This is a genomic window from Amycolatopsis sp. NBC_01286, assembly GCF_035982555.1.
Classification (GTDB): Bacteria; Actinomycetota; Actinomycetes; order Mycobacteriales; family Pseudonocardiaceae; genus Amycolatopsis.
The window spans coordinates 8,408,597-8,463,307 of sequence record NZ_CP108428.1; the positions used below are offsets into that span (position 1 = coordinate 8,408,597).

The window sequence follows — 54,711 nt, forward strand, 5'->3', positions numbered from 1 at the left end:
CGCAGACCTCGCCCAGCAGCGGAGCGATCTTGAACACCCAGCCGGTGGCGCAGACGACGACGTCCCGGAGGCCGGGCGCGAAGTCGACGACGAGCTCCCGGGCCAGCGCGCCGGGCTGCTCGGGCCGGGTCAGCAGGCCGCACAGGCACGCCGACGCGTCGACCGGCGCCGGGTCCAGCCACGGCAGGTGCTCGCCCACCCACCGCCCCATCTGCGCCACGACCCGCGGATCCACCTCGCGCCGCGACGGCGGCTCGGCCGAGACCGCGGCCGGGTGGTTGACGCCGACGCGCACGAAGCCCGGGCGGTCCCAGGCCAGCTCCGGAAACCCGTAGTACAGCCCGGGATCGCCGGTCCGCGGCGCCTGGAACGTGATCCAGGTGGGCAGCTCGCCGGCGGGTTCGCGGGTGCGGAACCAGGCCGAGACCATGGTCCAGGTCGTGGTGGCCAGCTCGAACCCGAGCAGCCGCAGGACCGCGTTCGTCTCCGGACCGGCGGCGATCACCAGCTTGGCGCCGTGGAAGGAGTCCCCGGCCGCGGTCTCGACGCGCACGCCGCCGTCGCCGGTGTGGATCGCGACGACCTCCTGGCCGCGCCGCAGCGCCACCCGCCCGGACGCCGCGGCCGCGCGGTGGAACGCCCGCAGCGTCGCCTTGACGTTGGTCGCGGCGCCGTCGGGCTGGAAGAACCCGGTCCACCAGTCCGGGATGCCGGCGAAGCCGAACCGCCGGGTGACGTCGGCCGCGGTGAGCCGGTCGAACGGCAGGTCCAGCTCGGTCATCACGGCGAGAACGGCGTCGATCTGCCCTTCCGCGCCGGGCGCGTGCGGGTCGCCGAACCAGAGGCAGCCGGTGCGCGTGGCCAGGTCCTCGGTGGTGCGCTCCTGCAGCTCCGCCCACAGCGGCCGCGACGCCAGCACCAGCCGCGAGACGGCGGGGTCGTCGTACTGCAGCCGGAACTGCCGGGACGTGCCCCCGGACGCCGTCTCGTCGTGGAAGAACTCGCGTTTCTCCAGCACCAGCGCGGTGCTGCCGCGCTTGGCCGCCGCGTGGGCCGTGGCGAGCCCGACGGCTCCCCCGCCCACGACGATCAGGTCGACCGGGCCGTCCATCCCCACCCCTCTCGGCGCCGGCGCGGTCGCACCCGGCCCCTAGATCACTACCGGGCCGGCGGGGTGGTCCACGGGCCGTTCACCTGAAGGTGTCGCCCACCTTCGGCTTGTCAACCCGCAGATAGTGTTGGGAAATCACCAATCGCGAGGCCCTACGGAAGTCGGCTCCGGCGGTGTGTGTCCACGGGGTAAATTCCCCAAGCGCGCGCAAATCCGGCAAATCCCCGTCCCCCCAACGAGGAGTCTTCCGATGTCCAGGAAGTTCGCTCTGACCGGCGCTGTCGCGCTCGCGATCGCCCTCACCCCGCTCGCCGCGGGCACCGCGACCGCCGCACCGGCCTCCACCCAGCAGGAAGCCGCCGTCACCACGGTGTACTACAGCACGTCGGGCGCCCCGTCGTTCCGCTCGCAGATCAACCAGGGCGCCGCGAACTGGAACAGCAGCGTGACCAACGTCAAGCTGGTCGAGCGGGCCTCCGGCGCCAGCCTGCGCTACGTCGAGGGCAACGACGCCCGCGGCTCGTACGCGCAGACCAACGGCCACGGCAGCGGCACCATCTTCATCGACTACACCCAGGCCCAGCAGTACTACCCGGTCCGGATCACCGCGCACGAGACCGGCCACGCCCTCGGCCTGCCGGACCACTACTCGGGACCGTGCTCCGAGCTGATGTCCGGTGGCGGCCCCGGCACGTCCTGCCGCACCGCGGTCCCGAACTCGGCCGAGCGCAGCCGGGTGAACTCCCTGTGGGCCAACGGCTTCGCCGCGAACAACGCGCCGGAGCAGCGCATCTACGAGGACGGCACGGTCCTGACCTTCTGACCGGCCCCGGCACCACCGACGGCCCCCGGGGATCCGCTCCCCGGGGGCCGCTCGGCATCCCCCCGCGCCCGCGCTCGACGTGCGGGACCGGCGCGCGTGATCGACGATCGGGACGTGCAGACACCGCAGCCCCACGTGCTCGTCCTGTTCGGAGCCACCGGTGACCTCGCGCGCCGGAAGCTCTTCCCCGGGCTCTTCCGCCTCTACACCGCGAAGATGCTGCCCGGCGGGTTCGCGATCGTCGGGTCCGGGCGGCACTCGCCGGGCACCGACGACGAGTTCCGCGACCGCATCGGCGACGCCCTGCGTGAGCACCTCGGGGACGACTTCGACGACAGCGCCTGGCGTGAGTTCGCCCAGCGGCTCTCCTTCCGCGTCTCCTCCGCCGACGACGGCGCCGACCTGGCCGGACACGTCCGCGAGCAGCGCGAAAGCCTCGGCGACGACGCCCGGACCCTGCTCTACCTCTCGGTGCCGCCCGGCGCGATGACCGGGATGGTCGGCATGCTCGGCGAGACCGGTCTGGCCGAGGGCGCCCGGCTGGTGCTCGAGAAGCCGTTCGGCAGCGACCTCGAGTCGTCGCGTGAGCTCACCGCCGCGCTGCACGAGGTGTTCACCGAGGAGCAGATCTTCCGGATCGACCACTTCCTCGGCAAGGAGGCGGTGCAGAACATCCTCGTGTTCCGCTTCGCCAACGGCCTGGTCGAGTCGCTCTGGAACCACGACCACATCGCCTACGTCCAGATCGACATCCCCGAGTCGATCGGCATCGAGGGCCGCGCGGCCTTCATGGAGTCGACCGGCACCTTCCGCGACATGGTCTCGACGCACCTGCTGCAGGTGCTCGGCTTCCTCGCGATGGAACCGCCGCCGGAGATCAGCGCCGAGTGGCTGCGCGCCGAGAAGCACAAGCTCTACCACAGCCTCCGGCCGCTCGACCCCGGCGACGTCGTGTTCGGCCAGTACGAGGGCTACCGCGACGAAGAGGGCGTCGACGACGCCTCGGACGTCGAGACGTTCGTCGCGCTGGAGGCCCGGATCGACAACTGGCGCTGGCAGGGCGTGCCGTTCTACCTGCGCACCGGCAAGGCCCTGGCCCAGACCCGCCGCACCGTGACCATCGGGCTGCGGGAGCCGCCGCTGGCGATGTTCACCGGGGCCGACGACCTCGGCGGCGGCAACGAGCTCGTCTTCGAGCTCACCGAGCAGCCGCAGCTGACCCTGGAGCTGCGGGCGAAGCGGCCCGGCGCGGACCTGTCCGTCGGCAAGGCCGCGCTGACCCTCGACGTCGCCGGCACCTTCGACGGCGTCGAGCCGCTGGAGGCCTACCAGAAGCTGCTGCTCGACGTCATGCGCGGCGACCACACGCTGTTCAGCAGCGCCGAGGAGATCGAACGGCTCTGGCAGGTCTGCGAGCCCGTCCTGCGGAACCCGCCGAAGACCCAGCCGTACGCGCAGGGGTCGTGGGGCCCCGAAGCGGCGTTGCGCCTGCCCGGCGAACGCGGCTGGCGGGTGCCCGAGTGACCTACCTGCCGATCGCCGAGCACGGCCTGGTCGGCGACCTGCGCACCGCGGCGCTCGTCGGCACCGACGGCCGGGTGAGCTGGTTCTGCGCGCCGCGGTTCGACTCGCCGAGCGTCTTCGGGGCGCTCGTCGACGCCGAGCGCGGCGGCGACTGGGAGCTGGCACCGGTGTGCGAGGTCACCGCGCGCCACCAGTTCTACTTCCCGGACACGAACATCCTCATCACCCGGTTCCTCACCGAGGACGGCATCGTCGAGCTGCAGGACTTCATGCCGATCCTGCGCCCGCACGACGACGAGCACCGGCAACGGCTGGTGCGGCGGGTGGTCAACATCCGCGGGCACGTCCGGATGCGCACCCGGGTCCGGCCGTGCTTCGACTACGGCCGCGACGTCCCGGAAGTGTCCGAGAAGGACTGTCGCATCTCCTTCCAGGGCAAGGAGGTGCGCGTCTGCCTCGACTCGTCGGTCACCCTGGACACCGGCGACGGCGCGGCCACGGCCGAGTTCGACGTCCCCGCCGGCGACACGGAGCTGTTCGTGCTGGAGGTCGCCGACGACACGGCCGACCACCCGGCGGCCGACGCGGCCGAGGCCCAGGACCTGTTCGACGCGACCGTCGGGTTCTGGCGCGACTGGCTGTCCCGCTCGTCCTACACCGGCCGGTGGCGGGAGATGGTGCACCGCTCGGCGTTGACGTTGAAGCTGCTCACGCACGAGCCGAGCGGCGCGATCGTCGCCGCGCCGACCCTCGGCCTGCCGGAGCGGATCGGCGGCGAACGCAACTGGGACTACCGCCACGTCTGGCTGCGTGACGCCGGGTTCTCGCTGTACGCGTTGCTGCGCCTGGGTTTCACCGACGAGGCCGAGGCGTTCGTCGGCTGGCTGACCGACCGCGTCTCCGACGACCGCGACGGCGACCTCGGCCCGCTGCGCGTGATGTACTCCATCGACGGCGACGCCGACCTCACCGAGCACGAACTGGAGCACCTCGAGGGTTACCGCGGCTCACGTCCGGTGCGCGTCGGCAACGGCGCGGCCGAGCAGCTGCAACTGGACGTCTACGGCGAGGTCATCGACTCGATCTACCTGTTCGACAAGTACGGCAAGGGCATCTCGCACGCCAGCTGGGCGAGCCTGTGCACGATGCTGGACTGGCTGCTGGAAAACTGGGACCGGCCCGACCACGGCATCTGGGAAACCCGCTCGGGACAACGGAACCACACGTTCTCCCGGCTGATGAGCTGGGTCGCGGTGGAGCGGATGGTCCGGGTGGCGCGCCGCCGCGGCCTGCCCGCCGACCTCACGCGCTGGACGTCGGTCCGCGACGAGATCTACGGCCGGATCCAGGAGCAGGGCTGGAACGAGGAGATCGGCGCGTTCGTCCAGCACTGCGAGCCCGAACCCGGCACCGCGCTCGACGCGTCACTGCTGCTGATGCCGATGGTGAAGTTCTGCTCCCCCACCGACCCCCGGTTCCTGTCCACTGTGGAACGCATCGGCGAGGAACTGGTGCTGGACAGCCTGGTGTTCCGCTACAACCCGGAGGAAGCCCCCGACGGCCTGGACGGCTCGGAGGGCACGTTCTCGCTGTGCTCGTTCTGGTGGGTGGAGGCCCTGACCCGAGCCGGCCGCACCGACGACGCGCGGCTGGCGCTGGAGAAGATGTTCACCTACGCCAACCACGTCGGGCTCTACGCCGAGCAGATCGGGCTGACCGGGGAACAGCTGGGCAACTTCCCGCAGGCGTTCACCCACCTGGCACTGATCAGCGCGGCCCTCAACCTGGACCGAGCCCTGGACACCTAGCCCGGTTGCGGCGGCGGGCACGTGTCCGACGCGATCCTGCGCGATCCGGCCCGGATCCGCGTGATCCGGGCCGGAACTCACGTGACCAGGCCCGGGACTCGCGTGATCCGGGCCGGAACTCGCGTGATCAGCAGGCGAACTTGATCGGCGAGGAATCGCGGCGCCGGCGGGTTACCAGGGGTTGTTGCCGAAGCCGTCGTCGTCGTCCGTGTCCGCTGCTCGGTGGCGGCGGCCTCGGCGGGGTTCCGCCGGGGCCGATGGCGGGGCCGGAGTGGGGGCGAACGGCGCTGCCGCACCCGCGCCCTGCTCCCCCGCGAAGCCCTCCGGCTCGAAGCTCTGCGGGCCGCCGCTGTCGTCGCGGACGCCCCAGCCGGACTTGGTCTTGCGGTTGGCCATCTCCCGCACGTGCTGGACGTACCGCTCGGCCGCCTGCACCTGCTTGGTCATGTACTCCTGGGACTTGGCCTTGATCTCCTCGCCCTGCTGCTCGCGCAGGGAGCGGCGCTCGGCCTGTTCTCGGACGAGGCCGTCCAAGCCGGCCTTCATGCCCGCCATCTCGTCGCTCATGCGTCCTCCTCAGCCCGCGCTCACCACCGGCGGGGGGCCGGTGGCTCCTCGTCGTCCAGCGACCCGACGATGCGGCCGGTGGGTTCGGCCATCGGCTCGAAGACCGCGCCCTCGATCCGGTACGCGCGGTTCGAGCGCTCCTGGTCACCGCTGCCCTGGCCGCCGCCGCCCATGCCGCCCATCGGCATGCCGCCGCCCATCGACTGACCGGCCTGGCCGTTCGCACCGGACATGGCCGCCGAGGCGAACGCGGGCGCCGCCGTCTGCTGCTGGCTCGCACCCACCCCGCTGTGGACGCCCTCGGACAGCGACGGCGACTCGCCGAGCGAGCCCGTCACCGCGCCGCCACCCGTGTCGAGACCGGCCGTGGACAGCGCGTGCGCGCCACCCCCGCCGCCACCCGACGCGCCGGCCCCGTCGAGGGTGCCGCTGTGCTTCGGCAGGTCGTCGGGCTTCGCGTCGGGGGTGTCGCCGAGCGCGTGCGACGCCGTGTCGCCCCTGGTCTCGCCGCTGAGCGCGTCGTCGAGGTGCTTCTTGGCGGCGTCGTCCAGGCCGCCGGGCGACGTGTCGTCCTCGCCGAGGGTGTAGGTCGTCGGCTTGCCGGTGCCGTCGTCGACGGTGACGACCGTCGGGCCGTCCGCGCCGTCGGGCCGCTCGGCGGTGATCTTGACGTCGCCGTCCTGGATGTGGATCTTGCCGTCCGCGCCGGGGTGGTAGACGCCGTCGGCGTCCGGCTTCCCCGGATCGTCCGAGCCGACGCCGAGGTCGGTCTTGGCGGCGTCGTCGTCGGGCCAGTCGAGCTTGAAGTCCTTCGCCGGGCCGTCGCCTTCGCCGACCTTGATGTCCATCTTGCCGTCGGAGTCCGGCTCGGTCATCTCGAAGGTCTTGTCGCCCTGCTTGACCTTCAGGTGGTCGAGCTTTTCGTCGCCGTCGGGCTTGCCGTCGCCGTCCTTGTCGGTGTCGGGCTTGCCGTCGCCGTCGGTGTCGGACTTGCCGTCGTCGAGCAGGCCGTCGCCGTCCTGGTCGGTCTTGATGCCGTCGCCGCCGAGCTTGTCCAGGGCGTCGGACGCCTGCTTCTTCGCGTCCTCCGCGGCCTTTTCGGCCGCTTCCTTGCCGTCCGCGGCCGGGTCCGACCCGGAATCCGAGCCCGACCCCGAGCCGGAGCCCGCGTCGTCGCCACCGCCGCTGCCGCCGAGCCCCGAACCGCCACCGGCGTCGGTCTTGATGCCCTCACCGGAGAACTCGCTCAACGCGTCGGCGGCCTTCTTCTTCGCCGCTTCCGCCGCCGCGGCGGCCGCGTCCTGACCACCGCCGGCTCCCGAACCCGAACCGGCCCCGGACGGCGACGTGTCGCTGCCGCCGCCGGCACCACCACCGGAGTCGCTGCCACCGCCGCCGCCGAGGCCGCCCGCACCGGAGCCGTCGTCGGTCTTGATGCCCTCGCCGGAGAACTGGCTCAGCGCGTCGGCGGCCTTCTTCTTGGCGGCCTCCGCCGCCGCGGCCGCAGCCTCCTGACCGTCCGAAGACGACGGTGGCGGCGTCGAAGACGGCGTCGTGTCGTCGCCACCGCCCGAGCCCCCGCCACCGGACATGTCCGGGATGGACGGCATCGGCCCGCCACCACCGGAACCCGAACCCGAACCGGAACCACCGCCCGAGCCCGAACCGGAACCACCGGAGATGTCCGGGATCGGCGGCACCGAACCGCCACCACCGGAGCCGGAACCCGAGCCCGAACCGGACCCGGAGCCGCCGCCGGAAGCACCGGACGGCGTGTCGAAGTCCGGGATCGGCGGCACGTTGCCGCCGCCACCCGAACCCGAGCCGCCGGAACCCGAGCCACTGCCCGAACCGCTGCCGGAGCCGGAGCCGGACCCGCCGGAACCCGAGCCGGAGCCGCCGGAACCGGAACCACCAGATCCCGAGCCGTCGCCGCCACCCGAGCCACCGCCGTACCCGCCACCGCCCGAACCCGAGCCGCTGCCTGAGCCGGAACCACCGCCGTAACCACCGTTGCCCGAACCCGAGCCGGAACCCGAGCCGCCACCGGACCCACCGGTGCCGGAACCCGAACCCGAACCGCCGGGCATCGTGACGCCCTCGAACTCGTTCTTGACCTTGCCCATGACCTTGTCGAGCGCGTCGTAGGCCTGGTCGACGAGGTCCTTGGTGTCCTTGCAGGTCTTGGCGAAGCCCTGGTAGAGCCGGTCCCACATGTCGGGGTTGAACTGGTTCTGGATCCACTGCTTGGCCAGGTCCTGGCCGTGCTTCTTGATCTCGTCGCCGTCGCAGCAGCCCTGGTCGTTGAGCGTCTTGACCAGGTTGGTGCCGAAGTTGGCGTCCATCCAGCCGGCGATCTGGGCCAGGTCCTGCTCGTTGCCGTGCTCGCCGCTGGCGACCGCGACGACTTTCTGCGCCATCGTGTAGTCGGCCTTGCCGACCAGGTCGGTGTACATCCCGATGACCGCGTCGGCCTTGCCCTTGCACAGCTGGAAGACCGTGGTGGCGGTGCTGAGCGTCGCCTCGCCCGCGTTGCCGAGGGTCTGGGACAGCTTGTTCGCCTTGGGCAGGATCTTGTCGTTGTAGGTGTCCGACGCGGCGTCGGCACCGGCGCCGGTCCAGCTCTGGTACAGGCTGGACAGCTCGGTGCCGGTGTTCTCCACGGTCTTGTCCACCGTGGTCGAGCCGGTCTTGAAGTGGTCGGCGTCCTCGACGAAGTTCTGGAAGCTGATGCCGCGCTGCTCGTCGAACGGCTTCCGGATGTCCTTGTCCAGGTCGAGCGCGCGGGTGTTGCCGCGGCAGTCGTCCGGGAGCTTCGCCAGCAGCGAGCCGAACGTCTCGAACAGCTTGAGCGCGGGCGCGGCGGCGTCGAAGATCTCGTCGGACGTCTTCGTGCCGGTGCTGGCGCCACCGCCGGACTCGTCCGAGGCGGGCGGCTTGGTGTCGTCGAGCTTCTTCTTGCCGTCGTCGACGGCCTTCTTCTCCTGGTCTTCGTTGTAGCTGGCCTGGTCGCCCGCCTTCTTGGCGGTGTCGTAGGCCTCGTCGAGCGGGACGCCGGAGAAGAGCGGGTTCGCGTTGTAGGCGGTGGCGAGCTTCTCGGCTTCCTGCCGCTTGGCCTTGATGTCGTCCGGTTCCTGGTCGGCCAGGAACGGCGGGGGCGGCGGGTTCTCCCGCATCCAGCTGCTGATCAGCACGCTCTTGGTCTGGGCGGGCACGCTCGGGTCGTCGAGCACCGCCTTGACCTCGGTCCAGGTCTTGGCCATTACAGGTCAGCCCCCGCGGTGGTGATCGCGCCCGACTGGTTTTCCTCGTTCGCGCCGTAGCTGCTGCCGGCGGTGCCGAGGTTCGTGCCGAACGAGCCCAGCGTGCTGCTGTACCCGCTGACCGCGGCCCACAGCGCCGTCACCCCGGCGGTGTACTTCGCCGCGTGCGCGCCGTGGGCCTGGCCGAAGCCGGCCGCGTCGACCGGCGTGCTCGACAGGTCCGGGTTGTCGTCCAGCAGCTGTTCCGACAGCCGGCCGATGTTCTTCGACGCCGACGACAACGCGTCGGTCGTCGCGGTGTACCCCCCGCTCATTTCAGAGCCTCTCGTCAGATCCGCCGGTCGCGCCCGCGAGCGCTTCCGTGAGCACTTCGGCCACCGAACCCACGTCGGTGAACCGGTCGAGCTGGTCCAGGTCGATCGTCACCCGGAAGTAGACCTCCAGCGCCGCCAGCAGCTTGATCCGGCCCTTGGAGTCGATGCCCAGCTCCTCGAGGGGAGCGTCGGGTTCGACGCCTGCGGGGTCCAGCATGAAGGTCTCGCTGACGACCTTCGTGACCTCGGCGCGGTGATCACCCACGGAAGTCACCATAACGCGCCTTGGCGGCCGACCGGGCGACCTTGCCACTGGAAGTGCGCGGAAGTCCGCCGGAAGGGACCAGACGTACCGAACGCAGCGTGAGATCGTGTTCGCGCGACACCGCGCGCAGCACCGCCCTGGTCACTTCTTGGACGTTCACGCCGTCGGTGTCACGCGCCCACTCGGCCACCACCACCGCGCCCTCGCCGGCGTCGTCGGCCACGCCGAACGCGGCGACGCGGTCGCGGCGGACGGCCGGGTGCGCTTCCCCCGCCGCCGCTTCGATGTCCTGCGGGTGGAAGTTGCGGCCGTCGACGACGATGAGGTCCTTGATCCGGCCGGTGACGTAGAGGTCGCCGCGGTGCACGACGCCGAGGTCGCCGGTGCGCAGCCAGCCGCGCAGGCCGTCGAGCGTGGCGCCGAACGCGGCGGCGTCACCGCGGCCCCAGTAGCCGGTGGCCACGTTCGAGCCGTGGATCCAGATCTCGCCGACCTCGCCGTCGGGCGCCGTCCGTCCATCCCGGACGATCCGCACGCGCTGCCCGACCGGACGCCCGACCGACACGAGTTCCTGGCCGTCGACCATTTCGACGGCGGTGCCCTGCGCGAGGGCGTCCCGGTCGAACACCGCGCCGCGCGGTCCTTCGGGGCCCGCGCTCGTGACGTAGACGGTGGCTTCGGCCAGGCCGTAGGACGGGCAGTGCGCCCCGGGGCGGAACCCGCGCGGGCCGAACACCTCTTGGAACCGCCGGACCGTGCGCGGCCGGACGGGTTCGCTGCCGTTGAGCGCGACCCGCACGCCGGACAGGTCGAGGTCGTCGCCGGCCTCGGCCGCCGCGTCGGCCGCGAGGTCGAAGGCGAAGTTCGGGGCGGCGGTGAACACCGCCGGGTAGTCGTGCAGCTGCCGCAGCCACCGCTGCGGCCGGTGCACGAACTCGGCCGGGGCCATGAACACCGAGCGGCCGCCGGCGAAGACGGGCAGGCACAGCAGCTGGATCAGGCCCATGTCGTGGAAGAACGGGATCCAGCCGGCGCAGGTCGTGCCCTCGTCGACGGCGTAGGCGCGGCTGCCCTGCCAGCAGGCGGCGACGATCGCCCGGTGCGGGATCACCGCGCCGGCCGGCTCCCGCGTCGAGCCCGACGTGTATTGCAGGTACGCCGGGGTTTCCGCCGTCACCGGGACCGGATCGACGCCCGGGCCGGACACTTCGTCGGCCACGACGAGGTGGTCGAAATCGCCGGCTTCGCGCACCCGGGCCGCCGCGGCCGACGACGTCAGCCAGACGCGGGCGCCGCAGTCGGCCAGCACGCCGGTGAGCCGGTCGCGCTGGCCGCGGCTCGCCGGCGCCATCAGCGGCACCGCGACCAGGCCGGCGGCGAGCGCGCCGAAGAACGCGAGCGGGTAGTTCAGGTCCTGGCCCGCGAGGATCGCGACGCGCTCCCCCGGCTCGGCGACGCGGCCCAGCGCGCCGGCCACCACACGCACCCGCGCGGTGAACTCGGCCCACGTCAGCGTGTGCTCGGCGCCGGCGCTGTGGTCCTGGTGGGTGAACAGCGGGCGCTCGTCGGCCGCACGCGCGAAGAGGCGCTCGACGATCGAGGTGCGCAGCACCTCTTCGGGCACGTTCACCGGCGGCTCGGGCGGACGGGACGCATACGGGCAACCTACCGTGCGCCGCCGCCGGGCCAGGCGGTGTCCTGCAAGTCTGCTCGATGGGCTTCGTGATCCAGGTGGTTCCTGACGGCGCGGGCGGGTCACCCTCGTACTGGGCCGTACTCGGGTGATCCCGCCCGTGCCGTCAGGGGCCGCCTGGGCGCGAAGACCGCGAGCTTGACTTGCAGGACACCGCCTAAGCTCGGGTCGTGGCGCGGACGTTCCGCCTGGCGGTGGCCCAGAGCGAAGTGGTCGAAGATCCGGCCGACGTGACGGCGCTGCGCGCGTCGGCGGCCCGGCTGCGCGACCTGATGGCCGAAGCGCGGGACGCGGGCGCCCGGCTGGTGCAGTTCCCGGAAGGGGCGATCACCTACCCGCACAAGCGGGTGATGTCGGTGCACGGCCCGGAGCGGGTCGGCCCGGCCGACTGGACGCGCGCGGCGTGGCCGGTGCTGCGCGCAGAGGCCGAGGCGATCGCCGAGCTGGCCGGCCGGCTCGGGATCTGGGTCGCGTTCGGCTCGATCCACCCGCTGAGCGGCGGGAACCGCCCGCACAACAGCCTCTACGTCGTGTCGGACACCGGAAAGCTCGTCGGCCGCTACGACAAGCGGTTCCTGTCGAACACCGAGCTGCGGTACCTCTACTCGCCCGGCACCGAGCCGCTGGTCTTCGAGGTCGACGGCGTCCGGTTCGGCTGCGCCCTGTGCATCGAGGTCAACTTCCCCGAGCTGTTCGCCGAGTACGAGCGCCTCGACGTCGACTGCGTCCTGGTGTCGGTGATGGTGGACGACGCGGCCCGGGCCACGGTCGCCCAGGCGTACGGGACGCTGTACAGCTACTGGCTCGGCTACTCGGTGCCCGCCCAGTTCGCGGCCACCGTGCCCGCCGGTGTCGTCGCGCCCGGGGGCCGGTGGATCGCGCGGGCGTCCTCGCGTCCGGAGCCCGGTCTGGCCGTCGCGGACCTCGAGCTGTCGGCCCCGGACGTCGCCACGGCGGTCCAGCTGGCGCGGCCCTGGCGCCGCACCGCGCGGGCCGGGCTCTACGACGACCACGTCGTCCGCGGCGACCCGCGAAGCGACGACCGCGGCACCTTCTGACCGGCCACGCACAGCTTCCGCCGTCCCGCTGGACGAGGAAATCGAATCCGTCGAATCCCGTGGCGGTCACATCACTCCCCGTGTTCGCCGCGCCCCAGCCGAGTAATCACTCGGACGTGTCATAACGGGGGGTGAACCCCCTCGAATGCCGCAACGGGCACTACTCGCCGTCGATCATCGGGGAAATGCGTCGAGCCGAAGTGGCCACTTCGAGTTGTTTGTTTTCCGGAAGATCACGTTTCGCGAACTCGGGTAACCACCGGGGATCTCGGCTTGCTTGGCAGCAAGCGCGATTTTGATAGCGTGGCCGAGCTTTCCTCCGCGGACCGAGTCACGCTCGGCCCGCCGTCGCCGCACGTTTTCGCGGCCCATTTCTTTGAAAGGACCTCGTTCATGCGCACAACCATGCTCCGAGCCGGGAGCCTGGCCGGCCTGACCGCCGTCGTCCTGGCCACCGGAGCCACCGGCGCCACCGGTGCGCCGGCCGGGGACGCCGGGGTGACCGGCTCCGCTTTCGGTGCGTCCGCCGGGGTTTCCCTGCTGCCCGGCGTGCTGAAGGATCTGGCCGGCGGCAAGGGGATCACCGTCGAGACCGGCAAGCTGGCCCCGTCGAGCAGCACCGGCCCGACCTCGGCGAACGTGGCCGACGCCCCGCTGAAGGGGCTCGTCACGGCGAAGGCCATCTCCAGCTCCGTCGTCTCCGACACGGCTTCGGTCGCGAGCAAGGCGAGCATCGTCGAGGCGACGCTGCCCGTGCTGGCCGCGGTCGCCGGCCGGGTGCCGTCGGCGCGGGTGATCAGCGCCCGCTGCGCGTCGGCCGACGGCAAGGTCGTCGGCAGCAGCGACCTGGCCGGGGTCAACCTCGGCCGGCTCGGCACAATCCCGGCGGAGGCCGCGCCCAACATGCGTCTCGGCATCCCCGGTGTGGTCGAGGTGATCGTCAACGAGCAGGACCAGCGCTACGACGGCGGCCTCGACGTGACCGCGCTGCACGTCAAGCTCCTGGGCGGCGACGTCACCGGCGCCATCGGCAGTGGTGACGTCAAGCTCGCGTCCGTTTCCTGCGGCCCGGCGAAGGAACTCGCGCCGCAGGCCCCGCCGCGTCCGCAGAACCCGGGCCAGGTCACCGTCGTGCCCGCCGGTGCCCCGCAGACCGGCGACGGCAGCCTCGCGACCGAGGGCTGAGCCGATGCGCCGCGCACTTCTCTTCGTCCTCACCGCGTTGCTGCTCGCCGGGTGCGGTGCCGCGACGCCGACCGCGGCCGGGAACCCGGCGCCCGCGCCCGCCGCGGCCGCCCCCGCCGGGCTGTCGCGGTCCCTGCCCACCGCGATCGACGTCCCCGCCATCGACGCGCAGTCTTCGCTGGTGTCACTCGGGCTCAACGCCGACAAGACCGTCGAGGTCCCGCCGGTCGACCAGCCGCTGCAGGCCGGCTGGTACGAGTACGGGCCGACGCCCGGCGAGGTCGGCCCGGCGGTCATCCTGGGCCACATCGACGGCGACCACCAGAAGGGCATCTTCTGGCGGCTGCACGAGATGAAGGTCGGCGACCAGGTGCACGTCGACCGCGCCGACGGCGGCAAGCTCACGTTCACCGTGGCGAAGGTCGACCAGATCGCGAAAAAGGAGTTCCCGACCGAAGCCGTGTACGGGAACACGAACGAGCCGGAACTGCGGCTGATCACCTGTGGTGGCAAGTACGACGCGGCGAGCCGCAACTACCTCGACAACGTGATCGTCTACGCGAAACTGGTGAAGTAGCCCGCCGGTCGTGAGTGGTAATGAGGGTTAGAACCCGCATTACCACTCACGACCACTCGGGACGGGACGAGCCGCGCGGCACCAGGACCGTGCGGTAGTGGCCCGGCGTCGCGGACATCCGGACCTGGTCGGTGACGCCCTGGTAGCGCCCGAGCGGGGTGTCCGCGGTGAAGGTCTCCGGGTCGAGGTAGGCGTGCGCCTCGCCGCGGCCGGCGGTGTCGAGCGCGTAGGCCTTGTCGAACACACCCATGCTCAGGATCCACAGCGCGGCGCGGGTGAGCGAGACGTGCACGCGGTAGCTGCCGCCGTCGGTCGCCCGCCGCGCCAATGCCTCGACGATCCCCGCGGCCATCAGCCACGAGACGATGTAGTCGTTGACGACGAGGATCGGCGGCAGCGCCGGGGTTTCGCCGTCGCCTTCCAGGTGCATCATGCCGGTGAGGCTGCCGGCGGTCTGGTCGAACCCGATCCGGCCGGCCCACGGCCCGTGCTCGCCGTTGAGCGACGCGGTCGCGTACACGATCCCCGGCCGGGTTTCCGCCGCCTGCTCCGCGCTCAGCCCGATGCGCGCGAGGTAGCCGGGCCTTCGGTTGGCGTAGAAGACGTCCGCGGTGCCGAGCAGCTCCCGGATCTTCCGCGCGCCCTCGTCGCTGTACGGGTTCACGATGGCCGACCGGGTGCCGACGTTCGCCGTCACGTAGGTGACGTCGTGCTCGAGTTCGCCCGGGCGCCACAGGTTCAGGACGTCGGCGCCGTGCAGGGCGAGCGCGCGGCCGACGCCCGCGCCCGCGATCACGTGGCCCATGCCCAGCGCGCGAACGCCGGACAGCGGATCGGCGGCGCCGGCCGGCAACGGCACCGGGTCGCTGTCGGCGATCTTGGTGATCTCGATCAGCGGCAGCCCGGCCAGGGTCTCCCGGTAGTGCGGCTCGGCGAGCAGCTCGGTGGTGGTGCGCAGCATCGGCAGCACGGTCCCGGCCGCCACCGCGGCCTCTTCCAGCTCGATGCCCTTCCAGCCGGCGACGGCGGCGGCGACCCGGTCCGGGTCCTCCGGGACGTCGAGCAGCCGTTGCGCGGCGATCTTGATCTTCGGGTACGGGTTGAGCGGCATCACCCAGCGGTCGTCGGCGGTGCGGTAGAACCGGAACCCCAGCGCCTGGCTCGGGTTGGCCGCGGCGTTCTGCGGGAAGCCGTTGACCAGCTCCCACTTCCGGTCGTAGAACGGGCACAGCCGGTGCGGCGCGACGCGCAGGTCGACGCCGATGTCCTGGCCGTCACCGCCGCGCAGCCGCCAGAGTTTCGCGATCGCCGCCGACTTCGCGGCCAGCGCGATGGCCGACGCGCCGCCGAGGCGCAGGGTGCTCGGGACGACCGGGTCGGCGCCGTCGAAGGTGATCGTGCCGCCGGTGTCGGCGGGGCTCATCCCGATGCCGGACAGCAGGTCGGCGAGCTCGGCGTGCGGGTCGAAGGCGTCGCCGGTCGCCGGGTGGGCGATCGCGTGCGCGACCCGGTCGGTGAGCGTCATCGGGAGTCCTTCCGCTGCAGGAGTTCTTCGGGGACGGGCACCAGCCGGGCGCGCAGGTACTCGCCGACGGCCTTGCCGACCTGGTCGACGCGCAGGTTCGCCGAGCCGCCGGTGCCGAGCAGCCCGCGCAGGACGAAGTGCACGGCCCGCAGGTGCGGGAACTCGTGCCGGACGATCTCGAGTCCGGCGGTCTCCGGCAGCAGCGTGCGGAGCCTGGCCGTGCTCAGCGTCCGCCGCAGCCACGGCCAGGCGTCCGGGTCGGCGGTCCAGACGCCGAGGTTGCAGTTGCCGCCCTTGTCGCCGCTGCGGGCGTGCGCGACCGTGCCCAGCGGCACGAACCGGGTCCCCTCCGGCTCTTCGGTGGGTTCCGGGTGCACCGGTTGGTCCACAATGGACGTTTCCGGCGGCGGTGGGACGTCTTGTGCTTGCCCGTCGGCGAAAACCACGCGGTGCGGGACGACGTCGGCGTCGAGCACGGCGGGCCAGTAGTCGATCCGCGGCCGCGGCCGGACGGCCAGCTCGGCACCGCCGTCGTGGAAGAAGCCGGGGATGCTCTGGAGGTAGAGGCTGCCGATCCGCTTCGCGAGCCCGAAGCGTTCGAGGGGTTCTTTCTCGCGGGACGTCGCCATGATCCGGACGGCCGCGGTGGCGTCCCACTGGCTGCCGGGGTCCGCGGCCGGGACGCCGATCCGCGTGACGTCGAGGTCGACGCCGTCCGCGCGGCCGAGCTGCTCGCGCAGCAGGGCGATCTTCGCGTCGACGTCGAGGCCGGTGACGTAGACGGTGTTGACGACGCTGTACCCGATCTGCCCGAACAGCGCGACCTTGGTCGTCGGGGGCGGCGGCGAGCCGGTGGCGCCGGTGATCGCCACCCGGTCGGGGCCGGCCGGGGTGAGGCGGACGTCGTCGAGGTGGACGGTGACGTCGGGGTTGAGGTAGCGCGGGCCCTGGATCTCGTAGACGAGCTGGGCGGTGACGGTGTCGGCGGTGACCATGCCGCCGTCGCGGGTGTGCTTGGTGATCACGCAGCCGCCGTCCGCGGCGATCTCGGCGATCGGGAAGCCGGGCTTCGCCATGCCCGGGACGCCGGTGAAGCCGGAGAAGTTGCCGCCGACGGCCTGCGGGCCGCATTCGATGACGTGCCCGGCGACGACGGCGCCGGCGAGCCGGTCCCAGTCGCCGGCGGCCCAGCCGTGCCACCACGCGGCCGGCCCGGCGGCCAGCGACGCGTCGGTGACCCGCCCGCACACGACGACGTCGGCACCCCCGGCGAGCGCGGCGGCGATGCCGTGGCCGCCGAGGTAGGCGTTGGCGGCGATCGGCGTCGTGCCCCAGCTCGACAGCGGACGTCCGGTGTCGAGGTGGGTCAGCGGGTGCGTGGCGGCCAGCTCGTCGAGGTCGGCCAGGAGGTTGTCGCCTTCGACGTGCGCGACCGACAGCGTGACCCCGGCCTCGGCGGCGGCCGCGCGGACGGCGTCGGCGAGCCCGGCGGGGTGGAAACCGCCGGCGTTGGTGACGACCTTGACACCTCGCTCGGCGATGGTCGCGAGGTGGGGCCACAGCTGGCCGAGGAAGTATTCGACGTAGCCGCGCGCGGGATCGCGCCGGTGCCGCGCGGCGAGCATGGCCAGGGTGATCTCGGCGAGGTAGTCCCCGGCGAGGACGTCGACGGGGTCGCCGTCGAGGGCTTCGGCGAGCGCGGTGAAGCGGTCGCCGAGGTAGCCGGAGAAAGTGCCGATCCGGATCGCCCGGTCCCGCATCCCCGCTCCTCCCGCCGATGGCTGGTCGGTTCCGACGCTAGCCGCCCGCGGCGGGCGCGGCATCCCCGGCTCGCGCCCGGGCCGCACCTCGGCGCCTGCGCCCGCACCCGGCGGGCGGGAGCGGGCACGGAGATCGATTCACTCGTTCGGGGATCACCCGGTGTCCCCGGCTGACCTGCGGATTCAAGGTCTTTGCAAGGTTTCGCCACGGTGGCCGGGGCATCCTTGTGGGGTACGCCGGACCGAGCCGCCGAGGGGGCGGCTCCGGTCCGGCTGCGTGGCCTGCACGGCGACGTCCAGGCCGCCGCGCCGTTCGGTCACGTCCCGGACGGCGCCTGGAGGATCCACGTGCGCCCGTCGGGATCGCGGACGCTCATCTCGCGCGTCCCGAAGTGGGTGTCGGCGAACGGGCTGACGACCTCGACCGGCGCGCCGGCTTCGAAGGTGTCCTCGGCGGGGACCTTGATGACGACCTGCATCCCGGTCGGCTGGTCCGCCGGCACCTCGGCGACGAACAGGTAGGCGCCGTCGCCGTTGCGCAGCAGTCCCGAGCTGTGGTCCGTCGCGAAGTCGATCTCGAACCCGAGCGACTGGAAGAACTTGGTGGCCTTCCCCCAGTTGTGCGTCTCCAGGTACAGGGCTTCGACGCGGTCACTCTTCATCGCTGTTCTCCTTCTGAGTCGGCCGTGGCGGTGGCGAGGTACTGGCGCAGCGCCGCGGTGACGAGGGCCGACAGCGACTGTTCGGTGTCCACGGCGTGGTGCTTCACCTCACGGATCAAGTCCGTCGGCAGGTACACGTTGAACTGCTTGACGTCCTTGTCGCTCATGACAGAATGCTAGCACGCTAGCCAGCTAGACGACCAGAACGCCGCGAGGGCACCTTCATGGCGTTCAGGTCCATGAAGGTGCCCGTCACGGCACTTCAGGTCGGGTCAGCTCGCCAGGACGACCGAGCGGGTCAGGTGGGCCGGGCGGTCCGGGTCGCGGCCCGCCGCTTCGGCGAGGGCCACGGCCAGGCGCTGGACCAGCACCAGCTCGGCCAGCGGGTCCAGCTCGCCCTGCCGCAGGTACCCGCCCGTCGCCTCGATCTGACTGACCAGGCCCGCGTCCAGGGGCGCCAGGCTCCAGACCGCCCGGCCCGGCGCGGCCACCGCGATCGGGCCGTGGCGGTACTCCATCGCCGAGTACGACTCCGTCCACCAAGCCGCCGCCTCGCGGACCTTCAGCGCCGCCTCGTTCGCCACTCCGACGTGCCAGTCCGCGCCCAGGAACGAAATCTGCGACGCCGCGAGCAGCTCCGGGGCGAGCGGCGTGGTCAAGGCCCGGGAGACGTCGGCCAGCGCCCGGTCCGTCGGCAGGCCCAGGTGGGCGCGCAGGAGCAGCAGCTGCGTCGTCGGGAACCGCGTCTGGACCACCGAACGCTCGTCGGCGTACGGCAGGCAGACGACGTCGTCCGACAGCGCCGCGGCCGGCGAGTCGGCCACCGCCGTGATCGTCGTGACGCGGGTGCCCGGCCGCGTTCGTTCCAGCGCGGTCAGGATCTCCGTCGTCGTGCCGGAGCGGGTCATCGCCAGCACGCGGTCGTACGGCCGGTCGAGCTTCGCTTCCGACGCCGCGAAGACGTCGGTCAGGCCGTGGCCGGCGTCCTCGCGCAGCCGGGCGTAACTCTGCGCCATGAACCACGAGGTGCCGCAGCCGATGACGGCGACGCGCTCCCCCATCGCGGGCAACGCGGGTGCGTGCAGCGGCAGTTCCCGGACCACACGCGCCCAGCACTCCGGCTGGCTGGTGATCTCGTCGAGGGTGTAGGACATCGTTCTCCTGAATCAGTGGCCGAGAAGGGTACGCAGTGCGGGCTGGAGGCGGTCGCCGTGCGCGCGGACCAGGTCGTCGCACAGCTCCCAGATCCGCTCGACGGGCAGCGAGGCCGCCGTGGCGGGGTCGGTCATCGCGGCGTGGCGGATGTGACGCGGGTCGTCCTCGATCGCCGCGCGCACGACCAGGTCGTTCATGCTCAGGTACGTCCGGTTCAGCGCGGCCAATTGCGGTGGCAGCGCGCCGATCCGCGTCGGCCGGACGCCGGTGCCGTCGACCAGGCACGGCACCTCGACCACGCCGTCGGCCGGCAGGTTCTCGATCAGGCCGCGGTTGACGACGTTGCCGTAGACCGTGCGCGGCGTGCCGGTGACGATGCTGTGGATGACCTGCGGCGCGTACTCGTTGGTGCCTTCGACGGGCAGCGGCTCACCGGCGGCGACGGCGTGGCGCGTCCGCTCGTACTCGGCCTCGTTCTCCGCGACGATCTCCAGGTACGCCCCGACCGGCAGCCGCAGCCGCTCGATCTCGCTGTCGTGGTGCAGGTACCAGGGCACGTACTCGGCGGAGTGCTCGCTGGTCTCGGTCGGGTAGTACCCGAGCCGCCGGAACATGTCGAACCGGACGCGCCGCCGCAGCTGCTCGTCGCCCTCGGCGAGCGACGTCAGCCGCGGGTAGAGGTCGGTGCCGCCGTGCTCGAACCGCAGCACCCAGGCCTGGTGGTTGACGCCGGCCGCGACGTAGGTGACCTCGTCGAACGGCACCCCGACCAGCTCGGCGAGCCCGTGGACCGTCCAGTACACCGAGTGGCACAGCCCGACGACCCGCGTCAGGCCGGTGGCCTCGCTCAGGTACTGGACGTTCATCGCCATCGGGTTGGTGTAGTTGAGCAGCCACGCTTCCGGGCAGACGTCGGCGATGTCCGCGCCGAGTCCCTTCAGGAACGGGAACGTCCGCAGCGCGCGGAAGATCCCGCCGATGCCGAGGGTGTCGCCGATGGTCTGGCGCAGGCCGTAGCGGGCCGGGACGGCGAAGTCGGTGCGCGTCGACTCCCCCATCCCGATCTGGACCATGTTCACGACGAAGTCCGCTTCCGCCAGGGCTTCCCGGCGGTCGGCGTGCGCGGTGAGCAGGGGTTTGACGCCGCGGGCGGCGGCGATCTGCCGAGCCGCGGCCAGCGCCGTCGCCAGCCGTTCCGGGTCGATGTCGTGCAGGGCGACGTGCACGCCGTCCAGCTCGGAGTAGGTGAACAGGTCGGCGAGCAGGCCTTGGGTGAACACGACGCTGCCCGCGCCGACGAAGGTGATCTTGGGGGTGGTCATGCGTGATCCGATTCGGTGCGTTCGAGGTGGACGAGGACGTCGTCCCACGTGGCCTGGCCGGCGGTGCCGCCGCGGGCGCGGACCGAGAAGCCGCCGCAGACGACGCCGCAACGCAGCGCCGTCCCGAGCGGCAGCCCGGCCAGGACGCCGGCGAGGAACCCGGCGTTGAAGCTGTCCCCGGCGCCAACGGTGTCGACGGCGGTCACCGGGATCCCCGGGGTGGTGGTGAGTTCGCCGTCGCGGCAGGCGAACGCGCCGTCGGCGCCGTCCTTGACCACGACGGCCGGGCCGCGGGCGGCCAGCAGCGTGGCGGCCTCCCACGCGCCGGCCGCGCCCGTCAGCCGGCGTGCCTCGGCCGCGTTGGGCAGCAGGAAGTCCGTCTCCCGCAGCAGTTCCCCGACGTCCCACCGCTCGGCCGGGTCGTCGTTGGTGTCGACGGACGTCGTCGCGCCGTGCCCGCGGGCCGCGCGCAGCAGACCCGGCAACGCGGGCGCGAGCTCCGGGAGCAGGAAGTACGACGACGAGTGGACGTGCCGGCTCGCCGCGATCAGCTCCGGCGGGACGTCGCCGGCGCCGATCGCGGCCAGGGTGCCCGGTGCGGTGACGATCGCGCGGTCGCCGTCGCGGGTCAGGACGGTCGTCAACGGCGTCGGCAGCGACGGGTCGGTGTGCAACGCGCTGGTGTCGACGCCGCGTTCGTCGAGGGCGTCGCGGACGAACCGGCCGCCGGCGTCGTCGCCGACGCGCCCGGCGAAGGCGACCTTCAGCCCCAGCCGGGCGGCGCCGGCGGCGGTGATGGCGCCGGAGCCGCCGAGGGTGAGCACGCCGGAGTCGGCGAGCTGCTCCCGCTGGCCGAAAGCCAGGTCCGTCCGCAGTGGACCGATGATGACGTCGGGGTTGGCGTCGCCGACCACGAGCAGGTCGAAACGGTGCATGACGGCCCTAGCCCTTGAGGCCGCTGGAGGTGATGGACTGGATGAACGTCTTCTGCGCGCCGAGGAAGGCGAGCAGCACCGGCAGCACGGTGATCACGTTGCCCGCCATCACCGCGGCCCAGTTGGTGTGGTGCTGGCCCTGGAACGTCGTCAATCCCAGCTGCAGCGTGTAGACGGTGTCGTGGTTGAGCGCGATCAGCGGCCAGGTCAGGTCGTTCCACGTGCTCAGGAAGGTCAGCACGGCCACCGTGCTCAACGCGGGCCGCGACAGCGGCAGCACGATCGTGAACAGCACGCGCAGCCTCGAGCAGCCGTCGATCCAGGCCGCTTCCTCCAGTTCCCGGGGCACGGACAGGAAGAACTGACGCAGCAGGAACACCGCGAACGGCGTCACCAGCGACGGCACGATGAGCGCGCCCAGGCTGTCGATCAGGCCGAGCTTCTTCATCACCAGGAACGTCGGGATCATGGTCAGCTGGAACGGGATCGCCATCGTCGCGATCATCACCGCGAGCAGCGCCCGGGACCCGGCGAACCGCATCCGCGCGAACGCGTACCCGCCGAGCGCGCCGAACAGCAGGTTCGACACCACGGTCACCGCCGACACGATCAGCGAGTTCGTGAACCAGCGCACGAACAGGGCGTTGTCGAGGACGTAGCGGTAGCCCGAGAAGTCCACGTGGGACGGCCAGAGCGCGGGCGGGAACCGGTTGATCTCGGCGTTGCTCATCACCGAGCTGAGCAGCAGCCACACCAGCGGCGCGGCGAACACCACGGCCAGCGGCACGAGCAGCAGGTGCCAGGGGCTGAACGGCAGCCGCGGGCGGCGCAGCACGGGCAGCACCCGCGGCGCGGGCACGCTGTCGATCCGGGCGGTCATCGGAGTGCCTTCCGGGGCCGGCGGAGCAGGCGGACGGCGACCACGACGACCAGCAGGGCGACCGCGAGCACGTAGGCCGACGCCGCGCCGTAGCCGGCGGTGAAGTTCTTGAACGCCTGCTCCCAGACGAAGTAGACGATCACCGTGGCGGAGCCGAGCGGGCCGCCCTTGGTCGTCACGTACACCAGGTCGAACACCTGCAGCGACGTGATCAGCTGCCACACCACCAGGAACGCCGTCACCGGCATGATCGCCGGCAGCGTGACGTGCCGCAGCACGCGCCAGGTGCCCGCGCCGTCCAGCCGCGCGGCCTCCACCAGCGACGGCGGGACGTCCTGCAGCGCGGCCAGGTACACGATGACGCAGAACCCGGTGCCGCTCCACAACGTGATGGCCACGAGCACCAGCAGCGCCTGCGCGGGATCGGTCAGGAACCCTTGCGGGGACACGCCGAGGTGGTGCAGCAGCGAGTTGGCCGCGCCGAACTGCGGGTCGAGGATGAACGAGAACAGCACGCCCTGCGCGGTCGCCGAGAGCACGAACGGCACGAAGACCAGCGTCCGGTAGACGCCGATCAGCCGGATGCGCCGGTTCAGCGCCTGCGCCAGCAGGAAGCCGAAGAAGATGCTCAGCGGGACGTAGAGCACCGTGTACAGCACGGTGTTCCCGACGGCCTGGGCGAAGTTCGGGTCCTGGGCGAGCGCCGCGTAGTTGTCCCAGCCGACCCACCGGCTGGGCGTCACGAGGTCGTCGACCTGGAACGAGAGCAGCAGCGACCAGGCCACGGGCACCACGCCGAGGCCGAGGATGATGAGCACGGCGGGTGAGACGTAGGCCCACGCGGCCGCGGACTCGCGCCGACGTCGGCGTTTTGCATGTTTGTGGGCGGGGGTGACGGTGATGGGCCTCGGCAGTCCGGGCATGGCGGCTCCCTAGCGGGGGATGATCAGGGCGGCGTCGGCGGCCGCGGCGCAGTCGCGCAGCGCGTCGGCCGGGGTGGCCCGGCCGAGCAGCACGGCGACGATCGCGGTGCCGACAGCCGCCGACACCTGCGGGTAGGCCGGGTGCACCGGCCGGACCCGCGCGTGGTCCAGAGCGTCGACGAACACCGGCAGCCCCGGTGTTTCGGCGGTTTTCTCCTGCCACGCGGGCAGTTCCTGCGTCCGGCGGCTCAGCGGCAGGCTGCCGGCGCCGTCGTCCCAGCGGACGTCCTGGGCCGGGTCGGCCAGCCAGGACAGGAACGTGCGCGCCGCCGCGACGCGCTCCTCACCGTTGTCGAACAGCGTCCAGGTGTCCGGCCCGGAGATGGTGCCGGGACGGCCGCTGAAGCTGGGCAACGGCACGACCGCGTAGTCGACCCCGGCGTCGGCGATGTCGGGCAGCTGCCACGGCCCGGTGGGGACCATGCCGATGTGCCCGGCTTCGAACGCCTGGTACATCTGCTCGCTGCCGGACTTCGGGTCGAGGTAGACGGCCTTCGCCGCGGCGAGGTCGCGGACGACTTCCAGAGCCCGCACCCCCTGGTCCGCGAACCCGATGCCGCGGCCGCCGGCGCCGATCACGTCGCCGCCGAGGTCCCACACCATCGGCCACAGCCGCCACACGGTGTCCTCGTCGCCGGTGGCGGGCCAAGCGGTGCCGAAGGTGCCGTTGGCCGCGTCGGTGAGCTTCTTCGCCGTCTCGACGAAGTCGCCCCACGTCCAGCCCGCGGCGGGCAGCGGGATCCCGGCCCCGTCGAACAACGTCTTGTTGCACACCACGGCCAGCGAGTCCAGCAGCGCCGGGACCGCGCGCACCCGGCCGTTGACCGTCACCGCTTCCCGCGCCGGGGCCCAGAAACCGGGCCCCGCGTCGACGAGATCGGTGACGTCGACGACGCTCGGGCTGCGCGCGACGCTGGCGAGGTCCGAGCCGAAGACGTAGGCGATGTCGGGGAAGGACCCCGACGCCAGCGCCGCGGTGATCTTCTGCAGCATCGCGTCGGCGAGGACACCGCCGCCGAGATCGATGCGGATCCCCGCGTGGGTCCGGTGGAAGTCCGCGACGAGCTCGTCGAGGACCTTCTTGCCGGTGTCGGTCTGGCCGTGCCAGACCTCGACCGTCACCGGCCCGCCGTCGCTCCCGGTGGCCGCGCCGCACCCGGCCAGCGCGGTGCCGAGGGTGAGACCGCCGACACCGCGCAGGAAACCCCGCCGGTCCATCAGCAGGTCTTGCGGACGTAGCCGGACTCGCCCTTGGGGACGACGTCGAGGTCGCGGCGGACGATACTGAGCGAGCTCCACCGGCTGCAGGCGGTCTTGAGGCCGGCGTCGGTGTACTCGATGACGATCACGTGGTCGCCGAACGCGGGCGTGAACTCGCCGCAGTTCTTCTGCTGGCCGCACTCTTCGGCGATGGCGAAGTCGAGCCCGTTGGCCTGGCGCTGGCCGGCCAGCTCGCTGGTGTTCTTCTGGCCGATCGCGAGGCCCTTTTGGTGGGCGTGCGCGGAAAGCAGGCGGATGTAGGCCTGGGCGTCGCTGTCGGAGAGCAGACCCCGGGAGCGCGTGAAGCTGTCGTAGTTGTCCGGCTCGATCGCCTGGTAACCCCGCGCGGCGCAGTCGTCGACCCAGGCGTTCACCTTGGCCGCGACGCGCGTGCGCTTGTCCGCGGTGTGCAGGTCGAGCAGGGCCTCGTCCCAGTCCTCGTCGACGACGACGTTGCCGTTGGCGTCCCGCAGCAGCAGGTCGCCCCACTCCCCCTCGGCGCCGGGCTGGGACTGGAAAGCGTTGACGTAGCAGATGTTGTAGAGCCCGGCGGCCGGTGCGGCCGTGTGGTCGCGGCTGACGACCTTGACGCCGGACGGCGGCGTGTAGGCGCCGCCGATCTGGTAGTCGAAGCCCGCCTTCACCGGTGGCGGGGTGACCGCGGCCGGGGCGGCCGAGGCCGTGCACGCGGTACCGCCGAGGACGGCGGCCGCGAGCGCGGCACTGGCGAGGAACTGAACGCGGGAGAAGGGCATCATCGAACTCCGGATGATGGTGGGCACGACCCCGCCTCGGACCACGAGCGCGTCCTGGCGACTCAGTCCGGGCTCGCGGCGGAGGCCGACATACCGGCTGGGCGTACCTCTGACGTCGGGCGTCCGTTCCGACGTGCCCAGAAGTAAAGCGAGCAGAACCGGGCATGTCAAGTGCTCGATACTGGGGTTTCTCCGTCGTTAATGGACAGTTTCGAGCAGTAACCACTCAGTGTGCGCCGACTCCGCGCAGCAGGGTGGCGACGAGCAGGTCCGCCGCCTCCGGGGCGCTCGACGGCTGCCGCGAGGCCAGGTGCAGCAGCTGGATCACGACGTCGGACACCCAGCCCGCCGGGACGTCCGCCCGGAAGACGCCCTCCACGGTGGCGCGCGCGATGAACGCGTCCACCTCGGCGCTCACCCGGCCGCGACGGTCCTGAATGGACGGTTCGGCCCGCATCCGGGTCAGCTCGACCGGCCACTTGCGGTTGACCTCGATGATGCCTTCGGCGTAGCGGTGCAGGGCCACCGGGACGGGCGCCTCGCGCAGCCGCGCGTGGTCGACGGCCTCCTCGACCGCCGTCAGCCGGGCGTCGTAGATCGCGGCCAGCAGCTCGTCACGGGACGCGAAGTGACGGTAGACGGTGCGGCGGTCCACGCCGGCCGCGGCGGCGATCGCGGCGACGCCGGTCGCCGGGTCCTCGGCGAGCATGCGCGCGCCCGTCGTCAGGACGGTCTCGAGGTTGCGGACCGCGTCGGCTCTCATGACCTCAAGTTACCACGTAGTTGTGACTGTAACGCAGCTTACTGTCACGCTCGGAATGCTCTAAGCCCAGTAAGCGCTACAGTGGTGTGACAAATAGGAGGCGACCGTGATCACCTACGACAAGCTCTTCATCGGTGGCGAGTGGACCGAGCCGAGCGGCCCGGACCTGCTGGACCTGGTGTCCCCGCACGACCAGTCGCCGCTCGGCCGCGCCGCGCAGGCCCTCCCGGCCGACGTCGACCGCGCCGTCGCCGCGGCCCGCGCCGCCTTCGACGACGGCGCCTGGCCGAACACCCCGCCCGCCGACCGGATCGCCGTGCTCCGCAAGCTCAACGCGCTGCGCGAGGCGCGCGCGGACGACGTCGCCGCGATCATCTCCGCCGAGAACGGCTCGGCGCTCTGGTTCACCCGAGCTGGTCAGACCGGGCTGACCCGGCAGGCGAACGCCTACCTCGAGGCGGCCCAAGGATTCGGCTGGGAGGAGACCCTGACGCCGTCCGACCCGGGCGCGCCGGTCCGCTCGGTCGTGCGCCGGGAGGCGATCGGTGTGGTCGCCGCGATCATCCCGTGGAACTCGCCGTTCTCCGCCGCGCTGGCCAAGGTCATCCCGGCGCTGCTGGCCGGGAACACCGTGGTGCTCAAGGTTTCCCCGGAGAATTCGCTCAGCATGAACCTGCTCGCCGGGCTGCTGGCCGACGCCGGGCTGCCGCGCGGCGTCGTCAGCGTGCTGCCGGCGGACCGCGAGACCAGCGAGTACCTGGTGAAGCACCCGGACGTCGACAAGGTCGCGTTCACCGGCTCGACCCGCGCGGGCCGCCGGATCGCTTCACTGGCCGGGGAACAGCTCAAGCGCGTCAGCCTCGAACTCGGCGGCAAGTCCGCGGCCGTCATCCTGCCCGACGCCGACCTCGGCGCGGCGATCCAGGGCCTGAAGTTCGGTTCCCTGCTCAACAACGGCGAGGCGTGCATCGCCCAGACCCGCATCCTCGCGCCGCGCGGCCGGTATCACGAGGTCGTCGCCGGGCTCAAGGAGATGGTGGAGTCGCTGCCGGTCGGCGACCCCGCCGACGAGAAGACGTTCATCGGCCCGATGGTCCGGCCCGACCAGCAGCAGCGGGTGAGGGACTACATCGCGCTCGGCGTCGAGGAAGGCGCCCGGCTCGTCACCGGCGGCGCGCAGGTCCCGGCCGGGCTGGAACTCGGCAACTACGTCACGCCGACGCTGTTCGCCGACGTCTCGAACACGATGCGCATCGCCCAGGAGGAGATCTTCGGACCGGTGCTGGTCGTGATCGCCTACGACGACTCGGACGGCACCGTGGACGACGCCGTGCGCATCGCCAACGAGTCCGAATACGGGCTCTCCGGCGGGGTCTGGTCCGCGGACCGGGAGCACGCGCTCGCCGTGGCCCGCCGCCTGCGGACCGGCACCGTCACGGTCAACGGCGCGCCCATCGGCTTCGACGGCCCCTTCGGCGGCTTCAAGGCCAGCGGTTTCGGCCGCGAATACGGCGTTGTCGGGCTCACGCAGTACATCGAGTACAAGACCGTCACGGTGCCGGCGTGACCGCGCCGGTCGCCCTGGTCACGGGCGCGAACAAGGGCGTCGGCCTGGCCACCGCCCGGCAGCTGGCCGAACGGGGGTTCACCGTGCTCCTCGGCAGCCGCGACGCCGGCCGCGGCGCCGCGGCCGCCCGGGAGCTGACCGGCCTCGCCGTGCGGCCCGTGGCGATCGACGTCACGGACCAGGCGTCGGTCGACGCCGCGGCCGGCTACCTCAAGTGCGAGTACGGCCGCCTGGACGTCCTGGTGAACAACGCGGGGCTGCTCGTGCGCAAGCACGCGACCGACGTCACCGCCGACGACCTGCGCCCCGAGTTCGAGACCAACGTGTTCGGGCTGGTCCGGGTGATCCACGCGATGCTGCCGCTGCTGCGGGAGTCACCGTCGCCGCGGATCGTCAACGTGGCGAGCAACTCCGCGATCTTCGCGAAGGCCACCGAACCGGGGTCGATGTTCGCCCGCTCGCACGAGTCGTTCGCCTACTCGGCGACGAAGGCCGCGGTGAACATGCTGACCGTCAAGTACGCCAACGCTTTCCTCGACGACCCGGCACTGGCGCACGTGAAGGTCAACGCCGTCACGCCGGGCTACGTCGCCACCGAGCTGAACGGCTTCCAGGGCGTGCGCACGACCGACGAGGGCGCGCGGGTTTCCGTCCACTGGGCCACGATCGGCGACGACGGCCCGACCGGCGGGTTCTTCGACGAGGACGGGCCGCTGCCGTGGTGATCAGCCGCGCGCGGGCACGGCGCTGGTGTGGGTGAACTCGACGGTCGAGAGCATCGAGGTGTCCGAAGCGGGGGTGCGCTGCCGGCCGAACGTGAGCACCTTCGCCGGCTCCACCGCGAAGATCAGGGCGTCGTTGCCGCCCTGGCGCAGGCCGTCGTCGCCCACCTCGTACTTCCAGCTGCCGTCCCACTTCTCCAGGTACGCGGCGGCGAGCCGTTCGAGGGTCGGCCGGTCGGTGACGCGCCGCGCCTCGCCCTCGACCATGACGTCGAGGCCGTCGTCCCAGCTGTTGCGGCCGGTCGTCAGCACGACGTGCGGGTTCGCGGTCAGGTTGAGGCACTTCTGTTCGGTGGCCCCGGTCCCGAAGCAGAGCTTGCCGTCCAGCCACACCGCGACCAGCGGCGTGACGTGCGGGCGGCCGTCCGCGCGGACGGTGGTGAGCCAGCTGATCTGCGCGGTTTCGAGCACTTCCCGCGTCGTGGCCCAGTCGGTGGGCCGCGCGCCGGGGTCGCTGAACCGGTCGTCGAGGCGGATCGTCGGGTCGTTCATCGGTGAACTCCGATCATCAGTGGGTGAGGGAAGCGGTGTAGGCGGCCTCCATCCGGGCCGCGACGGTGGGACCGTCCGGCGCTGGGCCACGCCGGGCGCCCGGCCCGAGGTGGGTTTCCCGCAGTTCGTCCATGAAGGCGTCCCACAGCGGTGGGCCCCCGGCGGTGAGCACCCCGGCGCGGGCGGCGTAGGCGTCGCCCACCGGGAGGTGCCGGACGCCCCAGGTGCTGAGCTGGACCAGCACGGGCACCAGCTCGATCGCCTGCTCGGTGAGGCTGTAGGTGACCTTCTGCTTGTGCGTGGGATCGCCGGCCCGGGTGAGCATCCCGTGCTCGACGAGCACGGCGAGCCGATCGGCGAGGACGTTCGACGAGATCCGCTCGGGCCCGCCGAGCAGCTCGCGGAAGTGCCGCGCACCGGCGAAAACGACGTCACGCAGCACGAGCAGGGTCCAGCGGTCGCCGAAGATCTCCAGCGACAGGTTGATCGGACAGCCCGACCGCGTGTCCTTGCGCACTGCTCTCACCTCAGGACTGGTTGCATTACCGCACCAGTATGACGCACGGCACCGGCGGTAGCAAATCGGCGGCGATGAGGCCATCTTGAGGGGTGCGGCGCCGAACGGGCCGCGCAGAGCCGAAGGGGTTCCGATGCCGGACATGAAGCTCGAGATCGTCGTCCTCCCCGTCTCCGACGTCGACCGGGCCAAAGCCTTCTACACGGCGCTCGGCTGGCGGGAAGACGCCGACTTCCCGGGCGCGGGCGGGTTCCGGGTGATCCAGCTGACGCCGCCGGGGTCACCCGCCTCGGTGATCTTCGGCAGCGGGATCACCGACGCCGCACCGGGTTCCGCCCAGGGGCTGCACCTCGTCGTCACCGACATCGAGGCCACCCGGGCCCGGCTCGCCGAACAGGGCGTCGAGATCAGCGAGGTCTTCCACGACGCGGGTGGCGTCTTCCACCACGCCGGCACCGAAGCGCGGGTCAGCGGCCCGGACCCGGACCACACCAGCTACGCGTCGTTCGCCTCGTTCAGCGACCCGGACGGCAACGGCTGGGTGCTGCAGGAGATCACCACGCGGCTGCCCGGCCGGGTGACCGACGTGACGTTCTCGTCCGCGGCCGAGCTGGCCGGCGCCCTGCGCCGGGCCGCGGCCGCGCACGGGGAGCACGAGAAGGAACTCGGGCACCAGGACGCGGACTGGCCGGCGTGGTACGCCGAATACCTGGTGCGGCACGGGCTTTCGGGTACGTGAGCCGCGGTCAGCGGTAGGGGCGGAAGAACTCCCGCAGCTCCCGGGCGTAGACCTCCGGCTCCTCGAACGCGGCGAAGTGCCCGCCGTGCTCGGGTTCGGTGACGCGCACGGTGTTCGCCGTCCGCTCCAGCCACGCCCGCGGTGGCCGCACGACGTCGCCGCGGAACAACGCGAACCCGGACGGCACCTCGACGCGGCGGGCGAGCTGCTCGGCCGGGATCGCCGAATTCGCGTGGTACATCCGCATCGACGAGCCGATCGTGCCGGTCAGCCAGTAGATCATGACGTTGGTCAGGATCTCGTCCTTCGTGTAGCTCCGCTCGACGTCGCCGCCGGTGTCGCTCCAGCTCTGCAGCTTCTCGACGATCCACGCGGCCAGCCCGGCCGGCGAGTCGTTGAGGGCCGCCGCCGCCGTTTGCGGCTTCGTGCGGTGCATCGCGGCGTACGCGCCCTCCGTCGCGCCCCACGCCGCGACGGTCTCGAACCACGCGAGCTCCTCCGGCGCCAGCTCCGCCCGGTCGCCCGAGAAGATCGGGAGGCCCGCGTCCGTGCGGTGGACCGCCACCACCCGGTCCGGGTGGTCGAGCGCGAGGTACCGGCTGACGTGGCTGCCCACGTCCCCGCCCGCCGCGCCGAACCGCGCGTAACCCAAGCCCGCCATCAGTTCCGCCCACAACCCGGCAACGGCGATGGAGTCCAGCGGCGGCCCGGCCGGCCGGTCGGAGTAGCCGAAGCCCGGCATGTCGGGCACGACCACGTCGAACGCGTCGGCGGGGTCGCCACCGTGCGCGCCCGGATCGGTCAGCAGCGGGATCACCTTGCTGTAGCGCCAGAACGAGTCCGGCCAGCCGTGGCTGAGCACGAGCGGGAACGCGGGCCCGGCCGCCTTCGCGTGGACGAAGTGGATGCCGAGGCCGCCGACCGGAGCCCGGAAGCGGGGCAGCTCCCCCAGCTCGGCTTCCCGCGCGGGCCAGTCGAACCCGTCCGCCCAGTAGGCGACCAGCTCGCGGAGGTAGCCGACGTCGGTCCCGAGCGACCACCCGGCGTCCTCCGGCGAGTCCGGGAAGCGGGTCGCGCGCAGCCGTGCGCGCAGGTCGTCGAGCACCGCGGGCTCGGTCTTCGGGGCGAACGGCTCAGGCGTGATCTCCGGCATGCCCGCACCCTACGACCCGATGCGGCGGCCGAGATCCCACCCGAAGATATTCCTTGACAAGAATATTCCTTTCAGTGAATACTTCAGGCCATGGACGAGATCGCGGCAGCACTGGGAGACGGAGCGCGGTGGCGCATCGTGGAGCTCCTCGCGGAGCGGCCGCGGTCCGTCGGCGAGCTGGCCGAGAGCACCGGCCTGCGGCAACCGCAGACCACCAAGCACCTGCAGACCCTCGCCCGCGCCGGCCTCGTCACCATGGCTCCGCTCGGGCAGCGCCGGGTCTACGCGCTCGAAGCGGGCCCGCTCGCCGCCCTCGAAACGCGGCTGCGGGAACTGGTCGGCGCCATCGAGGCGCACGCCGGCACCCGGGACGTCCTGGCGCGCTACCAAGCCGCGATCGAGGCGGAGACCGCCGCCGCGGACCGGCGGCGGTGGGCGGACGGGCGCACCTTCTCCTTCGACCGCGTCCTGCCGGCGGCCCCGGACGTCGTCTGGCGGCACTGGGTCGACCCGGACCTGCTCGCGTCGTGGTGGGCGCCGCCGTCGCTGACGATCACCGAGTGCGTCCTCGAGCCGGCACCCGGCGGGCGCGTCGTGCTCGACTACCGCGACGCCGAGGGGCACTACCGCTCCGAAGGACGGGTCCACGCCGCCGACGGACCCGGGCACCTCGCGTTCGAGCTCTCGGTGCTCGACGCGACCGGGCAGGTCTCCTTCACCGGCCACTACGACCTGACGCTGACCGCGGATCCGGGCGGCACCCGCCTGCGGCTCGGCCTGCGCATCACCGAAACGACCGTCGAGGCCGCCGCGTTCGTCGCCGGGATCGAAACCGGCTGGGGCCAGGTGCTCGACCACCTCACCGCCACACTCACCCGACAAGAAGGACCACGCTCATGACCAGCACGACCGGCCGCAAGGTCACCGCGAACATCGCCCTCACCCTCGACGGGCACTACAACGGCCCCGCCGGCCCCGCCGACTTCGGCGCCATCGCCCCGTACGTGACCACCGACGTCGCCCGGGACCACATGACGCGCATCTGGGAGAACGCGACGACGGCGGTGCTCGGCCGCAACAACGCCGAAGGCTTCCTCGGCTTCTGGCCGTCGGTCGCCGGGGACGAGAACGCCGACCCGCGCGACCGCGGCTACGCGAAGTGGCTCGTCGACACGGAGAAGGTCGTCCTGTCGACCACCCTGACCGAGGCGCCGTGGGAACGCGCCCGCGTCGTGAACGCCCCCGCGGCCGACGTCGTCACCGACCTCAAGACCACCGGCGCGGGCGAGATCCTCGTCAACAGCAGCGCGAGCGTCATCAAGCCGCTCCTCGCGGCGGACCTGATCGACCGGCTCTACCTGCTGATCTGCCCCGAGATCACCGGTGGCGGCGGCCGCCTGTTCGAGGACGGCCTGCCCGCGAGCAAATGGACGCTCGCCCGCCACGAAGCCGGGGCGCTGGGCGAAACCGCCGTGATCTACGACCGCGTGCGCTGACCGGCGGCTTCACCCGAAGCGCTTTGTCGACGCGGCGGGGGTCTTCGCGCCTCGATCACCCGACCGGGGCGGGAAGCCGAGTGAAAGATCACCATCCGGATTGCCGGGTTCCGGAGCCGGTGGCAGCGTCGGACGCGCCCGAACGCCCACCACCACCACGAAACCCGGGAGCCCGGTATGACGACGACCGAAATGCCTGCCGTCCACGAGTGCACCGTCAGCGGCTGTTCCTACAACGACGACGGCTGCCACGCCTTCGCCATCACCGTCGGCGGCGACAACGGCTCGGCCGACTGCGGCACCTTCGTGCCGCTGAACACCAAGGGCGGCCTCGACCGCGTCACCGCGCAGGTCGGCGCCTGCTCCCGCGCGGACTGCCGGCACAACGCGGCGCTGGAGTGCACCGCCTCGAGCGTCCGGATCGGCGCCGGCGGCGGCACGGCGAACTGCCTGACCTACCAGAAGTAGGCCGGCCCCGGGTGGACGCCGCGCGTCCACCCGGGACACCTCACCCGACCGGCTTCCCGGCCGGGGTCGAGGTCACTCGCGAACGCGGGGCGCCGGTGGCTCACCATTCAGGTGCTCCATGCCGCGTGCCGCCGCCACGCGTCCTCGGCGTCCACAGTAGACAGTGCGGCGTCGGTGCGGCCCGCGCCGCCGGAGCCGATCACCCGCGTCATCGGGCCAGCCACTCCGCCAGCCGGGTCTCCGCGACCTGCGCGCCCGGCCCCGGCAGGAGGCTGTCCTTCTCCAGCAGCGTCCCGAAATAGCGTGCCCGCGGGTCGGAGACGACCTCGCGCGCGTCGGACCGCGCGGCCAGCACCGTGCGGACCCACTCGTCGAGGCCGAACACCTCCGGACCGCCGATCTCGATCGTGCCGCCGACCGGCGCGCCGGCCGCGGCCCGGCCGACCGCCGCGGCCACCTCGGCGGCCGCGATCGGCTGGACCCCGCCGCTGGGCAGGCGCACGACGCCGTCCGTCGTCGCGGTGTCCGCGATGCCGCCGGCGAACTCGAAGAACTGGGTCGCGCGCACGATCGTGTAAGGCAGGCCGGCGTCCTCGATCAGCGCTTCCTGCGCGACTTTCGCCCGCAGGTAGCCGGACTCGGGCAGCCGCTCCGAGCCGACCACGGAGAGCGCGACGTAGTGCCCGACCCCGGCTTCTTCGGCGGCGCCGACGAGGTTCCCGGTCGCGGTGCGGAAGAACGCCATGACGTCGTCGTCCGCGAACGACGGCGAATTCGACACGTCGACCAGGACGTCCGCGCCCTGGAGCACTTCCTTCAGCCCTTCGCCCGTGATCGTGTCCACGCCGGTGCTGGGCGCGGCGGGCACCGCCTGGTGGCCGTGCTCCCCCAGCCGGGCCACGACGGTCGAGCCGATGAGTCCGGTACCGCCGATGACGACGATCTTCATGGTGTTCCTTTCGTCGGTGGTGTTCGTCAGGGAAGACAAGACAGCCCGCCGGAACGTGACAGCGACCTGCCTCACACCGCGGCCACCGCTAGGCTCAGGGCCAGGCCCGAAACGGTGTGGCGAAGGGGATTCATGGACGTGACCGCCGACCTGGACGACGCGGCCGCCGTCTTCGCCGAGGTCCGGCCGCGGTTGTTCGGCATCGCCTACCGGATGCTGGGCGGCGTGGCCGACGCCGAAGACCTGCTGCAGGAGGTCTGGCTGCGGTGGCAGACCTGCGACCGGTCGGCCGTCACCAATCCGGCCGCCTACCTCGCCACGACGACCACGCGGCTGGCCATCAACGCGGGCAAGACCGCCCGCGCGCGGCACGAGACCTACGTCGGGCCGTGGCTGCCGGAGCCGGTGGACACCTCGGCCGACCCGCAGCTCGGTGCCGAACGCGCCGCGGCGCTGGAACTCGCGGTCCTGGTGCTGCTGGAAAGCCTGACGCCGACCGAGCGCGCGGCGTACGTGCTGCGCGAAGCGTTCGACTACCCGTACCGGCAGATCGCCGAGATCGTCCGGACGACGGAACCCACGGCCCGCCAGCTGGTCAGCCGCGCCCGCAAGCACCTCGCGGCCGGCCGCCGCGCCCCGGCGAGCGCCCCCGAGCAGCGGCGCCTGCTGACGGCGTTCGTCGCCGCGGCCCAGGCGGGCGACCTGGCGGCGTTGGAGGACCTGTTCGCGGCGGACGTGGTGAGCTGCTCCGACGGCGGCGGCGTCGCCCGCGCGTCGCGCGTCCCGGTCCACGGCGCGACGACGGTGGCGAAGTACGTCCGTGCGTTCGCGGAGCGCTTCTGGGTGGGTGTCGAGGTGGCGCCGGTGGTCGTCAACGGCCTGGACGCGGTGGTCCTGCGGCGTGCCGGCGTCGCGTTCGCGGTCCTGACCGTCGCGGCCTCGGCCGAGGGCATCGACCAGGTCTTCTGGATGATGAACCCCGCCAAGCTCGCGGCGGTGTAGCCGGTCCGTCCACTGAGGACGGACCGGCTCACGCGCTCAGGCCGTGAGGGTGATCGCGGCGTCCGGTTCCGAGACCCGGAAGCTGAAGCTCTCCTCCAGGTACAGCGTCACGCTCTCGGCGTCGTGGTGGCTGTAGCCGACCGCGAGGTCCTGGCCCAGCTCCAGGAAGAAGTCGCCGCCGGCGAGGCTCAGGACCATCGCGCCGTCCAGGCCGGGGGCGCGGACGATCTTGCCGCCGCCGAGGACGCGGCGGACGTGGTCGAAGACCAGCTGGCCGCCGTGCTCGGTGCTCTCCACGATCCGGGTGTAGCCCGCCGGGCCGATCGCGAGGCCGTACGGGCCGTCGATGCCCGCGCGGCGCAGCGTGTCCACCGCCCGGGCGATCACGCCGGGGTACGCCTCGGCGTTCTCCCCCAGCGCCGGCCGGTCGTACGGGCACGTCTCGGCGATGCCGGTCATCCCCGCCGCCGCCCAGCCGTGGAACACCGCGCGGTTCTCGACCATCGCGATCTGCTTCGCCGCGCGGTCGAGGTCGTCGAACTCCAGGTCGTCGGCGCCGCGCTCGGCGTCGTCCAGCTCCGTGCGGGACACGGTGAACGGGACGCGGACCTCGGCCAGCGGCAGCACCCGGCGCTGCCGCACGAGGACGCCTTCCTCACCGTCGGGCAGGGAGGACCCCTTGAGCGAAGTGGTCCGGCCCAGGTCGGTGGCGGAGTACTGCCAGCCGTGCGGACCGGCGACGTCGACCAGGCGCCGGGCGGCGAGGTGGGTGTGCAGCCGTTCCTTCGCCTCGGCGTCGACCTCCTTCCACCCCGCGTCCGAGATCGGGGCCAGACCGCGCATCAGGTGGTTCATGTTCAATCCCGTTCCTTGAGGCTGCCGATACCGAGTGAGCCGTCGCCGGGCCCGGTACCGAGTTCCGCTTCGACGTACTCTTCCGGGTCGATGTCGCTGACGTCGAGATCGCGCGCACCCTCGTGCTGCCGCTTGAACTCGACGAACTTGCGGCCGAGCTCTTCGCGCAGACCGCGGTCGGCGTGACGCCGGAAGTCGGCCAAACCCTCGTCCTCCTCCTCGGCCATGTGCTCGCTGTTCGCCATCCTGGCCTTCCGGACGGCGTCGAGCCAAGCGGTGCTGCCGACGGGGTGCAACGCGGCCTCGTGGACGCCGTCGCGGATGTCGTTGTGGTCGCCGATCGCGTCGAGCGTCTCCTCCTTCGCGTCTTCGCCGCGGCGGAGCAGGTGCGGGTAGAAGATCTCCTCCTCCGCCCGCGCGTGCACGTCGAGCAGGTCGGCCAGCGGTTGCCAGACCGCCGCCAGCTCACCGGCGTCGGAGATGTCGTCCATGCGGGCGAACTGCCGCCGGAACCAGTCGTGGTCGTCGAGGATGAGGCTGGTGATGTCGGCCATGCGGTCAGCCCCTGACCCGCGGTGTGGTGGAAGTAGCCATGTCCGTCTCTACCCCGTCCCCGGCACCGGAAAACACCGGACCGCCAGTCTCCGGCGCGGCCGGGTGCCGTGCCCGGCCGGACGCGGCGTTTTCACCCTTACGAGGGTGCCCGTGAACGGGGCCCGGGTCGGGTAGCCTACGGACGTGTTCACGAAGTGAACATCCTTTTCACGCCCTCGATCACCGCTCGCCGGAGGCTCCCCGTGACCAAACCGACCCGGTCGCCGGAGGCCACGCGCGCCGATCAGGCGGACATCCAGGCGGTGAGCCGCGTCAGCCAGATCCTGGCGTTGTTCGACCCGGCCACGCCGGAGGTGACGGCCGGCGAGATCGCCGAACGGCTCGGCCTGAACCGCACCACCGCGTACCGGTACTGCACGTCCCTGGTCGCGGCCGGCCTGCTCGAACGCAGCGCCGAGGGCGGGTACGTCCCCGGTGGCCTGCTGCTGCAGCTGGGCGCGTTCGCCATCGGCCACCGCCGCGTCGTCAACCTCGCCCCGCGGCACATGCAGGCGCTCTCGCGCGCCACCCAGACCAGCGTCGTGCTCAGCCTGTGGGGCCTCACCGGCCCGGTGGTCTCCCGGGTCGAGGAGAACGTCTCGACGATCGTCGTCGTGTCGGTGCGCGTCGGCAGCCACCTGCCGCTGGACACGGCGCAGAGCAAGGTGTTCCTGGCCTACCACGCCGACCAGCTGTCGATGGAACGCCTGATGGCCAACCTGTCCGGTTCGGCGCGCGACGAGCTGCGCGAAGACGTCGAACGCGTTCGCGAAGTGGGCCACTGTTCCGCGATGAGCACACCGGGCGTCGTCGCGGTGGCCGCGCCGGTGTTCGACGAGTACGGCATCTGCGCCACCATCGCCATCGTCGGCCCGGACAACACGCTCTCGATGTCGGACGACGCGCCCGAGCTGCGGGTCATCGCCGACGCGGCGCGCGAGCTGACCCACGAGCTGGGCGGCCACTACCGCCCGGACGACCTCAGCCGCGCGGTGTAGGGCAACCAGGCCGGCGACGGCAGCGGCGGGATCTGGGCGTACTCCCGCGCCCCGGCCAGCGCGCTGCCCACGAACGTCGCCAGGTCCAGGTCTTCGAGCCCGGCGACCAGCTTCGCGATCACCCCGGGACCCTCGATCCACAACGCCGTGACGACCTCGACGGCCGACGCGCCCGAGGCGAGGAACCGCCGGACGTCGTCGGCGGTGCGGGCGCCGTTGGTGCCGATCAGCGGCACGTCCGCGCCCAGGGCCAGGCGCGTTTTGCCGACCCAGTACAGGCTCATCGGCAGGCACCCGGGCGCGCTCCACGCGCCCCAGGAGCCGAGGACCGCGCCGCCGTCGAGGTCGGGCAGGAAGCCCGGGTAGCGGCCGACCAGGCCGATCGCGTCGGCGCCCGCCGAGCGGGCCGCGCGGGCGAGCGCGACGACGTCGGACGCCTGGCCGGGCAGCTTGACGAACAGCGGCACGTCGACGGCGTCCCGCACGGTCCGGACGGCTTCGCCCACCGCGTCCGCCTCGGTCAGCTGACGCACCGCGGACGCCTCACGGCCGTGCGGGGCGCCGATGTTCAGCTCGACCGCGGGCACCACCGACGCCAGGGAACGCCCGATGCGCGCGGCCGCGGCGGGTTCGCCGAGGGTGATGCTGCCGATGACCGGACAGCCTCGCGGGGCGCCGTACGCGACCGCGTCGGACAGGATCGAGAGCCAGTCGTCCAGCTCCACCTGGGCGAGGCCGGAACGGTTGAGCAGTCCGTCGCCGAGACGCGCTTCGCCCGGCGGCCGGACCGCGCCGCCGGGCGAGACGAACGCGTAGTCCGCGATGTCCAGCTGGCGCCGGGCGGCGGCGCTCTCGTTGACGGACTTCGCCACCACCGCCCCGGCTCCCGCGTCGATGCAGGCGAAGAGCCCTTCGCGGGTCATGGTCAGCTCGGAGGAGCCGACCCAGACCGGGTTGGCGGTGGCGAGCACAGCCTCGTGTCCGATCAGGACAGTGCCGGGATCGTGCTGTCGTCGCCCATGTCGACGTCCTTGGTCTCCGGGCCGAGGAACCCGCCCAGGCTGATCAGCACGCCGGCGAGCGCGATGAGCACCGCGGGCGCCAGGTGCGCGGGCATGACGCCGTCGAACCGCTGCAGGTAGAACTGGTAGAACGCCGGGGCGATGAGCGCGAGGCTGTAGCCGACGCCGTAGCCGGTGGAGCGGATGCTCGCCGGGAACCGCTCGGTCAGGTACGCCGCGATCGGGCCGAACGTGCCGACGGTGAAGATGCCGATCAGCACACCCCAGCCGAGCGCCGCGCCGAAACCGCCGTCCGACGCCATCAGCAGCGTGTAGGAGCCGGCGCCGATCACCAGCACCGCGAGGCCGTAGCCGATGTAGAACCGCCTTCGCCCGATGCGCTGGGACAGCAGCCCGAACAGCGGGTACGAGAGCGCGGCGGCGGCGTTGATGACGAGCATCGTCATCGTGACCTCCTTGCTGGAGAGCAGGAGGTGCGACTTCAGCTGCGCGGGCGTCACGGCGGCTTCCATGTTGGTCGCCAGCCACGTGCCGGTCATCAGCACGAACACCTGCGCCAGCGCCCGCGGGTACTTCACCAGCAGCCGGACGAACGGCATCTTGTGCTTCTCGCCGGTCAGCTCCGCCGGCGTCTCGTGCACGTTCTTGAGGTAGTAGCGGAACAGCACGGCCGCCAGCGCCGCGCCGACGAAGAACGGGATCCGCCAGCCCCACTGGACGTAGGCGCTGTGCAGCCCGGCCGAGGGCAGCAGCTGCAGCATCAGGAGCGTGATCGCGGCGATCACGGCGTACGCGGCGGGCGAGGTCGACGTGATGATCGAGGCGTAGAGGCCGCGCTTGTGCTTCGGGCTCCACTCCATCGCGAGCGGCACCGCGGTCGTGTACTCGCCGCCGAGGAAGATCCCGTCGACGAACCGCAGGCCGATGAGCAGGCCGACCGACCACACCCCGATCGTCTCGTGGCCGGGCAGGCACGCGGTCAGCAGCGTGATGGCCCCGAAGCCGCCGACGGCGACCAGCGTCGTGCGCTTGCGCCCGACGGTGTCGGCGAAGTGGCCGAAGATGATCGCGCCGAGCGGGCGGCCGATGAGCGTGGACGCGAACACGAGCGACGCCAGCAGCGCCGTCGTGCTCGCGCTCAGGTTGGCCGCCTGGAAGTACGCCGTCGCCGGTGCGAGCACCACGATCGGCAGGTAGATGTCGAACTGGTCGACGAAGTAGGCGAGGGTCCCGCCGCGGACGGCGGCGCGCACCTTGGCGCTGTCCGGGCCGTGCGGGACTCGGGGACGAGCCGGCGTCTGCGGCTCCACGGCGGGGGGCGGTGTGGACATCGTCGTCCTCCGATGGTTCTGAGGGCTCTGGCTACCCGCAGCTCACGCATCGCGACGATCTGTGCAATCCGAACTGCGTGTTCACGAAGTGAACGAATGACACCGTAAGCATGTGTCCTGCGATGCACAAGAGTGGCTTTAGGGTTGACACGCGGTCTTATAGTGAACTTCGAATTCACAATGCGAACGAAGGGCTGCCCATGAGCCAGCGTCCCGCCATCGCCGCCGTCCTGGACGGTCTGGTCGACATGCACGTCCACTCCGGGCCCAGCCCGTTCCCCCGCCGGTTCGACCACGTCGAGGCCGCGCAGGACGGCGCCCGGATCGGGCTGCGCGCCATGGTCGCGAAGTCCCACCACCACAACACCCAGATGGACGTCCTCGCGATGAAGGGGCGCCTCGAAGGCGTCGCCGCGAAGGTCTACGGCGGCATCGCGCTGAACAGCACCGTCGGCGGGCTCAACGTGCACGCCGTGCGCATGTGCCTGCGGATGGGCGGCAAGGTCGTGTGGTTCCCGACCATCTCCTCGGGCCGGCACATCGACTGCCACCCCGAGGACGGCGCCTTCCCGACCACCACCGTGCCGCTGACGCTGGAGCGCATCGACATCGTCGACGAGAACGGCGAGCTGAAGCCCGCGGCGATCGAGATCCTCGACGAGATCAAGGACCAGCAGGCCGTCCTCAACGGCGGGCACATGTACCCCGAGTACATCAAGACGCTCTTCGCCGCGGCGAAGGAACGCGGCATGAAGCGGCTGGTCGTCAGCCACCCGGACTTCGTGATCGGCGCCGACCCGGAGCTGTGCCGCGAGCTGATCGAGCTCGGCGCGTTCGTCGAGCACGAGGTCGGCATGTACGACCCCGAGGGCACCCAGAAGTGGGACCCGAAGCAGCTGCTGACCTGGATCGAGAAGCTCGGTCCCGAGCACATCGTGCTGGCCTCGGACTTCGGCCAGCAGGCCAACCCCAAGCCGGTCGACGCGTGGATGCGGGTCGGCGAGGCGCTGCTCGACCTCGGCGTGCCGGAGAAGGACCTGCGGCGGATGGTCCGCGACAACCCCACCTACCTGCTCGACCTCGACGCCTGAGCGAAAGGACTCCCCCGTGTACGAAAAGGACGATCCCCGGTCCGCGCTCGCGACGGCCACCGCGTCCCGGCCGGACAGCGGCGCCGCGATCACCACCGCGCAGTACCTCGACCTGCACGACAACGAGGTCGTGCGCGCGCAGAACGTCATCCTGATCCACACAGAGGCGCACTCCGGTGACGACCTCGACAACGGCTACCTCGCCGGCGAACTGGCGATCGTCGTCACCGGCGCCTCCCCCGCGTTCACCCTCTTCACCGACGACGGCGCCACCCGGATCGCCGAACCCGGCCTCGTCGTCGCCCCGCCCGGCGCGTCCCGGATCAGCGTCGAGGGTGACGGCCCGCTCGTCCGCCTGGTCGAGGCGACCGAACGCGACTGGCGCGACCGGCCCGCGAACGCCGGTGCGTACGCCGAAAACCACCCGCGCGTCACGCTCCTGCAGCGGTGGCCGGAACCCGCCGGCGGCAACCGCGTCCGGTTCTACCCGCTCTCCGAGGTGCCGCAGGACCCGAAGCGGTTCGGCCGCATCTTCCGCACCCGGGCGTTCATGGTGAACTTCCTGCCCGAGCAGGACGGCCCGCGCGACCCGCGCAAGCTCTCGCCGCACCACCACGACGACTTCGAGCAGCTTTCCCTTGCCGTGCAAGGAGAGTACGTCCACCACATCCGCACGCCCTGGCTCAACGACCGGACGACGTGGCACGACGACGAGCACGTGCGGATCGGCAGCCCGTCCGTCACGGTCATCCCGCCGCCGACCGTGCACACCTCCGAGGCGAGCGACCCGGGCGTCAACCAGCTGATCGACATCTTCAGCCCGCCGCGCGTGGACTTCTCGGAGAAACCGGGCTGGGTCCTCAACGCCGACGACTACCCGATGCCGTGAGCGCGCGCACCGGCGGCGGGCTGTTCGCCCGCGAGACCACTCCCCTGGGCACCTGGCTGAAGATCGCGTCGGGCGAGCCGGTCGAGATCATGGCGTACGCCGGGTTCGACTTCGTCGTGATCGACCTGGAGCACGCGCCGCTCGACCTGCAGACCGCGTACCGCCTGATCAACGCGGCCGCCGCGCTGGGTGTCACGCCCGTCGTGCGGGTGCCGGACACGACGGCGTCGACCATCCAGAAGATCCTCGACGCGGGCGCCATGGGCATCCTCGTGCCGCACGTCGACACCGTCGAGCAGGCGGCCGCGGTCGGGCGCGCGTGCCGGTTCCCGCCGCACGGCGTCCGTGGCGCCGGCGGCACCAGCCGCGCCGGGGCGTGGGGCCTGCGCCCGAACGCCGAGTACCTCGCCACCGGCAACGACGAGGTGCTGTGCATCCCGCAGCTCGAGAGCGTCGAGGCGATCAAGGCCGCGCCCGAGATCCTGGCGCTGGACACCGTGGACGCGGTGTTCGTCGGCGCCGCGGACCTGTCGATGTCGATGGGCTCGACGCCGTCGTCGCCCGAGGTGCTCGACCTGATCGCGTCGGCGATCGAGGCCGCGCACACCGCGGGCAAGCGCTGCGGGCTCGCGTTCGGCGGCGTGCCCGAGCGGGCGGCGCAGGCGGTGCGTGACGGCTGCGACTTCGTCCTGCTCAGCAACGACACGACGATGCTGGCCGACGCCGCGCGGACCTTGGTCAAGGCGTTCCGGGAAGCCGACGGATGACCCTTTCCCTGCCGCGCACCGCGTTGTCGATCGCCGAGCTGGACGACCTCGACCACGACGGCGTGATCAAGTTCGTCCGCGGGCTCGAAGAAGCCGGGCACCGGATGGTCTGGATCCCAGAGGTCGCCGGGCGCGAGGCGTTCACGACCGCGGCCCTCGTGCTGCAGTTCACCGAACGGCTGATCGTCGGCAACGGCGTCGCCCGCGCGCTCGAACGCGTGCCGAAGTCGGCGGCGTCCGCGGCGCGGGACCTCGCCGCGGGCTTCCCCGGCCGGTACGTGCTCGGGCTCGGGGTGAGCGGGGCGGTCCGCGAACGTGGGGTCGGACCGCTGCCGTTCCTGCGGGACTACCTCGACGGCGTCGAGGCGATCCTGCCCCGGGCGGTGCCGCGGGTGCTCGGCGCGTACTCGGAGGGGATCACCCGGCTGGCCGCCGAGCGCGCCGACGGGCTGCTCACCTTCCTCGTCACGCCCGAGCACACCCGCTGGGCACGCGGGACGATCGGGCCGGACCTGTTCCTGTCGGTCGTCCAGTGGGCCGTGATCGGCCGCTCGCGGGCAGCGGCTCGCGACGTCGCCCGCGAGCGCCTCGCCTACTACCTGACGCTGCCGCACCAGCTCGCCAAGCTGACGCGGCTCGGCTTCACCGGCGCCGACCTCGCGCCGCCCGGGTCCGACCGGCTGGTCGACGCGCTCGTCGCGTGCGGCCAGCCGGATCAGGTGCGCGAGGCGTTGCGGCAGCAATACGACGCGGGAGCCACGCAGGTCGCCGTCACCCTGGTCGGCCCGCTGGACGACGCCAAACTCGACGCTTACCGAGCCCTCGCCGAACAGGAGAACTGATGCGGGCAGCGGAGAAAGTCATCATCACGACCGCCATCACCGGGTCGGTGAACATCCCGTCCCAGAGCCCTTACCTGCCGCTGTCGGCCGCCGAGGTGAGCAAAGCGGCCCTCGAAGCGATCGCCGCCGGGTCGGCCGTCGTGCACCTGCACGCCCGGCACCCCGACGGGCGGCCCGCGTTCGAACCGGCGGTCTTCGACGAGATCCTCGAGCCGATCACCGCCGAGACCGACGCCGTCATCAACATCACCACCGGCGGCGCGTCGTCGATGACCATGGACCAGCGGCTCGCGGCGGCCCACCACGTGCGGCCCGAGCTCGCGTCGATGAACATGGGGTCGATGAACTTCGTCTACTCGGGCATCGCCGACAAGGTCACCGAGTGGAAGCACGACTGGGAGAAGCCCTACGTGCTCACCACCTACTCCCACCCGTTCGTGAACACCTTCGACAAGATCGAGCACACGCTGCGCACGCTCGGCGCGGCCGGCACCCGGTTCGAGTACGAGTGTTACGACATCGGGCACCTGTACTCGCTCGCCCACTTCGTCGAGCAGGGCCTGGCGAAGCCGCCGCTGCTGATCCAGGGCGTGTTCGGCGTCCTCGGCGGCATCGGCGCCGACCACGCGAACCTGGAGCACATGGTGCGGATCGCCGACAAGCTCTTCGGCGACGACTACCAGTTCTCGGCGTTCGCGGCCGGGCGCGACCAGCTGGCGTTCGGCACGCACAGCGCGTGGCTCGGCGGGCACGTGCGCGTGGGCCTCGAAGACAGCCTGTGGATCGGCAAGGGCAAGCTCGCGGAGAGCAACGCCCAGCAGGTGCGGAAGATCCGCGCCGTCGTCGAGGACATAGGCAAGCAGATCGCCACCCCGGACGAAGCGCGGGCGATGCTTGCGCTTCGCGGTGCTACCAAGGAGAACGCATGAGCACCCCCCTGCTCGCGGACAAGGTCGTCCTCGTCGTCGGCGCCAGCTCGGGCATCGGCGCCGAAGCGGCACGCGTCTTCGCCGAAGACGGCGCTTCGGTGATGCTCGTCGCCCGCACCGAGGAACCCCTTGCGGCGCTGGCGAAAACCCTCGACGCGGCGGGCCACGACGTCGCGTACACGACGGGAGACGTCGCGGACGCCGACAGCGTCGCGGCCTTCGTCGACGCGACGGTCGCCCGCTTCGGCCGGCTCGACGGCGCGTACAACAACGCCGCGATGGGCCAGGGCGGCCGGCTCGACGCGGTGCCGGAAGCCGACTTCGACCGGATCATGGCGGTGAACGTCAAGGGCACGTGGTTGTGCCTGCGCGAAGAGGTGCGGGTGATGGAGGCGCAGGGGTTCGGCGCGATCGTCAACGTGAGCAGCATCGGCGGCCTGCGCGGCAGCTCCGGCATGGGCGCCTACCAGGCCACCAAGCACGCGGTCATCGGCCTGACCCGCACCGCCGCGCACGACTTCGGCCCGCTCGGCATCCGCGTGAACGTGATCGCCCCCGGCCCGACGGAGTCCCCGATGCTCGACGAGCTGCGCCGCACCATCCCCGGCGGCGTGGAAGCACGCATCGCGGCGACGCCGTTGCGGAAGGCCGGCACCGGAGCCGAGGCGGGCGCCACGGCAGCGTTCCTGCTCAGCGACCGGGCGAGCCACCTCAGCGGCGTCGTCCTCCCGGTGGACGGCGGGTTCACCGCCTGATTGTCCCTCTCGGGAGCTACACCGGATGTCCGTCACGGAGTGATGTGACACCACCCGTCGCGCTCGTAATCTCGCCGCACTCCACAAAGACGTCCGGCGAGAGGAACCCCGATGACCACCCCCACCGAGCGGAAGCCCCGGCTGCGGCGCTTCCGGTTCCCCGTCCTGCTCCTCGCCACCGCCGTGCTGCTGATCGCGGCCCGCGGGCTGGACGCGCTCGTGGCGGGCGTGCCGGTCCTGCGCCTCCTGGTCGGGGCCGGCGCGGCCGCCGGCGCCGTCTTCGCCTACAAATGGGTGGCCCGGCGGGTCGAGAACCGGGACGAGATCACCGAACTCGCCACCGCCGGCCGCTGGGGCGGGCTCGGGCGCGGCGCGCTCATCGGCGGCGCCGCCTTCGTCGCGACCATGCTGCTCTCGATCGTGTTCACCCACGCCGACATCAGCGGCGGCTCGTTCTGGGCCTGCCTGGGCGTGGCCGGGTCGATGGCTTCCGTCGCGGTGACCGAGGAACTGCTGTTCCGCGGGGTGCTGCACCGCATCCTGGAGCAGCGCGCGGGCAGCGTCATCGCGATCGTGGTCTCGTCGCTGCTGTTCGGCCTGACGCACCTGATCAACGGCAACGCCACGCTCTGGGGCACCCTCGCCATCGCCGTCGAAGGCGGCACGATGCTGGCCGTCGCCTACACCGCCACGCGGTCGCTGTGGCTGCCGATCGGCCTGCACTTCGCCTGGAACTGGCTGCAGGGCGGCGTGTTCGGCACCGCTGTCTCCGGCGCCGACAGCGAGCCCGGCCTGCTGCGCACCGTCCTTTCCGGACCGGACGCGCTCACCGGCGGCTCGTTCGGCCCGGAGGCCGGCCTGTTCGCGCTGCTGTGCTGCCTGGTGACGACGGGGCTGCTGCTTCGCCGCGCGAAGCTCATCCCTCGGCGCTGACCAGCCCGGTCCGGTAGGCCAGCACCACGGCCTGCACCCGGTCCCGCAGGTCCAGCTTGGTCAGGATCCGCGAGACGTACGTCTTCACCGTCTCCACGCTCAGCACCAGCTCGGCCGCGATCTCGGCGTTCGACAAGCCATTGGCGATCAGCTTCAGCACCTCCAGCTCCCGTCGGGCAAGCCCTTCCAGCGGGCCACCGGTGGGAGCGGCCGGGCGGATGCGGTCGGCGTAGCGGCCGATCAGCGTCCGGGTCACCGAAGGCGCGAGCAGCGACTCGCCGCGGGCGATCGTGCGGACGCCCTCGACGAGCTCGTCCAGCGGCGCGTCCTTGAGCAGGAACCCGCTCGCCCCGGCGCGCAGGGCGTCGTAGACGTACCGGTCGACGTTGAACGTCGTGACCACCAGGACCTTCGCCGGGTCGGCCGCCTCGGGGCCGGCGATGCGGCGGGTCACCTCGATCCCGTCCAGCAGCGGCATCTGGATGTCCATCACGACGACGTCCGGGCGCAGCCGGTCGAACTCGGCGAGCGCCTCGTGGCCGTTCGCGGCCTGACCCACGACGTCGAGGTCCGGCTGGGCACCGAGCACCGTCACGTACCCCGCGCGGATGAGCTCCTGGTCCTCGCAGATCAGGACGCGGATCGGGCCGTCGGTCATCCGTCGCTCCTGGGGGTTTCGGCCGTGGGGATCTGGGCGCTGACGCGGAACCCATCACCCGACGGGCCCGCGGTGAACCGGCCGCCGAGCGCGTCGACGCGGTCCCGCAGCCCGGCCAGCCCGCGGCCGCCGGACCCGAGGGCTCCGGCCGCCGTCGCCGGGCCTTCGGTGGTCACCTCGATTTCGAGGAGGTCGGCGCGGTAGCCGACGCGCACCGCCGCGGGCCGGCCGGCGGCGTACTTGGCCGCGTTGGTCAGCGCCTCCTGCACGATCCGGTACGCCGTGAGCTCCGTTTCCGGAGGCAGCGCCGGGCGTTCGCCCTCTTCGACGAGCTCGACCACCCGTCCCGGCTGCTCGACGAGGGCGCGCAGCGCGCCCAGGCCCGGCGTGCGCGCGCCGGTGGCTTCGAGGACGCCCAGCAGGAACCGCAGCTCGGTGAGGGCGTCGCGGCCGGAGCCGGTGATGGTGGTGAGCACTTCGGGGACGCGCTCGGGTGGCAGGTACCGGGCGGCGTCGGCCTGCACCACCATGGCGGTCACGTGGTGGGTGACGACGTCGTGCAGCTCACGGGCCAGCCGGGCGCGTTCCTCGGCCGCGGCGGCGCGGGCGGTGAGCCGCCGCCGTTCGGCTTCCTGCCGCCGACGTTGCCGCACCAGGGCGCCCAGCAGCCAGAACAGCGTCAGCACCACGAAGTAGACGACGTAGTCGAGCAGCCCCGACGGCGACCCGCGAAGCGCTAGCAGGCCCGCGAAGACGACGTACCCGGCCGACGCCGCCGAGACCAGCGCCCGGCGGAACCGCTCTTCGTGCGCTCCCGCGGAGTAGAGCGCGAAGTACAGGGCGAGGCTGCCGACGGTGGTGGGGTACGCGAGCACCTCGTGCGCGGCGAAACAGACCGCGGTCACGGCAAAAGCCGCAGCGGGCCAGCGGGTCCGCACGGCCAGCGGGAGCGTCTGCCCGAGCACCAGCACGACCGCGAGGAACCCGCCGTCGTGCCGCGGCAGATCGCCGAACTGGGCGCCGAGCACGGCGAGCCCGGGCACGAACGCGGCGGCCGTGACGACCACCGCGAGGCCCCGGTCCCGGACCTCGAGCGAGACCCCCGCCCACCGGCTCCGGAGACGTCCCAGCTTCGGCATGGCGGGGAGCCTAGCGAGCCCCGGACCCCGCCGGATCACCGATCGCCGTCACCCACGTGGGGGACGCGGGTTTTACCGGGTCACGGGGAGGGTAGCCAGCCTCCGGCCGGACGCGGGACGCGTCCCGCGAAGAAGGAGCGGTTCGTGGTCATCATCGGCATCACCCTCGGCGCGAGCGGGCTGGTCCTCGGCATCGGCGTGCTCTTCCTGCTCGGCCTGCTGCTCCTCGTCGCCGGGCTGATGTTCCGGCTGCTCGCCAAGCAGGCCTTCTAGGTCACAGCTCCCGATCGCGCAGGTACGCCGCGATCCGGACGCGTAGCCCGCGGACGTGCACCAAGCTCAGGGTGAAAGCCGCTTCGGGCTGCTCCGCCGGCAGGTGACACGGGCCCGCGATGTGGACGAAACCGTCGTCGGGGTCGTGCCGCGGCGCCGACCACACGTCCTGCTCGCCTGCCGAGCGATCCTCGGCCCGGGCCCGCGCCGACCAGTAGACCGGCAGCTTCATGACCTCGCCGAGCGCCTTCCCGAAGGTGGGCAGATCGGCCTCCGACAGCGCGAGCCCCCGGCCGCTCCACACGCGCGGGCCGCCCGGCGCGGACCGGACCCGGGTGAAGGTGGCGATGTCACCGGCGGTGCCGATCGTCCAGTGCGGTGTTTCGGTGGTGGTGGTCGCCACGGTTTCTCCTCGTGCGTAGCGGCCCCCAGGCTGACACCCACTCTAGTGGATCACCCGGCGTCCCAGGGGCGGCCCGCGAGGAGGTTCGTCACCCAGCGCACCGCGAGCCCGCAGAGCGCGCGTTCGGGGCCGCGCCGGTGGGACACCACGACGTCGTCGCACCAGAGCATCAACGCGGTCGCCCCGCCGGCGGTCGGGGTCAGCCCGACGACCCAGCGCCTGCCGTGCGCGTCGACGGTGCGCTCGGCGGTGAGCCACCAGCCCTTCGACGCGGTGACCGTCCACGCCCGCACCTGGGCGAGCTCGGCCACCGAAGCCGGTTCACGCGCGGTCGGTTCGTCCACATCGGCCACTCTCGCACACCGGTTCACGTTTCCCGCACGATCGCGAACGCCTTCGCGAGGTGACTGCGGGCCGGATGCCGGGCGGTGGACGAGGCAGCGGACGCTGCCGTGCCGGGTCGGCACCCGGATGTGCGAAGGCAAGCGGTCACCTTTGCGCGTCAAGCACCTCAGTCTCGGCGGCTGCCGAAGATCAGGCGGTAGCCGACCAGGATGATCAGTGCGCCCAGCACGGCGAGACCCCAGGTGCGCAGGTCGAAGAACGTGCCGAGGTCGGTGTGGAAGAGCGTCTTGCCCACCCAGCCGCCGACGAACGCGCCGCCGACGCCGAGCAGGATCGTGATGATGCAGCCGCCGGGGTCCTTGCCCGGCATGAGGATCTTCGCGATCACGCCGGCGATGAGCCCCAGCACGATCCAGCCGATGATGCCCACGGACTGCTCCTCTCATCCACGCTCGACCTAGACGGCACAGGATGGCAGCCGGGCGTGGCGGCGTCGCGCCGAGTGAGGTGGACGTGACCTGGATCTCATCCGGCCCGCCGCTAGGGTCGCGGCCATGGGAACGCCGATCGCCGAAGACCTCGCCCCGACCGGCGTCCTGCGCGCCTCGATCAACCTGGGCAACGCCGTGCTCGCCCAGGGCACCCCGGACGCGCCGGCCGGCGTCACGGTCGACATCGCGCGCGAGATCGCCGCGCGGCTGGGCGTCCCGGTGGAGTTCGCCTGCTTCGACGCGGCGCGGAAGTCGTTCGACGCCTTGACGTCCGGCGCCGCCGACCTCTGCTTCCTGGCGATCGACCCGGCCCGCGCGACGGAGGTCGCGTTCACCGCGCCGTACGTCGTCATCGAGGGCGTGTACGTGGTGCCGCGCGGCTCGGCGCTCACCACCCCGGCCGACGTCGACCGGCCGGACGTCCGGATCGGCGTGAAGCAGGGCTCCGCCTACGACCTGTTCCTCTCCCGCACGCTGGAGCACGCGAGCGTCGTGCGCGGCGACGAAGGCGTCACGACGTTCGAGACCGAGGGCCTCGAAGCCGCGGCCGGCATCCGGCAGCCGATGACCGCCTACGCCGCCGCGCACCCCGGCGTCCGGGTCGTCCCCGAGCGGTTCATGCAGATCGAGCAGGCCGTCGGCACGGGCAAGGACCGCCGCCCCGAGACCGTCGCGTTCCTGCACGACGTCGTCGAAGAGCTGAAGGCGAGCGGGTTCATCGCCGAGGCGTTGCGGCGCGCGGGCCGGCCCGACGCCGCCGTCGCTCCCCCGGCCCGCTGACGCTCAGGCCGCCGTCCAGGCGCGCAGCTTCTCGGGGTTGCGCACCGCCCAGATGTGCTTGATCCGGTCGTCCTCGACGTCGAACGCGAACACCGTCACGGTGACGCCGTGCTGCCGGGAGAGCAGGCCGGGCCGGCCGTTGACGGTGGTCTCCCGGAGAGTCATGCCGGGCAGCACGTCCAGGATCGCGGCGCAGGCGCGCGCGACCGCTTCGCCGCCGTACATCGGTTCGAGGCGGGCGGTCGCCAGCCCGCCGCCGTCGGCGGTCGCCGTGACGCCGGGGTCGAGCAGGCCGATCAGCGCCGCGATGTCCTGGGCTTCCCAGGCCACCTTGAAGCTCCGGACGAGGTCCGCTTGCCGGGCGGTCGGGGTGGCCACCGGTGGGCGCGACGCCTGGATCCGCCGGCGCGCCGACGAGGCCAGCTGCCGGCACGCCGCCGTCGACCGGCCGACGATGCCGGCCACCTCGGCGAACGGGTAGCGGTAGACGTCGTGCAGGACGAACGCGACGCGCTCGGCCGGGGTCATCGCCTCGAGGACGACGAGGAAGGCCATGTCGACCGACTCGTCGAGAGTGACCCGGTCCGCCGGGTCCACGTCGATCCACTCCGTGCTGCCCGGCAGCGGCTCCGGGATCCACTCCCCCACGTACGCCTCGCGCCGCACGCGCGCGGACGCGAGCTGGGTCAGGCAGATCCGGCCGGCGACCGTCGTCAGCCAGGCGCCGGGTGACGCGATCGCGGCCCGCTCCCGCGCGGACAGGGCGTACCAGCGGGCGAAGGTCTCCTGGACGACGTCCTCGGCGTCGGCCAGCGAGCCGAGGAGCCGGTAGCCGAGGCTGGTCAGGTGCCGCCGTTCGCTCGCGATCGGGTCGGGCCGGGTCATCGGGTCGCCTCACATTCCGCGGTGCTGCCTGGTCATAGTCCTGACGAACCCCACGGCTTCGTTGTGACACGACCCCGCAGGAGGAACCATGACCCCGTTCACCGCCGCCGCGCCCGCGGAGAGCCTGGAGCGAGCGGCCACCGCGCTGAAGGAACACGGCTTCACCGTGGAGATCCTCGACGACGTCGCCGCCGCGCGCGGCCGGGTCCGCGAGCTCGTCCCGGCCGGCGCGAGCGTGTTCACCTCGGCCAGCGAGACGACCCGGCTCTCGGGCATCGAGGAGGACCTCAACACCGGCGGCCGGTACGACGCCGTCAAGCCGCGGGTCCTGGCGATGGACCGCGCCACCCGGGCCGACGACATCCGGCGGCTGATCGCCACGCCCGACTTCGTGGTCGGCAGCGTCGCGGCGGTCACCGAGACCGGGTCCGTGGTGGTCGCGTCGGGTAGCGGCAGCCAGGTGCCCGCCTACGCCGGCGGCGCGGGCCGGGCGATCTGGGTCGTCGGGGCGCAGAAGGTGGTCCCCGACATGGCCACGGCGTTGCGGCGCCTCGAAGAGCACGCGCTGCCGCTGGAAAGCGCCCGCGCCCAAGCGGTCTACGGTCAGCCGAGCGCGATCAACCGCCTGCTGGTCCTCAACGCGGACGGTCCCGGGCGCGTCACCATCCTGTTGCTGCGCGAGGCCGTCGGCTTCTGACTCAGCCGCCGAGGGAGGCGCTGCCGTCCGGGCCGGTGACCACGATGCGGAGGGTCACCGCGCCCGCGAACGGGATCACCGTCACCTGCCACGTCTGCGGTGTGCCGACCTCCAGGGTGCTCCGGGCCTTCGCCACCAGGGCCGGGACGCGGTCGACGGGCAGGGCGCGCAGGTCGAACGACGGGACCGTGACGCCGGTCGGCGCGAACACCACCGACAGGCGGTGCTCCTGGACGACCGCGGTGAGCACCTTCGTGACGTCCGCGTGCTGAGCCAGGCCGTCGACGGCGCGGCGCAGCTCGCCCGCGTCCGCCAGGGACTGTCCCGGGTCGACGGTGACCGTGGCCGAACCCGAGGACGACGTGACCGACGTGGGTTCGGCGGCCTCCGAGGCTTCGGAGGCTTCGGAGGCTTCCGCCGCCGGGGCGAACAGCTCGGTGCGGAACTGCAGGACGATCACGGCCACGCCGACCAGGATCCCGAGGAGGACGAGGAAGCCGTGCCCGGAACCGGCCGACGGCTTCCGGACCACAGTGGACTCGGGCGCGGACGCCAGGGTGGCGCCGACCGCGCGGCGCGCCCATTCCGCGTCCGGCTCGACGATCCGGGCCTTCCACGGGCGGTCCGGCGGGTACGCGACGACCAGGACGTCACCCGGCCGGTAGCTGGGCAGGTCGACCAGGTTGACGTCGAGGCGGGCTTTGGTGCGGAACGACGGCTCGCCGTACGGGGCGACCGTGAGGTCGAACCGGACCGGCACGTCACCCGTCTCCGTGCCACTGGCGCGGAGGCTCTCGATCTTCGCGAGCGCCACGCGCGGCACGACCGCCGCCTCCCGCGCCCGCCGCGGCATCCCGGCGACGAACAGGAGAAGGCCGTAGGCGAAGGGAAGTCCGATGCCCGTGAGGATCAACGGGACGTTTTCGATGATGATGCCGGTGACGAAGGCGCTCAGCGTCACCCCGATGACGGCACCGGTCAGGAACCCGCGGACGAGCTTGATCACGACGTACTCCGGATTCTCGAAGGGCTCATCGGGCCGGCAGCCAGTCGGCGAGGACGGGATCGCGCGATCCGGACCATCCCGGTGTACCGGCGGCGGCCGGTCACGGCGCGGCCGAGCACCAGCAGGGTCACCACGAGCAGCAGCGCCGGCACCCACCAGTCGGCGTAGTAGAAGAGCCAGCCCCAGAAACCCCACGGCTCGTCCTGGTGGAACACCGGGTCGACGGCGGTGCCGACGGCGAGCGGCGGGAGCCACCCGCGGGCCGACACCCCGGCGCCGACGGTGCCGCCCGCCAGCGCCAGGACGGCCGGGAACGCCGGACTCGCCGGCCGGCCCCGGTAGCGGCGCGCGGCGGCGCCGGCGAGGGTGGCCGTGCAGAGGCAGCCGAAAACGCCCAGGGTGCCCCAGACGACCACGTACGGCGGGTCCGCGTCGCCGCGGTCGTCGAAGATGCTGTCGATCGCCATGGTCCGGAACTGCGCCATGAACCCGCCGAACCCGAGTCCGGCCAGCACGCCCAGCGCCACGGTCGCGACCGAAGCCACGACCAGGGCGGCGAGCACCACCGGGTGCCCGTGCCACCGTTCGAGGCGCTCGTGCCGGGCCCGCGCCGGATCCTTCGTGTTCACCGCAACCACCTCCTGTCCTCGAGACGTCCCCAGCCTGCGCGGGCCCGGCTGCTACCGAACCCAGGTTTCGGCCACGATCAGGTGAGAAACCGGCGGCTCGTCGCCCGGAAACAATTCTCGAATGCCACGAAAAATGTCGCGGATTGTCGCGCGTGAAGGGACCAGGAGGGGCGTCACCAACCGCGGTGATCACTCACAGGAGTGACGATCGACAAGCCCGCAACCTGGCCCGTTGCGCCGGAAAGGGGAATTGCGAGACCTACTCAAATGGCAGCTATCCGGCTTTCCCGGTACTGCGTAACGTCGATTGACGGGTGCGGTTCTCGCACTCACGACTCCTGGAGGTTCTCGTGATTCGACGACCCCTGCGCACCGTGGCCGCCCTCGTCTGCGCCGCGGCCGCGGCCACCGCTTTCGCCACCCCGGCCTCGGCGGCCGCCGCGCCGTTGACGGAAGCCGCCGGCCCGGCCGCGCTGGCCGCCGCGCAGCACACGCTCGGCGGTTCCCTCGGCAGCGCCTTCGGGCTGTCCTGGCTGGACACCACCGGCGGCCTGGTCGTCGGCACGACCGACGCGGCCCGCGCGGCGCAGATCCGCGCCGCCGGGGCGACGCCGAAAGTGGTGCGGCACAGCGCGTCCGAGCTGAAGGGCGTCCAGTCGACGCTGGATCGCAGAGCCACCGGCGTACCCGCCTCGGTCGCCGGCTGGTACGTCGACGCGCCCGCCAACGAGGTCGTCGTGAGCGTGGTGGGCGGCGACCCGGCCGGTGTCGCGTGGGCCACCGCGGGCGGCGCGCCGGTGCGGGTGGAGCGCGTCGACCGGGCGCCGCGGCCGCTGTGGGACGCCATCGGCGGGCAGGGCCTCTACTTCAACGGCGGCGCCTGTTCGATCGGGTTCAACGCCTACAACGACAACGACGTCCACTTCGTCATCACCGCCGGGCACTGCACGGAACTCGGCGGCGCGGTGAGCGGCGTCGGCGGCCCCATCGGCAAGGTCGCGAAATCGTCGTTCCCCGACAACGACTACGGCACCGTCAAGGTGACC

The 54,711-nt window shown here is 72.1% G+C and carries 59 protein-coding genes (2 of these 59 only partly in view); 25 read left to right on the forward strand and 34 right to left on the reverse strand.

Translation table 11 applies throughout. The features are described from left to right. Window positions 1-1,111, reverse strand: partial view of an FAD-dependent oxidoreductase gene (locus OG570_RS38350; RefSeq protein WP_326953725.1) — the 5' portion only. Its footprint begins 89 nt before the window's first position; only the first 1,111 of its 1,200 coding nucleotides appear in the window; its start codon is at window positions 1,109-1,111; the stop codon falls past the left edge of the window. A gap of 250 nt (window positions 1,112-1,361) precedes the next feature. On the opposite strand from OG570_RS38350, the gene OG570_RS38355 reads away from it, so the two are divergent. From OG570_RS38355 to OG570_RS38365, 3 genes are all read left to right on the forward strand, one after another. Beyond that, entirely contained in the window at window positions 1,362-1,934 is a 573-nt protein-coding gene (locus tag OG570_RS38355; protein WP_326949120.1) for a snapalysin family zinc-dependent metalloprotease, read from the forward strand. A 114-nt stretch (window positions 1,935-2,048) separates the two neighbouring features. Continuing rightward, window positions 2,049-3,458, forward strand: a complete 1,410-nt coding sequence (gene zwf, locus OG570_RS38360) for a glucose-6-phosphate dehydrogenase (RefSeq protein WP_326953726.1) — start codon at window positions 2,049-2,051, stop codon at window positions 3,456-3,458. Further along, on the forward strand, window positions 3,455-5,266 hold the full coding sequence (locus tag OG570_RS38365; RefSeq protein WP_326953727.1) for a glycoside hydrolase family 15 protein: 1,812 nt from the start codon (window positions 3,455-3,457) through the stop codon (window positions 5,264-5,266). The genes zwf and OG570_RS38365 overlap by 4 nt, the downstream gene beginning before the upstream one ends. 171 nt (window positions 5,267-5,437) lie before the next feature. Here the strand turns inward: OG570_RS38365 and OG570_RS38370 are convergent, their stop codons facing one another. Genes OG570_RS38370 through OG570_RS38390 form a run of 5 tightly spaced genes read right to left on the reverse strand, consistent with a single transcriptional unit; the run spans window position 5,438 to window position 11,305 of the window. Continuing rightward, complete coding sequence (locus OG570_RS38370) at window positions 5,438-5,833, reverse strand: hypothetical protein (protein ID WP_326953728.1); 396 nt, start codon at window positions 5,831-5,833, stop codon at window positions 5,438-5,440. 20 nt (window positions 5,834-5,853) lie between these two features. Beyond that, a complete protein-coding gene (locus OG570_RS38375; protein WP_326953729.1) occupies window positions 5,854-9,096 on the reverse strand; it encodes a WXG100 family type VII secretion target in 3,243 nt (1,080 codons plus the stop codon). Next, window positions 9,096-9,410, reverse strand: coding sequence for a hypothetical protein (locus OG570_RS38380; protein ID WP_326949115.1), 315 nt, complete (start codon window positions 9,408-9,410; stop codon window positions 9,096-9,098). Before OG570_RS38380 ends, OG570_RS38375 begins: the two co-directional genes overlap by 1 nt. A 1-nt stretch (window position 9,411) precedes the next feature. Beyond that, the gene (locus OG570_RS38385; protein WP_247051305.1) at window positions 9,412-9,675 is read right to left on the reverse strand and encodes an acyl carrier protein; all 264 of its coding nucleotides are present in this window, start codon (window positions 9,673-9,675) and stop codon (window positions 9,412-9,414) included. Beyond that, a complete protein-coding gene (locus OG570_RS38390) occupies window positions 9,668-11,305 on the reverse strand; it encodes a fatty acyl-AMP ligase (RefSeq protein ID WP_326953730.1) in 1,638 nt (545 codons plus the stop codon). Before OG570_RS38390 ends, OG570_RS38385 begins: the two co-directional genes overlap by 8 nt. Window positions 11,306-11,538: 233 nt before the next feature. Here OG570_RS38390 and OG570_RS38395 point away from each other — a divergent pair, with 233 nt between their 5' ends. The 3 genes from OG570_RS38395 (at window position 11,539) to OG570_RS38405 (ending at window position 14,188) form a co-directional block, all read left to right on the forward strand. Further along, entirely contained in the window at window positions 11,539-12,426 is an 888-nt protein-coding gene (locus OG570_RS38395; protein ID WP_326953731.1) for a carbon-nitrogen hydrolase family protein, read from the forward strand. 393 nt (window positions 12,427-12,819) lie between these two features. After that, window positions 12,820-13,611 carry a choice-of-anchor P family protein gene (locus OG570_RS38400; protein ID WP_326953732.1) on the forward strand — a complete coding sequence of 264 codons (792 nt, stop codon included), beginning with the start codon at window positions 12,820-12,822 and terminating at the stop codon, window positions 13,609-13,611. Between the two features lie 4 nt (window positions 13,612-13,615). Beyond that, complete coding sequence (locus OG570_RS38405; protein ID WP_326953733.1) at window positions 13,616-14,188, forward strand: class F sortase; 573 nt, start codon at window positions 13,616-13,618, stop codon at window positions 14,186-14,188. Between the two features lie 46 nt (window positions 14,189-14,234). Here the strand turns inward: OG570_RS38405 and OG570_RS38410 are convergent, their stop codons facing one another. The 12 genes from OG570_RS38410 to OG570_RS38465 form a co-directional block, all read right to left on the reverse strand. Beyond that, window positions 14,235-15,713, reverse strand: a complete 1,479-nt coding sequence (locus OG570_RS38410; protein WP_326953734.1) for a CoA transferase — start codon at window positions 15,711-15,713, stop codon at window positions 14,235-14,237. After that, the gene (locus OG570_RS38415) at window positions 15,710-17,473 is read right to left on the reverse strand and encodes an acyclic terpene utilization AtuA family protein (RefSeq protein ID WP_326953735.1); all 1,764 of its coding nucleotides are present in this window, start codon (window positions 17,471-17,473) and stop codon (window positions 15,710-15,712) included. The genes OG570_RS38410 and OG570_RS38415 overlap by 4 nt, the downstream gene beginning before the upstream one ends. A 317-nt stretch (window positions 17,474-17,790) precedes the next feature. After that, window positions 17,791-18,135 (reverse strand): VOC family protein, encoded by a 345-nt coding sequence (locus OG570_RS38420; RefSeq protein WP_326953736.1) that lies wholly within the window; start codon window positions 18,133-18,135, stop codon window positions 17,791-17,793. Beyond that, entirely contained in the window at window positions 18,132-18,302 is a 171-nt protein-coding gene (locus tag OG570_RS38425; protein ID WP_247051297.1) for a ribbon-helix-helix domain-containing protein, read from the reverse strand. The genes OG570_RS38420 and OG570_RS38425 overlap by 4 nt, the downstream gene beginning before the upstream one ends. 105 nt (window positions 18,303-18,407) lie before the next feature. After that, a complete protein-coding gene (locus OG570_RS38430) occupies window positions 18,408-19,289 on the reverse strand; it encodes an SIS domain-containing protein (RefSeq protein ID WP_326953737.1) in 882 nt (293 codons plus the stop codon). A 12-nt stretch (window positions 19,290-19,301) separates the two neighbouring features. Then, complete coding sequence (locus OG570_RS38435; protein ID WP_326953738.1) at window positions 19,302-20,612, reverse strand: alpha-glucosidase/alpha-galactosidase; 1,311 nt, start codon at window positions 20,610-20,612, stop codon at window positions 19,302-19,304. After that, complete coding sequence (locus OG570_RS38440) at window positions 20,609-21,547, reverse strand: carbohydrate kinase family protein (protein WP_326953739.1); 939 nt, start codon at window positions 21,545-21,547, stop codon at window positions 20,609-20,611. The genes OG570_RS38435 and OG570_RS38440 overlap by 4 nt, the downstream gene beginning before the upstream one ends. Before the next feature lie 7 nt (window positions 21,548-21,554). After that, entirely contained in the window at window positions 21,555-22,427 is an 873-nt protein-coding gene (locus OG570_RS38445; RefSeq protein ID WP_326953740.1) for a carbohydrate ABC transporter permease, read from the reverse strand. Beyond that, a complete protein-coding gene (locus tag OG570_RS38450; RefSeq protein WP_326953741.1) occupies window positions 22,424-23,350 on the reverse strand; it encodes a carbohydrate ABC transporter permease in 927 nt (308 codons plus the stop codon). Before OG570_RS38450 ends, OG570_RS38445 begins: the two co-directional genes overlap by 4 nt. 9 nt (window positions 23,351-23,359) lie before the next feature. Further along, entirely contained in the window at window positions 23,360-24,628 is a 1,269-nt protein-coding gene (locus OG570_RS38455; RefSeq protein ID WP_326953742.1) for an ABC transporter substrate-binding protein, read from the reverse strand. Then, window positions 24,628-25,452 carry an endo alpha-1,4 polygalactosaminidase gene (locus OG570_RS38460; protein ID WP_326949100.1) on the reverse strand — a complete coding sequence of 275 codons (825 nt, stop codon included), beginning with the start codon at window positions 25,450-25,452 and terminating at the stop codon, window positions 24,628-24,630. The genes OG570_RS38455 and OG570_RS38460 overlap by 1 nt, the downstream gene beginning before the upstream one ends. A gap of 199 nt (window positions 25,453-25,651) precedes the next feature. Next, complete coding sequence (locus OG570_RS38465; RefSeq protein WP_326953743.1) at window positions 25,652-26,188, reverse strand: TetR/AcrR family transcriptional regulator; 537 nt, start codon at window positions 26,186-26,188, stop codon at window positions 25,652-25,654. Window positions 26,189-26,294: 106 nt separating this feature from the next. Between OG570_RS38465 and OG570_RS38470 the strand changes: the two genes are divergently transcribed. Together OG570_RS38470 and OG570_RS38475 are read left to right on the forward strand one after the other, a co-directional pair. After that, entirely contained in the window at window positions 26,295-27,755 is a 1,461-nt protein-coding gene (locus OG570_RS38470; protein ID WP_326953744.1) for an aldehyde dehydrogenase, read from the forward strand. Then, on the forward strand, window positions 27,752-28,480 hold the full coding sequence (locus tag OG570_RS38475) for an SDR family NAD(P)-dependent oxidoreductase (protein WP_326953745.1): 729 nt from the start codon (window positions 27,752-27,754) through the stop codon (window positions 28,478-28,480). Before OG570_RS38470 ends, OG570_RS38475 begins: the two co-directional genes overlap by 4 nt. On the opposite strand, the gene OG570_RS38480 is transcribed toward OG570_RS38475, so the two are convergent. After that, complete coding sequence (locus tag OG570_RS38480) at window positions 28,481-29,029, reverse strand: pyridoxamine 5'-phosphate oxidase family protein (protein ID WP_326949096.1); 549 nt, start codon at window positions 29,027-29,029, stop codon at window positions 28,481-28,483. A 16-nt stretch (window positions 29,030-29,045) separates the two neighbouring features. Then, the gene (locus OG570_RS38485) at window positions 29,046-29,546 is read right to left on the reverse strand and encodes a winged helix-turn-helix transcriptional regulator (RefSeq protein WP_326953746.1); all 501 of its coding nucleotides are present in this window, start codon (window positions 29,544-29,546) and stop codon (window positions 29,046-29,048) included. 133 nt (window positions 29,547-29,679) lie between these two features. On the opposite strand from OG570_RS38485, the gene OG570_RS38490 reads away from it, so the two are divergent. Further along, window positions 29,680-30,285: a VOC family protein gene (locus OG570_RS38490; RefSeq protein ID WP_326953747.1), complete on the forward strand. Its 606-nt coding sequence runs from the start codon at window positions 29,680-29,682 to the stop codon at window positions 30,283-30,285. 7 nt (window positions 30,286-30,292) lie between these two features. Here OG570_RS38490 and OG570_RS38495 read toward each other — a convergent pair whose 3' ends face one another. Further along, complete coding sequence (locus OG570_RS38495; protein WP_326953748.1) at window positions 30,293-31,438, reverse strand: epoxide hydrolase family protein; 1,146 nt, start codon at window positions 31,436-31,438, stop codon at window positions 30,293-30,295. Window positions 31,439-31,528: 90 nt separating this feature from the next. On the opposite strand from OG570_RS38495, the gene OG570_RS38500 reads away from it, so the two are divergent. From OG570_RS38500 to OG570_RS38510, 3 genes are all read left to right on the forward strand, one after another. Further along, window positions 31,529-32,338 carry a metalloregulator ArsR/SmtB family transcription factor gene (locus tag OG570_RS38500; protein ID WP_326953749.1) on the forward strand — a complete coding sequence of 270 codons (810 nt, stop codon included), beginning with the start codon at window positions 31,529-31,531 and terminating at the stop codon, window positions 32,336-32,338. Next, complete coding sequence (locus OG570_RS38505) at window positions 32,335-32,934, forward strand: dihydrofolate reductase family protein (protein ID WP_326949092.1); 600 nt, start codon at window positions 32,335-32,337, stop codon at window positions 32,932-32,934. The genes OG570_RS38500 and OG570_RS38505 overlap by 4 nt, the downstream gene beginning before the upstream one ends. Window positions 32,935-33,111: 177 nt before the next feature. Next, window positions 33,112-33,402 (forward strand): DUF1540 domain-containing protein, encoded by a 291-nt coding sequence (locus OG570_RS38510; RefSeq protein WP_247051281.1) that lies wholly within the window; start codon window positions 33,112-33,114, stop codon window positions 33,400-33,402. A gap of 208 nt (window positions 33,403-33,610) precedes the next feature. On the opposite strand, the gene OG570_RS38515 is transcribed toward OG570_RS38510, so the two are convergent. Further along, complete coding sequence (locus OG570_RS38515; RefSeq protein ID WP_326953750.1) at window positions 33,611-34,351, reverse strand: SDR family oxidoreductase; 741 nt, start codon at window positions 34,349-34,351, stop codon at window positions 33,611-33,613. 132 nt (window positions 34,352-34,483) lie between these two features. Between OG570_RS38515 and OG570_RS38520 the strand changes: the two genes are divergently transcribed. Continuing rightward, window positions 34,484-35,353 (forward strand): RNA polymerase sigma-70 factor, encoded by an 870-nt coding sequence (locus OG570_RS38520; RefSeq protein ID WP_326953751.1) that lies wholly within the window; start codon window positions 34,484-34,486, stop codon window positions 35,351-35,353. A 36-nt stretch (window positions 35,354-35,389) separates the two neighbouring features. On the opposite strand, the gene OG570_RS38525 is transcribed toward OG570_RS38520, so the two are convergent. Together OG570_RS38525 and OG570_RS38530 are read right to left on the reverse strand one after the other, a co-directional pair. Continuing rightward, on the reverse strand, window positions 35,390-36,208 hold the full coding sequence (locus tag OG570_RS38525) for a family 1 encapsulin nanocompartment shell protein (protein WP_326953752.1): 819 nt from the start codon (window positions 36,206-36,208) through the stop codon (window positions 35,390-35,392). 2 nt (window positions 36,209-36,210) lie between these two features. Then, window positions 36,211-36,762: a hemerythrin domain-containing protein gene (locus OG570_RS38530; RefSeq protein ID WP_326953753.1), complete on the reverse strand. Its 552-nt coding sequence runs from the start codon at window positions 36,760-36,762 to the stop codon at window positions 36,211-36,213. A gap of 243 nt (window positions 36,763-37,005) precedes the next feature. Here OG570_RS38530 and OG570_RS38535 point away from each other — a divergent pair, with 243 nt between their 5' ends. Then, complete coding sequence (locus OG570_RS38535; RefSeq protein WP_326949088.1) at window positions 37,006-37,800, forward strand: IclR family transcriptional regulator; 795 nt, start codon at window positions 37,006-37,008, stop codon at window positions 37,798-37,800. Here OG570_RS38535 and OG570_RS38540 read toward each other — a convergent pair. Together OG570_RS38540 and OG570_RS38545 are read right to left on the reverse strand one after the other, a co-directional pair. Continuing rightward, window positions 37,767-38,771, reverse strand: a complete 1,005-nt coding sequence (locus tag OG570_RS38540) for a dihydroorotate dehydrogenase (protein ID WP_326953754.1) — start codon at window positions 38,769-38,771, stop codon at window positions 37,767-37,769. The two genes, OG570_RS38535 and OG570_RS38540, sit on opposite strands and share 34 nt — an antisense overlap. 14 nt (window positions 38,772-38,785) lie before the next feature. Beyond that, window positions 38,786-40,153 carry an MFS transporter gene (locus tag OG570_RS38545; RefSeq protein ID WP_326953755.1) on the reverse strand — a complete coding sequence of 456 codons (1,368 nt, stop codon included), beginning with the start codon at window positions 40,151-40,153 and terminating at the stop codon, window positions 38,786-38,788. Window positions 40,154-40,353: 200 nt separating this feature from the next. Between OG570_RS38545 and OG570_RS38550 the strand changes: the two genes are divergently transcribed. From OG570_RS38550 to OG570_RS38580, 7 genes are all read left to right on the forward strand, one after another. Further along, on the forward strand, window positions 40,354-41,244 hold the full coding sequence (locus tag OG570_RS38550; protein ID WP_326949085.1) for a DUF6282 family protein: 891 nt from the start codon (window positions 40,354-40,356) through the stop codon (window positions 41,242-41,244). Between the two features lie 16 nt (window positions 41,245-41,260). Next, entirely contained in the window at window positions 41,261-42,133 is an 873-nt protein-coding gene (locus OG570_RS38555) for a hypothetical protein (RefSeq protein ID WP_326949084.1), read from the forward strand. Then, the gene (locus OG570_RS38560; RefSeq protein ID WP_326949083.1) at window positions 42,130-42,900 is read left to right on the forward strand and encodes an HpcH/HpaI aldolase family protein; all 771 of its coding nucleotides are present in this window, start codon (window positions 42,130-42,132) and stop codon (window positions 42,898-42,900) included. The genes OG570_RS38555 and OG570_RS38560 overlap by 4 nt, the downstream gene beginning before the upstream one ends. Next, a complete protein-coding gene (locus OG570_RS38565; RefSeq protein WP_326953756.1) occupies window positions 42,897-43,742 on the forward strand; it encodes an LLM class flavin-dependent oxidoreductase in 846 nt (281 codons plus the stop codon). Before OG570_RS38560 ends, OG570_RS38565 begins: the two co-directional genes overlap by 4 nt. After that, window positions 43,742-44,671, forward strand: a complete 930-nt coding sequence (locus OG570_RS38570) for a 3-keto-5-aminohexanoate cleavage protein (protein ID WP_326953757.1) — start codon at window positions 43,742-43,744, stop codon at window positions 44,669-44,671. The genes OG570_RS38565 and OG570_RS38570 overlap by 1 nt, the downstream gene beginning before the upstream one ends. Further along, a complete protein-coding gene (locus OG570_RS38575; protein WP_326949080.1) occupies window positions 44,668-45,426 on the forward strand; it encodes an SDR family NAD(P)-dependent oxidoreductase in 759 nt (252 codons plus the stop codon). Before OG570_RS38570 ends, OG570_RS38575 begins: the two co-directional genes overlap by 4 nt. Window positions 45,427-45,537: 111 nt before the next feature. Next, a complete protein-coding gene (locus tag OG570_RS38580; protein ID WP_326953758.1) occupies window positions 45,538-46,359 on the forward strand; it encodes a CPBP family intramembrane glutamic endopeptidase in 822 nt (273 codons plus the stop codon). Here the strand turns inward: OG570_RS38580 and OG570_RS38585 are convergent. Further along, on the reverse strand, window positions 46,343-47,017 hold the full coding sequence (locus tag OG570_RS38585) for a response regulator transcription factor (protein ID WP_326949078.1): 675 nt from the start codon (window positions 47,015-47,017) through the stop codon (window positions 46,343-46,345). The genes OG570_RS38580 and OG570_RS38585 overlap by 17 nt on opposite strands. Continuing rightward, entirely contained in the window at window positions 47,014-48,156 is a 1,143-nt protein-coding gene (locus OG570_RS38590) for a sensor histidine kinase (RefSeq protein ID WP_326953759.1), read from the reverse strand. The genes OG570_RS38585 and OG570_RS38590 overlap by 4 nt, the downstream gene beginning before the upstream one ends. Window positions 48,157-48,300: 144 nt before the next feature. Between OG570_RS38590 and OG570_RS38595 the strand changes: the two genes are divergently transcribed. Beyond that, the gene (locus OG570_RS38595) at window positions 48,301-48,429 is read left to right on the forward strand and encodes a hypothetical protein (RefSeq protein WP_326949076.1); all 129 of its coding nucleotides are present in this window, start codon (window positions 48,301-48,303) and stop codon (window positions 48,427-48,429) included. A 1-nt stretch (window position 48,430) separates the two neighbouring features. Here the strand turns inward: OG570_RS38595 and OG570_RS38600 are convergent, their stop codons facing one another. The 3 genes from OG570_RS38600 to OG570_RS38610 form a co-directional block, all read right to left on the reverse strand. Beyond that, a complete protein-coding gene (locus OG570_RS38600) occupies window positions 48,431-48,832 on the reverse strand; it encodes a hypothetical protein (protein WP_326953760.1) in 402 nt (133 codons plus the stop codon). A gap of 50 nt (window positions 48,833-48,882) precedes the next feature. After that, window positions 48,883-49,176 carry a hypothetical protein gene (locus tag OG570_RS38605; protein WP_326949074.1) on the reverse strand — a complete coding sequence of 98 codons (294 nt, stop codon included), beginning with the start codon at window positions 49,174-49,176 and terminating at the stop codon, window positions 48,883-48,885. A 167-nt stretch (window positions 49,177-49,343) separates the two neighbouring features. Then, a complete protein-coding gene (locus OG570_RS38610; RefSeq protein ID WP_247051260.1) occupies window positions 49,344-49,607 on the reverse strand; it encodes a GlsB/YeaQ/YmgE family stress response membrane protein in 264 nt (87 codons plus the stop codon). A 124-nt stretch (window positions 49,608-49,731) separates the two neighbouring features. On the opposite strand from OG570_RS38610, the gene OG570_RS38615 reads away from it, so the two are divergent. Further along, window positions 49,732-50,448, forward strand: coding sequence for a transporter substrate-binding domain-containing protein (locus tag OG570_RS38615; RefSeq protein WP_326953761.1), 717 nt, complete (start codon window positions 49,732-49,734; stop codon window positions 50,446-50,448). A gap of 3 nt (window positions 50,449-50,451) precedes the next feature. Here OG570_RS38615 and sigJ read toward each other — a convergent pair whose 3' ends face one another. Further along, on the reverse strand, window positions 50,452-51,333 hold the full coding sequence (gene sigJ, locus OG570_RS38620) for an RNA polymerase sigma factor SigJ (RefSeq protein ID WP_326953762.1): 882 nt from the start codon (window positions 51,331-51,333) through the stop codon (window positions 50,452-50,454). Between the two features lie 88 nt (window positions 51,334-51,421). On the opposite strand from sigJ, the gene OG570_RS38625 reads away from it, so the two are divergent. Continuing rightward, window positions 51,422-52,030: an LUD domain-containing protein gene (locus tag OG570_RS38625; protein ID WP_326953763.1), complete on the forward strand. Its 609-nt coding sequence runs from the start codon at window positions 51,422-51,424 to the stop codon at window positions 52,028-52,030. 1 nt (window position 52,031) lies between these two features. On the opposite strand, the gene OG570_RS38630 is transcribed toward OG570_RS38625, so the two are convergent. Both OG570_RS38630 and OG570_RS38635 read right to left on the reverse strand, forming a co-directional pair. Then, window positions 52,032-53,036, reverse strand: a complete 1,005-nt coding sequence (locus OG570_RS38630) for a hypothetical protein (protein ID WP_326953764.1) — start codon at window positions 53,034-53,036, stop codon at window positions 52,032-52,034. After that, complete coding sequence (locus OG570_RS38635) at window positions 53,033-53,665, reverse strand: hypothetical protein (RefSeq protein WP_326953765.1); 633 nt, start codon at window positions 53,663-53,665, stop codon at window positions 53,033-53,035. Before OG570_RS38635 ends, OG570_RS38630 begins: the two co-directional genes overlap by 4 nt. Window positions 53,666-54,015: 350 nt before the next feature. On the opposite strand from OG570_RS38635, the gene OG570_RS38640 reads away from it, so the two are divergent. Next, a protein-coding gene (locus OG570_RS38640) for a S1 family peptidase (protein WP_326953766.1) crosses the window boundary here: on the forward strand, window positions 54,016-54,711 show its 5' portion. Its footprint extends 399 nt past the window's final position; only the first 696 of its 1,095 coding nucleotides appear in the window; it begins with the start codon at window positions 54,016-54,018; its stop codon lies off the right edge, out of view.

Bases quoted from the DNA above. Each gene is read 5' to 3' on its own strand.
- OG570_RS38480 (WP_326949096.1), bottom strand. From the start codon at position 29,029: ATGAACGACCCGACGATCCGCCTCGACGACCGGTTCAGCGACCCCGGC.
- OG570_RS38625 (WP_326953763.1), top strand. From the start codon at position 51,422: ATGACCCCGTTCACCGCCGCCGCGCCCGCGGAGAGCCTGGAGCGAGCG.
- OG570_RS38490 (WP_326953747.1), top strand. From the start codon at position 29,680: ATGCCGGACATGAAGCTCGAGATCGTCGTCCTCCCCGTCTCCGACGTC.
- OG570_RS38445 (WP_326953740.1), bottom strand. From the start codon at position 22,427: ATGACCGCCCGGATCGACAGCGTGCCCGCGCCGCGGGTGCTGCCCGTG.
- OG570_RS38400 (WP_326953732.1), top strand. From the start codon at position 12,820: ATGCGCACAACCATGCTCCGAGCCGGGAGCCTGGCCGGCCTGACCGCC.
- OG570_RS38565 (WP_326953756.1), top strand. From the start codon at position 42,897: ATGACCCTTTCCCTGCCGCGCACCGCGTTGTCGATCGCCGAGCTGGAC.
- OG570_RS38530 (WP_326953753.1), bottom strand. From the start codon at position 36,762: ATGGCCGACATCACCAGCCTCATCCTCGACGACCACGACTGGTTCCGG.
- OG570_RS38590 (WP_326953759.1), bottom strand. From the start codon at position 48,156: ATGCCGAAGCTGGGACGTCTCCGGAGCCGGTGGGCGGGGGTCTCGCTC.
- OG570_RS38430 (WP_326953737.1), bottom strand. From the start codon at position 19,289: ATGTCCTACACCCTCGACGAGATCACCAGCCAGCCGGAGTGCTGGGCG.
- OG570_RS38545 (WP_326953755.1), bottom strand. From the start codon at position 40,153: ATGTCCACACCGCCCCCCGCCGTGGAGCCGCAGACGCCGGCTCGTCCC.
- OG570_RS38415 (WP_326953735.1), bottom strand. From the start codon at position 17,473: ATGCGGGACCGGGCGATCCGGATCGGCACTTTCTCCGGCTACCTCGGC.
- OG570_RS38450 (WP_326953741.1), bottom strand. From the start codon at position 23,350: ATGCCCGGACTGCCGAGGCCCATCACCGTCACCCCCGCCCACAAACAT.
- OG570_RS38515 (WP_326953750.1), bottom strand. From the start codon at position 34,351: ATGAAGATCGTCGTCATCGGCGGTACCGGACTCATCGGCTCGACCGTC.
- OG570_RS38455 (WP_326953742.1), bottom strand. From the start codon at position 24,628: ATGGACCGGCGGGGTTTCCTGCGCGGTGTCGGCGGTCTCACCCTCGGC.
- OG570_RS38580 (WP_326953758.1), top strand. From the start codon at position 45,538: ATGACCACCCCCACCGAGCGGAAGCCCCGGCTGCGGCGCTTCCGGTTC.
- OG570_RS38435 (WP_326953738.1), bottom strand. From the start codon at position 20,612: ATGACCACCCCCAAGATCACCTTCGTCGGCGCGGGCAGCGTCGTGTTC.
- sigJ (WP_326953762.1), bottom strand. From the start codon at position 51,333: ATGACCCGGCCCGACCCGATCGCGAGCGAACGGCGGCACCTGACCAGC.
- OG570_RS38585 (WP_326949078.1), bottom strand. From the start codon at position 47,017: ATGACCGACGGCCCGATCCGCGTCCTGATCTGCGAGGACCAGGAGCTC.
- OG570_RS38425 (WP_247051297.1), bottom strand. From the start codon at position 18,302: ATGAGCGACAAGGACGTCAAGCAGTTCAACGTGTACCTGCCGACGGAC.
- OG570_RS38510 (WP_247051281.1), top strand. From the start codon at position 33,112: ATGACGACGACCGAAATGCCTGCCGTCCACGAGTGCACCGTCAGCGGC.
- OG570_RS38525 (WP_326953752.1), bottom strand. From the start codon at position 36,208: ATGAACCACCTGATGCGCGGTCTGGCCCCGATCTCGGACGCGGGGTGG.
- OG570_RS38405 (WP_326953733.1), top strand. From the start codon at position 13,616: ATGCGCCGCGCACTTCTCTTCGTCCTCACCGCGTTGCTGCTCGCCGGG.
- OG570_RS38370 (WP_326953728.1), bottom strand. From the start codon at position 5,833: ATGAGCGACGAGATGGCGGGCATGAAGGCCGGCTTGGACGGCCTCGTC.
- OG570_RS38550 (WP_326949085.1), top strand. From the start codon at position 40,354: ATGAGCCAGCGTCCCGCCATCGCCGCCGTCCTGGACGGTCTGGTCGAC.
- OG570_RS38615 (WP_326953761.1), top strand. From the start codon at position 49,732: ATGGGAACGCCGATCGCCGAAGACCTCGCCCCGACCGGCGTCCTGCGC.
- OG570_RS38440 (WP_326953739.1), bottom strand. From the start codon at position 21,547: ATGCACCGTTTCGACCTGCTCGTGGTCGGCGACGCCAACCCCGACGTC.
- OG570_RS38500 (WP_326953749.1), top strand. From the start codon at position 31,529: ATGGACGAGATCGCGGCAGCACTGGGAGACGGAGCGCGGTGGCGCATC.
- OG570_RS38355 (WP_326949120.1), top strand. From the start codon at position 1,362: ATGTCCAGGAAGTTCGCTCTGACCGGCGCTGTCGCGCTCGCGATCGCC.
- OG570_RS38520 (WP_326953751.1), top strand. From the start codon at position 34,484: ATGGACGTGACCGCCGACCTGGACGACGCGGCCGCCGTCTTCGCCGAG.
- OG570_RS38570 (WP_326953757.1), top strand. From the start codon at position 43,742: ATGCGGGCAGCGGAGAAAGTCATCATCACGACCGCCATCACCGGGTCG.
- OG570_RS38380 (WP_326949115.1), bottom strand. From the start codon at position 9,410: ATGAGCGGGGGGTACACCGCGACGACCGACGCGTTGTCGTCGGCGTCG.
- OG570_RS38420 (WP_326953736.1), bottom strand. From the start codon at position 18,135: ATGAAGAGTGACCGCGTCGAAGCCCTGTACCTGGAGACGCACAACTGG.
- OG570_RS38465 (WP_326953743.1), bottom strand. From the start codon at position 26,188: ATGAGAGCCGACGCGGTCCGCAACCTCGAGACCGTCCTGACGACGGGC.
- OG570_RS38575 (WP_326949080.1), top strand. From the start codon at position 44,668: ATGAGCACCCCCCTGCTCGCGGACAAGGTCGTCCTCGTCGTCGGCGCC.
- OG570_RS38495 (WP_326953748.1), bottom strand. From the start codon at position 31,438: ATGCCGGAGATCACGCCTGAGCCGTTCGCCCCGAAGACCGAGCCCGCG.
- OG570_RS38505 (WP_326949092.1), top strand. From the start codon at position 32,335: ATGACCAGCACGACCGGCCGCAAGGTCACCGCGAACATCGCCCTCACC.
- OG570_RS38410 (WP_326953734.1), bottom strand. From the start codon at position 15,713: ATGACGCTCACCGACCGGGTCGCGCACGCGATCGCCCACCCGGCGACC.
- OG570_RS38375 (WP_326953729.1), bottom strand. From the start codon at position 9,096: ATGGCCAAGACCTGGACCGAGGTCAAGGCGGTGCTCGACGACCCGAGC.